Source organism: Leptospira kmetyi serovar Malaysia str. Bejo-Iso9, from assembly GCF_000243735.2.
GTDB lineage: Bacteria > Spirochaetota > Leptospiria > Leptospirales > Leptospiraceae > Leptospira > Leptospira kmetyi.
Window position 1 is genome coordinate 57672 of sequence record NZ_AHMP02000003.1, and the last position, 56524, is coordinate 114195.

Here is a 56524-nt window from a genome sequence, read left to right on the forward strand (position 1 = left end):
TTCCCGGATAATAGTGTCTGAGAATTTCAACGTAATTGTAATTCTCCTTCGCCATTCCGAAACTTCCCCATTGGCTCAATCCGACTCCGTGACCCGAACCCATTCCTTTTACAAGATAGCCGTTTCCTTCTTTTTGAATTCCGAATCTCAAGGAACGAACGGGAGCGCCTAACGTTTGTCTGAATTCTTTTCCGCGAATTCGAGAAGAACCCTCCGAGCCGCTTAACTCCATAAGATCCACACGCCCCGAAGCGGTTCTGGATAGAACTTGGATCGATTGAATCTCGCCCAGTTTTAAGTTTGAAAATTTAGAATTGATCAGTTCTTGGGAAATCGTTTCTTTCCAATAAAAATTATCTCCGGCGCGATCGAATTCCGAAGCGACCGTGGAAAGATAAGGAATTCTTTTTCCGCCCCATACGTTTTCGGGAGTTTCCGTTTTACCGCCGCTGTTCGAATGAAAAAAAGCTTGGATCGGATTTTCCTCGAAGACCGCCAAGACTCCGGTGGTGTCTTGAACCGCTTTCGTTGTGGAAGGATGTTCCTTTTCGATACCGCCATACACTTGAGAATTTACGGTGGCTTCGACGTCGTAGAGCGCATTCTTTTTATTTAATATTTCACGAACTGCATACGTTCTCGCACAAATTGCCTGAGCTTTTAAAGCTTCCATCGGCCAACCGTAGGGAACCTCGGAAGGAACCACGGCGTACAGATATTCTTCCAAGGGAAGAACGTTTACGATCAGCGCTGGTCCTTGGCTTTGAGGAATGAGATGGATGGCACCTCTGACCTTTAAGGATTTGTATTCAAGTCCCGCATTCTCACCCACAAAACGAATCGGCGCTTTTAAACGGGAAGAATCCAACGAGATGATATCGATTCCTTTTTTAATAAGAAGATCGTTCGCGTCGTACACGGAAATGATTCCTTCTCCGCGGATTTGAAGATCGCCTTCGGTTTTGCCAAGAAGCACTCGAACCTCGTGAACCGAACGGCTTTTATAAGGAGGCGTCCAAGGTCGAATGATGACGGTATTACAACCCGTTTCCAAAAGTATAAAGAAAAGAATCAAAAGTAAAACTAGTTTTCTGATCATAAGAATTCCCGGAGATACGTCTATCTCTCTTCTTGAATATCGTAGAGAACCGAAAATCCCTGCAGAGATTTTTAGGGTTTGGGAGGGTTAGATATGGCGGAGAAACGGCATGGATTCTATGCCGAGAGCGAATCGAAGGCCGGTAAGGTGGAGTTCTTCTTTAAATGGACATGTACGAGATCGGAATGATGCCCTTTATACGGAGGCCGTAAGCCCAAAATTTAAGCAGATGAAATGAATGTCTTTTTTTGAATAAAAAGATTATTTTTTCCTTTCATTTGAATAAACTAATAAAAAAGCTATTTTTGGAAGTAATACCGTTCATTTACAAAATATAGATGAAAGTGTTTGATTTCATGTGATTCGAGCAATTTAAGAATCCCGCTAAATTTAATGAGAATTGTATTTTCTCCTTAAAATATTAAAATTAGAATTCAGGAGCAAGTGAAGATTTATGAGAATCATTTCTTTGTGTTTGATCATTTTGAGTCTTTCTTTTTGTGGTCAAGCGTATATAAAAGCTCGATCTAATTCTTTAATTGAAACCAATAGATATACGAGTACGTATTTATACTGGTTTTGGGGCTCTACACCAACCCATACTGTCGATGTAAGTAAAATTTGTCCCGAAGGCCACTCCCTCATTGAAGCCCGGTATTATCATTCATTTGTAGGATATATGGCCTTAATTGCGACTTGGGGTATTGTAGTTCCCATTCAGCTTGAAGTAACTTGCGCTAAATAAAGGAAAAGATTAATGAAATTATATATTATTAAGTGTGTCTCTTTAATAATTCTCTTGTTTGCGAATTGTATATCGATGAGAATTATCGATCCGACTAAAAAAATGGCTAACGGCATCCCTGAAGAACGTATGACCCTTACTCTTTTTGGCGTTAGAGCGAATAGCCCAAATATGATATGCGAAGGTGGTTTACAGGAAGTTCAGTTTGAGCGTCCGTTTTGGGCCGCGTGGATAATGGAAATATATGGAATATTACCGCTATTTGTTAACGTTCGAAAAAGTACTTCTATATGCGCTGAATATGGAACAACTACCAGTTTAGATTCTGGCAATTTTAACGATATTATTTCGCTCAAGAATGGAGAAATTATTACCGGGGTAAAAACCGCAGTGACAGGGGATTCCGTTGTAGTCACAACAAAGGACGGTAAAGTTTCGGTTTATAGGAAAAGAGAAGTCTCTGGAATTAAGAAGAATTAAATACGCTCTCTGATTAAAAATCAGATTGAATTTAACGATTATCCTTGAAGAAGTTATCCGCCTTCAAGGATAATCTAGTTTTAGGAAATTATAATATATTAAAAGGACTCCAACGATGAAAAAAATCTTAATCATTTATGTAACGCTGATCTTTTTTATTGCAAGTTGTGCAAAAGAACAAGGGAGTTCGAATTCGGGTTCGAAAAAAAGTTACTTTTCAAGTATCCCCACATTCATCGTCGGCTCGGTGGAAATTAATCAAAAAGCGAGCAATTCAGGGGACATCATTGAAGGAGATCAAACGATTCGAATCGGAAGCGGATCTCTTGCTGATATCCAGATTCGTGGCTTCCAATCTCAAATTACTTTTAGAGCGAAAACGCAAACGGAACTGAATCTTTATTCTCGAGTGAAAGACGATAAAAGAACTTTAATCGTTTTTCTAAAAAGAGGGGATTTGCTTTTTTCGGTAAAAAAACTTCAAAAAGACGAAAGCGTTCTCATTTTCACACCTTCTATGAAGGCAATGGTAGTCGGAACTCAGTTTAAGGTCGTAGTAAAAGAAGACGCCACAACAAACATTAAGGTCGCCGACGGAAGCGTGGATGTTCGGCCTTCCGATCCTACGTTGGAACTTCTTATGAACTCCGAAGAAACGGATTCTAAGACTAAGGAAAAAATCAACGCGGCCTTTGGACAAGGACAGGTTCTTGAATCCGGAAAGGAAACAACGGTTACGAACGGAAAAATCAAAGAAGCACTCAAAGATCCGGAACTTTTGAAATTATTGGAAAGCCCGGAATTAAAAAATATCAAAACGCCGACCGAGCCGGCCGAAAACGCGGAACTTAAAAAACAACTCGCGGCATTGGAATCCAAACTACCGGAGAGCATTGCGGTAGGAGAAATCAAAACTTCTCAAGGTTTGGCGGGAAATACTTTAAAAGATCTTCAAAAAGAGTCGTCTGAGATCGTGAGTGTTTCGGATAACAATCAAAAGACCGGACAAGAATTGAAAAAGGAAATCGATAGCGCTCTCAAGGAAAATAACGCGGTTCTATTGTCGACCATGGGTAAGGTCCTTGGAAAAGGCGCCGAAACCTTGGTTTTAAAGAACGGCCAAAACGTGACCGGAATTATTTATCAGACCGGCAGCAACTATAACGTTAAAACTCCGCAAGGCGAGTTGCACTTCTCTGAGTCTCAAGTGTCGGGTTTAAGATTTTAAGAAACGGTGATCTTGTGTTGATTCGGATTTTATTTTTAATTTTTTTTGTTTCCTGTTCGACCACAAAGGCGAATCTTCTTTCCAGCGACGGTCAAAAGAAACGTCTGTTGATCGATAGATTTGATTACTTAGAAAACAAAAAACTGAAGCCTATGGCCGCGGGTTTGACGAGCACTTTGACCAACGGTTTGTCGAGAATTCCGACTTTAGAAGTTGTGGGACCTTCCGAAAAAGCCAACGCTTTAAAACTCATTAAGGAAAAACAACTCTACGGAGAGGAAGTCGATCCTGCGGAATTTCTCAGTAAGATTACCGCCGCCGATTACTTCTGCAACGGGGACATTCAAGCCGAGCAAAGCGTAGCCCTTGTCAATGTAAGAATTTCAGACGCTCAAAAGGGTTCGCTTGTTTTAAGTTCATCTACGAGAGGCAGTTTAGAAAAACCGATTACTCTGCAGGAAAAGATCGTTGGGAATCTTCTTTCCAACATAGACAGTGACGACGCCGAAGCAAATACGGCTCTTGTAAGCAATTCATCCACTAAAAATGAATCTGCGTTTTCGTTTTATGCCCAGGCCTCCGATATTCTTTATTCCGAGCCGCAGAAGGCCGCGATCCTATTGATCAGCGCTTTGAAGAATGATCCCGAATACTTGGACGCTCTCGAAGATCTTGCCAATACTCTTTTTCAAATCGGGGAAACGAAAAAATCTATGGAGTTCCTCGTAAGAAAAAAAGAGGTCCTCGAACGTAAACAACTTCAAAATACGGTGGATTACGCAAACACTCTCTGCAACTTAGGTGTCGTCTATTTTTCCTTAGGAGAAAAGGAAAAGGCGATGCAGTTGTGTCTTCAAGACAAGGAATTGAAAGAATCCTTGAAACTGAAGAAAACGAAACTGTATGCGAATACGCTTCAAACAATCGCCTCTTTTCACGTTTATCTCGGTCAGTATAAAGAAGGAATCCGATTATTCGAATCCGCGAGAACCTTACTGACTACATTGGGATTGGATAAAACTTTTGATTACGCGGATCTTTTAACTTCTCTCGGATCGGCTTACAAGCAGAACGGAGAACCCGAATTTGCGGGCGGACTTTATAAGGATGCGGAAAACATCTATCAAGAGATCGGACTTTCTTCCACAAGTTCTTACGCGGCTTTGCTGACCAATCAGGGGCTTTTACATCTGGCAAAAAAAGAATATAAAGAAGCTCTAAAAAAATTCATCCAAGATAAATCCATTCAAGATAAACTCGGTTTGGGAAAATCGGACGGATATATCGCGACCTTAAACAATTTAGCCGTCGTCTTATCTGAATTAGGTGAAAAGAAAAAGGCTATCGAGTTTCTTCAGCTGGCCAATAAGTTAAAATCGGGCAAAAAGAAAAGTTAATATAGTTTTTGCCGACCTTACTCGCATTCCGATCGAAAGCGATCTTCTTGTTTTAATTTAAGTAATATTGAATCGAGGATTTTTACATGCAGAATATTTCTAACTCCCGTTCTAAACTATATTTCGCGAGAATATGGGTTTTGTCGTTTGTAATAGCCGTTTTTTGGCTGATGAACGCTTGTTCCTCCACGCAGGACGGTTCCGGAAAACAAGATAAATTTGTCTATGTCAACAACGTTCAGGGAATCAACGAAGACGATTTCGAACTCAACGCAAAAAGAAAAATTTTGGAAAACGGTCTCGGAGAATTGATCGAAGGCGGGTCGCAAGCGATCGACGGACAGCTAAAAGAAATGATCGTGAATTCTTCGACCGAGGGATTTGTGACTGAATTTTCTCGCATCGGCTCTCTTCGTAAAAAAGGGAATCTATTCGAAGGGGACGCAAAAGGGAAGGTGAGTCGCAAAGCGGTAGAGGACGCGCTGAAGGAACGATATCGCGATTTGGGCAAACCTAAGTTTCTCATGATTATCGACGAGAAAATATTAGGAAAATCGAATGCAGGTTCGTCCGTTTCTATTTCCGAAAACGCGATCGTCAAAAAATTTGTCGAGTTCGATTTTTTAGATAAGAATCAGTTCAGCAGGATTCTTGCAAAAGAGGGCGGAAAAACCGTCGGAGTTTACGGAAACCAATCTTCCGAAGGGAAGGCAATTTCCGCGGCCGCGGAAATGGAGGCTCAAATCTTATTGGTAGGTCAGGCCGAAGTTACGAACGCGGGTGATATCGAAGATAGCGGTTTGAAATCCTACCAAGCGGTCCTTCGCTTTAAAATTTTTGACGTAAATACGGCTAGAATCATCGCCGCAGATAACACGAACGGAGCCTTTCCCCATGTAAGTCCCGAAACCGGATCTCAAGAAGCGATTCGAAAAGCGGTGGATAAGGCCTATCCAAAGATCCGCGATCAAATTTCAATGAAATGGAAACCGGGAAATCTGATCCGCGTAAAACTGGAAGGAATTACATACGACGACTACGTGGATAAGGACGTAAAAGGTTTGATTCGTGGAATCAAAGGCGTAAACAGCGTATCCGAAGTGAGTAGCGGCAACACGAATAAAATGATCGTTTTAGAAGTGGAAGCGCTTTTTAACGGAAGCAATCTTTACCAAAAGATGAGAGAAAGAAAGGCCGATTTCGGATTTGAGTTTTCTCAGAAAGAAGTAAAACCGACTTCGATTCATATTATTAAAAAATAATCAATAGTTTTCTAATGCGCCTCGAATACCGGGACGCTTCACGTTCGGAGAATTGAATTCTCGAGCGATGGAGCGTCTTTGGCGCTCAAAAATGCGACCGATTCCAGGTGGAGCGTTTGCGGATACGGATCTGTGATTAGAATTTTTTGAATTCGAAATGTATCCTTTAATTTCATCAAATCCTCTTTTTGCGAACTCGGATTGCAGGAAACATAAAGAAAAAAAGAAATCTTAGAATGTTTCAGCGCCTCGATCACGAATTCTCCGAGTCCGGCCCGAGGAGGATCGGCGATCAAGACGTTATTCTCCTCAGCTTGAAAAAGATTTTCTAAACCGGTCGACGCTTTTTTGGAAAATAAGTCTTCTCTTAAATAAGAAAATTGAATATTCGGAAAATCGAATTCCATTTGTTTGCGGGCAATCTGCAAGGAACTTTCGATCGAATCGATTCCCGTGATTTTTTTGAATTTATGCGCGAAGATTCTGCTGAAAAAACCGGAACCGCAAAATAGATCGATCAGATGATCCGCCGATTCCGGAATTTCCGTTTCTATAAAATCCAAAATCGGCTGAAAGCCTTCCGGATTCGGTTGGAAAAAAGAATCGAAAGGAACTCGAAATTCTTTTTCGGAAACAAGTTCTTGATAAGATTCTTTTCCTCGGAGAATCTTAACTTCTCCGATCGCCGATATTTCTCCCTTTCTTCGGTTGAAACAAAACAGAAGATGATCCGCCTTTAGATGTTTTAAACAGGCTTCGGCAAATTCTTTTTCTTCGCTGGAATCTTTGAATTCTTCCACAAAGGATAGAATGGTCATCAAATCGGAAGTGTTCTTCGCTTTCCTAAGCGTTACATACTTTAGAAATCCTGAATCCGATCTGCGATCATAGGGAAGATCCGGAAATTGAGAAAGCAAGTTGCGGAATCTTTTTAGCTCTTCGTTGGATTCTTCGCTCTGGATAAAACAAGTTTCCAAATCCACGATATGTCTGAATGAACCGGATTCTCTTTGTCCGATGATCGGTCCCGGAAATACGGCAAAGTCCATTCGATTTCTGTAATGTAATGTTTTCCGAGCCGAAATTAAAACCGGCTCTATTCCGAAATCGTTTTTGTAACTTTCGGAAAGTTGGGTCGTTTTATAAATGAATTGTTCTTCGTACGGGATATGTTGTGCGGAACAGCCTCCGCATCGCGTGAATGCAGGACAAGGCGGCGTGACGGCTCTCGGAACCTGTGAAATTAATTCTAATTTTGCGGAAGGTTTTCTTCGTTTCTTTTTGAACAGTGTGACGTTATACGAATCGCCCGGAAGAGAATAAGGGACTTCGATACGGTTTTTTTCAAAGGTAAGAATGCCTCGGAGGTTTGTTCCGATTTTTTCGACTTCAGCGATGCCGTCCAGTCTATGAGGGAGAGGATTTGTGTCTGACATAGAAGATTTTTAATAAGAAATAGATCAAAAACAAAAAAGTGATAAAAAATGCGAAGTGATGTCCGCTTTGGCTTTATAAAGGATATAACGAGGGACATACTATTTTTATCAAACCTTTCTTTGTTTGATATTCGTTTTATAATAATTTTAAAAAAATACATAAGTTTATTTCTACTTTCTCTTGACCCAATTTGTTAAATTTTCTATTATTTCCAATCGAACCTTTTTCAAACATAGCATTTTAATGGATGACTCTCCGAATTGTTATGTTTTGAAAAAGATCAAATGTCTCAGGAGACCAAATGAAACTAATTAAATTGGCAGTTCTTTCTGTAATCCTTATCGGATTTGTAGCAAATTGCTCTACAGAAACTACTTACGTTAAGCACCCAACGGAAATCCAAGTTACATCTGCACAACCAAACGGTTCTTTCACTAGCTTAGGAACTATCGTTGTTGAAAAACAAGATGTTGGATTCGCAACAAGTGGACCAAGAATCACTGCTGCAGGCGGCGGTAACTTAATTACTAACGAATCCTTCAGATGGGTAAACAACGGAACCGCAGGTGACGTTGAGCAACTTCTTACACAAGAACTTGTGAAAGAAGCAAAAGCAAGAGGTGGAAACGCTGTAGTTAAAGTTAGCTTTGGCGCTTACGCTATTCCAATCTTTATTCCTTTCATCGGACCTCTAGGTCTGAAGTATTTTATGGCAACTGGTGAAGTTGTAGTCCTTGGCGGATCTGCTTCTACTCCAGCGAAAACAAAATAATAGAAATTTACTTTCGTTTCCGGGGGATGTCTCCCGGAAACTTTTAGCTGTTCGTGAAAAATAAATCTATCCTTCTACTCTTTTTCTTATTCGCTTCCTGTTCTTTTTTCAGAGTCAACATTCGAGAATACTCTTTGTATGAAAAAGAATGTAAAAAACAAATTTATTTCCTACGAGACGTCTGCGAAGACGAATTCGAGAGCTTAAGCTTAGCGGATCATTATCTTAAAAATGTAGATAAACGTTCGATCGAGCAATTGGATACGAATATACTTTTAAATTTAGCAAAGAAATACGGTGTAGACTTTGCGTTATCTTATTATTATCAATCGTTGATTTCAGATGTGAAATCTGAAGAAATTCATTCTTTCGTTAGCAAGTTTGGAAAAAATGATTCCGCGAAAAATTCACAGATCGTAACGACTTCAACAAACATTAAAGTAATCCATGTTCCTGGTATGTTTTATAAAAACTCTGGTCAGGACAATCATCTTCTAGGGCTTGCACATATAATTACATCGATCGGTCTAAAATTCGATTATGTGCCAGTTGATGAAACGGGGACAATTCAAGAAAACGGCGAGATGATTTGTTCTTATATTTCGAAAGAAGCTCCTGATCTTTCCATCATTTTGGTATCTACTAGTAAGGGCGGCGCAGACGTTAAAACTGCGATTCAAAAATGTGGTCAGGAGAAATATTTTAAGAGGGTTCTCGGTTGGTTTAATATTGGAGGAATTAATAAAGGGACGCCTATTGTAAATACGGTAAATCAAAGTTGGCGCAAAACTTCCGAAACAAGAATTGCGTTTTTTTTCAAACAATTCAATTGGTCCGGTTTTCAGAGTATAAAAAGAGATCCAGGATCACCTTTATTTGCAGATATTGAGATTCCTGAGTCGATGATCGTGATTAATATCATCGGTTTACCGATGGATCGTTACGTTTCGTTACGAGCTTACGAATATTATCAAAGCTTGCTTTCTTCTTACGGACCTAATGAAGGTTTAGCTTTGATTGGAGATAGTTATATGAAAGGTGCATATAACTTCGGAGCTTGGAGAAACGATCATTATTTTTGGTTGATGAGAGATAAAGCCTCCCTCGAAGTATTCATTCATTTTATGCTTGCGAAAATTGAGAAAAACAATAGGCAGAAATAATTTTCATTTAAGTGACTTGTTTTGAATTTCCAATAGCCCAAAGTCGGTTTGACAGAGTCCTACTATAGGGTAAACCTTTGATCTCAGTCGAACATCTACAAAAATCGTTTCAAATCAGCAAAAGAAATCCAGGATTGCTCGGGGCAATCGGATCTTTATTCTATTCCAAAAAAGAAACCATCCGAGCGGTGGACGACATTTCCTTTACGATCCGACCCGGAGAATTCGTTGGATATATCGGACCCAACGGAGCAGGTAAATCCACTACCATTAAATTATTGACCGGAGTTTTAACGCCGGATCAGGGAAACATATCCATATTCGGATTGGATCCTTGGAAGGACAGACGGGAAAATTCGAAACGGATCGGAGTTGTTTTCGGGCAAAAAACGCAGCTTTGGTGGGATCTTCCCGTGGGAGAATCCTTCGACTTATTGAAGTCCGTTTATAAAATCGAAACGAAAGAGTACAAAAAAAGAATGGAGATGTTTCAGGATCTGCTGGGACTGAACGAATTTTTCAGACAGCAGGTTCGAAAGTTAAGTTTAGGACAAAGAATGAAGGCCGAAATCGCGGCCAGTTTATTACACTTTCCTAAAGTTCTTTTTCTAGACGAACCGACGATCGGACTCGACGTGTTGGTCAAGGAAAGGGTAAGGGAATTTATACGAACGATCAACCGAGAAGAGAAAGTCACGATTCTACTTACGACTCACGACGTTCAAGACATAGAATCCCTCGCCAAAAGAATCGTATTGATCGACCACGGAAAGATCCGCTTCGACGGAGATTTGAATTCTTTTCGAAACTTGGGAGGAACGGACAATATCGTTGAAATTCATTATAAAGGAAACGGAAAACTTTCGCTTCCATCCGAGTTTCACCGGACGCAAAACGGGAATCCGAATTCGGTAAACGTGACCGTAAGAGAAGGGCAATCCTTAAACGGGCTTTTATCCGTTTTAGGTTCTTCCGGATTTGAAATATTAGAAATCGTGCATAAAAAGCCGGATCTATCCGCGGTAATCAAACAGATCTATGGGGAAAGGTCTTGAAACTTTATTTAAAGGTCGTTTCCAAAGCCTTTCAACGATCTTCCACATACAAACTCGAATACTTTACCGGAATCTTAAACGCGGTTTTGTATCTCGCGATCCTCACATCGGTATGGGAATCGATCAACGTAAACGATTTTGAAAGCGGAAGAGATAAGAATTCTTTAATCCTTTATTCGGTACTTGCGACTTTGATTAAGGTGTCTTTCGGAAGACAAGACGGGCTCGTTTCGTCCAAGATTAAAAATGGAACGATCGTCTTTGATCTACTCAAGCCCGTTCGATTTCCATTGATCGTCTTTGCGGATACGATCGGAGTCAGTCTCTATCATCTGTTTTCAAGATCGCTTCCGTTATTGATACTCGCGTATCTCGTTTTGGATTTGCGATTCGTTCCCGATCTCCATTCTTTTGCGGCTTTTCTGATCGTTTATACTCTTGCGTTTTTGATTTTCTTTTTGATCGGATTTACGATTTCATCTTTGTCCTTTTATTTTACGGAAATTTTTTCATTCTTCCTTTTGTATTTCGCGCTCATCACGTTGTTTTCGGGCGCGGTCGTCCCCTTGGATCTTTTTCCCGAAGTTCTAAGAAACGTTTCTTCTTGGCTTCCGTTTCCGTATTTATATTACTATCCGACTCAAGTGATCACGGGCCGAGAAATCGGAATGAGTTTCGAAGAACTCGTCCTCCGATATTTTTTGATGATCGGAGTGTTGACGGGTTTGGCTTCGGCCGTATATCTTTCCGGTCTGAAACGATTGGAATTGGCGGGAGGATAAAATCGATGCGCGACTTTCCGTTCAAAACGTATCTCAAACTCGCGGTATCATCCGTACAATCTCACATGGAATACAAGGCGAGTTTTTGGATCTATCTCGTTACGTTACTCGTCTTTTACTCGGCGCAGGCGGGGACGATCTTCATTCTACTTTCCAAGTTCAGTTCGATCGGCGGATGGACTCGGGGAGAAATCGCCTTTCTTTATAGTTTGCTCATATTCGCTCAGGGAATCGTCGCATCCGTTTTTTCGGGAATGGTGGAATTCGGTTCTCTCGTGCGGGACGGAGGATACGATCGTTATCTTTTAAGACCCTTGTCTCCGATCGGGCAAGTGCTCATGAATCATTTCGATATATCCGGACTTCTTCATCTCGTTTTGGGTGTGATCACGTTTCTCGTCGCAAATCAGTTTACGAATATTGAATGGACTTTTTCGAAGATTTGTATGTTGTTGATCGCGGTCATCGGAAGCGCTATGATCTTGGCGGGAATTCGAATCGCGATCGCTTCGATCGCATTTTACGCGGTTCAGAATTATTCCCTGGTCCACTTGGTGATCTTTTCGAGCCGGGAATTTATGATGTATCCGATGAATATCTACAATATATCGATTCGGATTCTTCTTACGTTTTTATTGCCTTTGGGTTTCGTGAATTTTTATCCGGCCCATTATTTTTTGGATAAGAATTCCGAATCCCTATTTCATCCTTTCTTTATATACTTGAATTTTCCGGTGGGATGTTTTTTGTTTTTAGGTTCCTTGATTCTTTGGAAGAAAGGTCAAAAAAGATACGAGTCGACCGGAACCTAAAATCGGAAATTATTTTAGTTCTAAGGTTTCGATGCCGGATTCGGTAAAGATTTCCTCGTATTTGGAAATGAAAGGAGCTTCCTTTTCGATTCTTTCTTCGATCGCCATTCCTTTGATTTCGGCCTCGTTGTAAGTTCTCATAAAGTCTCTGGCCGCGAGTCTCTGAACGAGTTCGTCCCAAAAGATGCTGTCCTGATATTCCGTGATCAGATCCGAGATATCGGTTTTCTCTTCGAATTCTCTTGTAAGATAATGAAGTTCTTCTTCGCTATCATACGCGACAAGATGGGAAACTTCCAAAGCTTTCGCATAGGATAAAACCTGTTGTTCCATGTCTTCGTAAGCGTCATAAGAATCCAATCGATCCGGCGCGGGTTCCTCTTCCTCGAGAATGGAATGGTATAAGAACCGAGTGATCGCCAAGGATTTAAGAAGGGCTTCGTATTGTTCGCGAGTAAGTTCGATATTCATTACAATTCCCATTTCAGGGAAGAGGCTCGGATTGCCAAATCCTATTTCTCGGAATTTATTGAATTGTCTCGATCCGGAAAATCTCCTTGATCGCTTTCTCGGAGGAGAATCCATTGATTCCACATGGCGAAAAAAATTTCATTCTGCATTCTGTTTTATTTTTGGATCGGATGCGGCGCCTCGAAATCCAAATTCATACGATTGAAAAAAGAATCTACGGAACAAGCGTCCCTGTATCTGCTTCGTCCTTCCCGGATTCCTTTGGCGTTTTGGAAACAAAAAATTTCCGTATTCAAATATGCGGGAACGTTTCAAAATTCCGCTCCGTTTTTTTACGCCGAAGTCGTGTTAGGCGACGGAGAATACATCCAAATGAATCTCGAAGAGGGATATTATCGTTTGAATTCGAGGGACGCGGAAAAAATTCTTTTTTTGGGGAAGAATAAAACCTATTTCGTGGATTATTTTCTTTTTAACGAAAGTTTTTTTGCGTTTCCGGAGCTCCATTTTAAGGAATTGAACAAGGAAGCCGCGATCGAATTTTTAATCGATTCTTCCCACATGGATCGTCACGAGAATTCTACGGATTGAAGTTGCGTATTAAAGAATCCAAGAATATTAGAAAATTCTTAGATTCTTTCGAATTCCCGAACGCCATCCAGTTTACGTGGCCCCCGCCACGAACTTCCCAGAACCACTTTGGTTCCTTTGCGTTTTTGAATAAGTTCATTCCGTTTTCGTAATGAACCACCGGATCTTCGGTTCCGTGAATGATTAAAATCGGAACGGGAGAAATCGTTCCGATCGTTTCCTCGGGACTAAAGGAATCGTCCATAAAAATTCCGAAGATAAGGTCGATCGGAGTAAAAAAGATATTTCTGAGAACGCTTTTAAAAACCTTTCGATAACTCGAAAAACTTCCGTCCAAAACGACCAACAACATCCCCGATTTGTCTCCGATCTCCGAAACGGCCCGAGCGGCGATCGCCCCTCCTAGGCTTTGGCCGTAGACGATCAGAGGAAGGTTTTGAATTTTAGAATATTCTAATTCTTTTTTGATAAGCGCGATCGAATCCTTATGAATTCCCTCTCGTTCCGCGACTCCGCTGGAATCCAGATAACCCCTATAATCGAAAGACACCAGTTGATAACCGTGATTTACGAGCCAAACCAGACTCGTAAAATGACTAGTCCTGTTTTCGCCGTTTCCGTGAAACTGAAGAATCACACCTTTCGGTTTGGAATTTTTCGAACCGATTCTCCAGAGTTTCAAAGTCTCTCCATCCGGAGTGATAAATTCTTCCTCTCGAAAGGTAAAACCGAGCGCGTCCGGTTTCCAATAACGTTCCTGAGTGGGTTGATAAAATAGTGAGGAACAAGACGAAAAAAATAATACGACAAGGCACGAGGCCGTACGCAAAATTCTTCCCTTAAAAAAAGAAAGAAGAGGAGAATTGAAGTTCTTCATAATACCTTTGTGCCTTTCCTTCCAATCGTATTTCCCAATTCTGAGAAAGGGAAACGCTGATCATCGGAGAAATTTTATAATCGTCCTTGTAACCGTAAACGGAGAAAACGAAATACTGAGCCGAAAGTCCGAACTTCCATTTTTGATAAGCGACAGCGGAAAATAATGCGACTTGAGGCGCGGCCAATAGACCTTCCCGGTAATAAGAATTTCCGCGGCCCTTGGCGCCCGCTTGAAGCGAAATCACCCAAGAGAAAGAACTTTCCGAATCGCGATTCGATAACGAATAACCGAACGTAGTGTCCGCGTTTAGATTGGATACTCGATACGGTGTTTCTCGTTTTTCTTTTTTATCATCATAGATCGAATGAAGGATGGAAACCGAATTCGGATCGGATAAGAACGGAAGATAAAGAAGTCGATTGGAACTCGGATACTCGGATTTTATCATCGAGGAATCGGTTCCGAAATCGACGAAAAAAGAAAGAGGCGTTTGGATCGGAGTCACCGGAGCCAAGGAAAGAATTTTTATCAGACTGGATTCTTCCAAGTGCGGATTTTTTTGAAGGTCGTATTGTCTGAGCTGCATCGAAAAATATTCGATCGTCGAAAACGGAACAAAACCTTTGTCGTAGTTCATAAAGTCGTGGTACGCGGCGCGCACGGAAATATCCGTATAACCGCCCAGGTTGGAAGCTCCTCGATTCATCTTGATTCTACCGCTTCCGTGTCCTTCCTCGGGTGGGGCGGAGGTCGGTTCTCGGGAAAGGATCGGAGGGAAGGGGAGTCTGCTTCTTTCCACGAGCAGATTCCTATATTTTTGTTCGTCTTGTATATTTTGTTTTTCTAATGTTTTTTGAAATCGTTTGGCGTCCAGGATCGCGTCCAAAATATGCGCTAGACGTTCCCCTTTGAATTCGTTTAACAAATCCGTTAATTCGATTTTGGAGGAAAGGTATTCGTAGAATTTTTCTCTTTCGATCGGAGACAACTCTTTGATCTTCTGTTCCATCTTGGAAGTCAGGGAAGGTCGATACGTTTTCCCGCGGATCAAGCCCTCTTTACTCAATGCGAGTTTTACCGTATCCGAAGGAATCGTGTAAAGATTGAATTCTTCCCGAAGATGAAGATCGGTTTTTGCGATTTCCAAAAGAGACAATAGATGATACGAACAATTCTCATCCAAAAAATAATAATCGAAGTAAGTCGAACCGAGCTCCCAGATATGAGAGGTCACTCTTTTTGCGTCCGAAGGTTCCACGTTCAGTTCGTATTCCCAGAGATCCCTGCTTTCCATATCGTTGTATTCGTTGATTTTATAATAATACGGAAAGATGCTGAACGATCCCGGATAGCCGCCGAACAAACCGCGCACCGCATACGTTAAGGCTCCGTCTTCTTTCGAGTAATTCGCCGCAAAGTTTACGGCGTAATCCAATATCTCCGATCGATTCGGATTCTCGCTTCCTATCTTTAAAAGATTGTGACCGAATAAGGAAGCCGGGTTGTTCAGATAAAAGGAAGCGAAGATGAGTTGGATCGAAGTGGGGTTTAGGGCCTGAATCCAATTTTCAAATCGCGCGCACCGAATTTTCGGTAAAGAATTTTTATCAAAATGAAGCTGTGAATCCAACCAACGAAACCGTTCCGGATACTTGCAGATAGGATGCAGTTTTTTTTCTTCGATCTCCTCTTCGCTCGGAGTTCTAAAAAATCCCCGGATCGTTTCGTTCAATTCTTCCTTCGGATTCCACTTTCCGTTCGGAGATAGAAAAAAATCCCGGCCGTCGATCTCGCTTTTTGAATTTCCAAAGATCGATTTTCGATAGTGCAACAACAAAAGCCAATAGCGCTCTTCGGAAAGTTTTTGTGTTTCCGCGGAGTTTAGATAAGATTCAAGCGACGATTCCGGTTGCGGGTTTTCTTGCGCAAAGACGGGAAAAAGAAAGAAGGTGTTGAAAATCGCGCTTATCAGAACGGAACGAATAGAAAAGAAAATTCTACTTTTATTTTTTTGAATATTCAAGAATGAGAATTTACAGAAAGGCTTTCGGAGATTCCGAAAGCCTTTGAAAGATCAGATTTTACAGCTCTTGGAAAGAATCGCGTCCTTGCTCATTTCCAATTTGATTTTAATCAGAAAATCGGAAGGATCCGCGTTTGCAAACAAAGAAGAATGATTCTTTCTTGTAAGATCCGCGAATGCCTTTGGATCCTTACATTCCAAAAGAGAAGCGAATGCTTCGAGTTTTTCACCCTTTCCCTGAGCCGATTCTAAGATTAAGGAATCGTAATTTAGGTGAACGAAAATCTCCTGTTCTTTTGATTTTTGAGTGACCCCGTCCGTTTTGCAGTTGAGGGTTCCGGTGGTGATTCCGGTTAATTGGTTCGCGGAAAAAAGATCGTTGATCGTCGCCGCGATCACTTGATGTACCACTTTGTTTTCCGTGATTACTACGGAACCAAGACCGCAACCTGCGGCGCCGTAGGCCTGAACGTTTTTCGTAAAGGAGAGCGAAAAAACGGCCAAAAGAAGGATTAGGATTTTATAATTCGTTTTCATTCTGTTCCTTCTCCTTAGATTTTACAAGCCGAAGCTAAAACTTCGTCCTGAAGAATTTCGTTTTTGACTCCGTCCAATAAGGTCGCCGGAGTTCCGTTCGGCACGAACAGTTTCGTATAACGGCTTTGAGCGAGGGAAGAAAATCTTTCGTTCATCTCGGCCGGACATCCGAATAAGGAGGAAAGAGCGTCTAACTTCTCTCCTTTACCCGTCACCATTTCCTGTTCAAGGGAAGAGTAATTGACCGATACGAATACTTCCTGAACTTTTTCGTTTTTAACGAGTCCGTCGGTCGCACAATTGGAAGTTCCGATCGTGATTCCCACGGTTTGTAGTCCGGTCCCGTTGGTCGTGGCGGCAAGAAGCTGATAAACCATCTTGTTTTCTTTGAAGAATAAGGAACCTAAGCCGCATCCCGCTACGTGGTAATCCTTTGCGGATAACGGACTCAGCAGAGTGATGCAGGAAAACGTCAAAAGGATCCATGAGATCTTTTTTTTCACAGTGTAACTCCAAAATGAGAATAGAGAATTATTTTCCATTTTGAAGAATATGTCAATTGGTTTTCGACTTGAGAAATCTCACTTCGAAATCTCTTCCACGAGTTTACATTCTGGAATTTCTTCCTTCTCGACTCGTTTCTCTTTTCGATAACCTACGATATGACCGGGAATCGAAGCGGCCAAGCCGACCAATTCTCCCACGGAACTTAAGATCGGTCCAGTCGCGTAGGTCGCGTAAGCGGGATATAACGTACGATAGGCGAGTAACTCGTTCTTTAGATCGCATCTATGTCTGAGATATCGAAGCGCGTCGTCCGACGCTCTCGCTTCCGCATACAACGGACCTACGATCGGAAAAGAATAACCGAGGCTGTAAAAGGATTTGTATTTTCTAAGAGCGAAGTCTTTCGAATGGCCGCCTTCGTGCAACACCACGGAAGGAAGATCACTGTAAAGATTGATCGTGTTCGAATACGGATTGTAATGATCTCCTCCGTTCAAGAATCCGGCGAAAAGTCTTCCCGGAAAGATCACTCCCACGATCCAGTTCGCGATTCCGATCGTGTATTTCAAAATCGGATGCACAGTATCCGATCTCCAAAGTTGTACGAGATCGTCGATGGGCGCGTATTGATTGAATCGGACCTTTACGTCTTTGAGATTATTTTCCCGGATATAATCCTTGAGATAATTTTTCGTTTCTTCGGAGAAGCGGTGATTGTTCATCTTCCGATTCCAGAGAATGAGTTTGGTTAAAACGCCAAAGACGTTTCCCATAAAATCCAAAAACCAATACGGTTCCCCTTCTTCGAATTGAGGATTGTTTTCGTCGAAGTAGTTTTGATTCGGATAATACGGTTTTGCGTGGATGTATTTTTTTTCTACGGAATACGTGCAACCTATGGAAAAAAACAAGGATGAAAGAAGAAGAAAGGCGCTGAAAAATTTTAAGAAAGGATGCATAAGAATCAGTTTCCTACTTTTTTTGGGGAGAAATCGTTTTGGCGGACTTTTCCAAAGCGGACTTTAGTTTTTCAGAAAATTCTAATAAAGCCGTCCTGCCGAGTTGATTGAGTTGATCCTCTCGGTTTCCTCGAAATCCGAGATAGGGCATGTAGATCAGCCAACCCACGATCGTTCCGGTTGCCAAAACAAAATTACAGTCAGTCACGTTCGATTCTATGGAATCCTCGAAATGAAAATTCAAAAGGTTTTCTTTTTTTTCCAAATTCAACACGTCGATATCGAGTTTAACGCTCGTATTGTTTCCGCCGAAACAGGAATCCTCCGTTTTCAATTCGAAGTTATTGATCAGAATCGTATATTTCTGATTCGTTTTGTATTCGTTTCTGTTTCGATCCAATTCTCTTGCGATGATCGTTCCTACGGAACCGTATTCGTTCTGCAATCTCCTCGGTGAAAGTAAGAATAGGAAGGGAATTCGATTCGCAAAGGGGCCGTATTTGAGTTCCGGAGATTCTTCGATTTCAAAATGCGGATTCGGATTCGGAACCGCAAGATGAGGAATCGTATCCAAGTTTCCCACGTCGAACGCGTCCGTTCCTTTTTTGGGAATATAAACGCGGACGGAGATACAGTTCAAAAACGAAAAAAGAACCAGGGAAAGGATAGAAACGGAAAGAAAAAAGTCTCCGAATCGGCGTTCGGTTAAGGATTTTCTTTTAAACATTAGAATATCACAAATTTTGAATGTTTGATTCTTTTTCAAGGGGAACTCTCCCGAGTGACCAAGGCGGTGATCGTAGTACAGTAGCCGGTTCCGATAAAACCGTAGTACCAGGATTCCTCTAAGGAGATCTGCGAAAGAATTCCGTCCTTTGCCTGCGCGGAAATTTTCGAGTAGGCTTTTGCAAATCTACCGTTGATTCCGATCGGAATAAAAAATAGAAGAACGAATCCGCATTCTTTCGCGTAGGCGGGATAGGTGATCGTGTTTTGATCCGGTTTGAATTTTTTCGGATTCTCGGGAATAAAAATCGGATCGGAAATACAGGAAAAGGTCAAGGCCGACAAAAGGACGAGGCTGAAAAATTTCGGATTCATCGGATCGCGTCTCCCGAAATGGTCATACACTGCGTGATTCCGAGCACGGCCCAGAACCAGGTTTCTTCGATCGTGATGTTTTTCAATCCTCGCGCGCCCGGAATTTGTTGAACCGCGTAGTTATACGCCCGTTCCACTTTCGAGTTTTGTTGGATGGGAAAAAAATAATACCAAGGAACCAATACGCCTAAGAATCCGCAGGCGCTTCCTTGAACTCTTCCGAGAGTTTTTTCTTCTCCCGTGAGAGGACGTTGAATGACGACGTGATCCGAAGAACAGTTCGCGAAGAATAGAAGAAACAAAATACAAAGTAAAAACGGAATGCGAAATTTCATGAAACCCACTCGGATCTGAAGTCTGGTGATCGTTTCGAATCCGGTAAAGTCATTTTTAATTCGAACGCGGAAGACGTTCGAATTTCATTCCCCCCAAACGACGATGCAGTTTTTATAAAAAACGGGTCCTAAAAAACTAAAGGAAGAATAATCCACGACCGCGATTTTTTGTATGTCGAACTCGTGGGCTATATCGGCCACGCTGTTTTTGGGTCCCCGAAACGTCGCGTTGTAATAGAAAAGGGAAATCGCATAGGTGCAACTTTCGCCCTTTCTCAAAATTTTGGCGGAAGAAATCATGTTCCCGTTCGTTTTGGAAAGAAGATGTTGCGTGTTGTATGAGAATAAAAGCGCCGGTTCCGAGGTGGCAATACATCCGGTGAGAAATATTCCCGCGAACGAAAACAAAACGATCGCTAATTTTTGAATATTCAAAATTCTTTTCATTCTTTTTCTCCCGAAACGATCACACAATGGTTTCTGTAGACGATCGCGAGAATTTGGAGGACGCTGTAGTCGATGACCGCGATTCTTTGGATTCCGTTCTTTTTCGCGACACTGCCCGCGCCCGCGTTTCCGAAACTGATGAGTCCGAGCACGCTGTGAATACATCCTTCGGCGACTGCCTCTTGTCTGACGTCGTTCGTAGGATTGATTTCTCCCGGATATTTATTGTGCGTGAATAGAAGCCCTCCGACCGGACCGGCCGCGCACCGTGAGACAGAAAAGGTTAAAGATAATAAAAGTAGAATATTCAAAATTCGTTTCATTCTTTTTCCCCTTCCGCGGATTCCTTTTGATCCGCGACGGGCTTAGGAACGGGAGCCGTCGCCGCCGATTTTTTCTCCCTCACTTCTTCGGAAACCTTGATTGCGGTCTGGGATTCTCCCTTGACGATCGTGCAGAAACTGTGATAGCCGATTCCTAAAACCGCGGTATGTTCGTATTCTATATGTGCAATTTTTTTAATATTCGATTTTTGAGCCGCGCTTTGGATCGAAGAATCTCCCCAAGCGAATAGCGCGAGAACGGAACGGGAACAGGATTCTCCCCGCTCCACACTTTTTGCGTTTCCGGTAATCGTATTCGGAATCGATTCGTTGTGATAGATAAGTCCTCCCTTATACCAAAGTTCGAAGGAAGGTCTTCCGTAAGCGGGCGTCGGATTTGTGTTCATCTCTTCGGGTCCCACGGGAGAATTGAGGACGTTGATCCCCGTGCAGGAAACGAGGTTCCAAAGAAAACCCAGAATCAGGATTCGTTTCGAAATTCTTACGATCGGAATTTGAAATTGATCGGGAAGTCGTATCTGTAAAATCATAAATCCTCCGCTTACATTCTTATAGCTCGTGGGCCGATCGGTTCCCGACACGAAATCCCGCTTTTTCTTAAAAAAAGGTTATGAAATCATTTATTTCTAACGGATTCAAAGATCGGATGCGACGTTCGAGTTTGACCTTCGAACCGAGAATTCGGGTTCGTTTTCGGTCGACAAACCTGTCTACAGATGGAAACGCGATAGTTTGCAAGAATTCAAAAAATAGAATGTTATTTTTCGGACAAAAAGGTGGATTCTTCCGAATCGTATGCGAACGGAGATACGACCTTGGATAAGTCCTCGTCTTCTTGTCGTTTTCGAAGTCTTTCAAAGTCGGATGTCCATTCTTCCTTTTTGAGGTCGGAAGTACGGCTCGGATTTTTTTGAAGATGGAAGAGTGAGAACAGAAGTAGTTCCCGGTTGTATCCGGTTTGTTTGAGTTTTTTGTCTAAGAATTCTTCGTCGACGGTGCGTCCGCTTTCCACGATTTCCTGGAGAATTTCGATCGCTTGTATGTCGGTTGTCGAACCCTGTTGTCGGTAGATTCTATGCAGAGGATAAAGAATCTCCTTTTCGGCTTTTCCGTTTTTTTTAAGGCTTAGGTAATAGGCTCTTCTTGCGAGCGCGAGCGAGTCGTTGAATCTTCTGTTTTGTAGGAACTCCAGCGCGGACTCGTAGGCGAAGATGGGCTCGTTTCGAAAGATCGCCGCCCGGTTCAAAAGGGATTGTTCCAAGTTCGGAGATTTTTTTTTCTTCAACGACAAAAGAAGAATTCTGTGAAGATACGGATTTTCCGGAAAATAAAGAAGGAATTTTTTGCATTTGGAAATGGTTTCGTCGATCTTTCCGGATTCGTGAGCGGTTTTGACCTCCGCCTCGATCGCAGGCAAATCGTTTTTGTAGGGATTATTCTCCCGAATCCAATGGAGAGTTTCGTTGTAGTATTCCAAGTTTCCGAGTCTGGAACTCAAAACCAAGGTCTTGTATCGGAGCAGAGGATTTTCGTGATTCTTAGATAGACTGAGTCTTGCAAACTGAAAGGCCTTCGCGGGTTTTTTTAATTCTTCGTATCCTTCCACAAGTTCGGTCCAAAGCGTCGGATGACTCGGTTCGACCTCGACGCTTTTTTCAAAACTTTGCATCGCCGTCGTTAGATCTCCTTTTCCGATCCAGGCCCTTCCTTCGATTTCGTAATAAAGTCCGTTTCTTTTTTTACCGAGAGAATCCGCGATTTCCAGTTTTTGAAGGGCTTGGTCGTAACGGAGGCGTTCCAATTCTTCCCGAGCCTGTCGGAGCAACTCGTCGTAAGAAAAGGTTGAATTCCCAAAGAGCGTTGAATAACCTGTGCAAAGTACAAAAAAGAACCAAGTGGATAGCAGTTTCCTCGGCGCTCTGTCAGGTAGAATTCTTCCCATCTTTTTAAACATCGGAACATTGAAAAAAAACAAGAGGTTTCACTGAATGAATTCAGTTACGATTATTATCGCCATGTCTATTTTGGCGATCGTTACTGCCGTAGTGTATACCCTGAAGGTCGTCCGCATCCAAGTTGGCGCCCCGGGTAGTAACGAAAAAGAAACGAAAAAACTTTTAGAAATATCTTCCGCCATCTCCGAAGGAGCTATGGCCTTCCTCGTCCGGGAATACAAAGTAATTTCCCTTTTCATCGCCTTTATGGCCGTCCTGATCGTTCTTCTCTTGGACAATCCGGGATCGGAAGGGTTCAACGATGGAGTTCACACCGCGATTGCGTTCGTTTCGGGAGCTTTGATCTCCTGTCTTTCCGGTTTTATCGGAATGAAAATTGCGACCGCAGGAAACGTAAGAACCGCGGAAGCCGCTAAGACTTCCATGTCGAAAGCGTTCCGCGTTGCGTTCGACTCCGGAGCGGTGATGGGATTCGGTCTCGTGGGTCTTGCGATTCTCGGGATGATCGTTCTTTTTCTTCTTTTTACGGGAATGCACCCGAACGTTGAAAAACACTTTCTTATGGAATCCTTGGCCGGTTTCGGTCTGGGCGGTTCCGCTGTGGCTCTTTTCGGTCGCGTAGGCGGCGGGATTTATACAAAGGCCGCGGACGTCGGAGCCGATTTAGTCGGTAAAGTGGAAAAGGGAATTCCGGAAGATGATCCGAGAAACCCCGCTACCATCGCGGATAACGTGGGAGACAACGTGGGCGACGTAGCCGGTATGGGAGCCGATCTTTTCGGTTCTTGTGCGGAAGCGACTTGCGCGGCCCTTGTGATCGGTGCGACCGCATCGGCGCTTTCCGGTTCCGTGGACGCTCTTTTGTATCCGCTTCTCATTTCTGCGTTCGGAATTCCTGCTTCTCTTTTGACGAGCTTTCTTGCAAGAGTGAAGGAAGGCGGAAACGTAGAATCCGCTCTCAAAGTTCAGCTTTGGGTTTCCACTCTTCTCGTTGCGGGAATCATGTATTTCGTAACGAACACATTCATGGTGGATTCCTTTGAAATCGCAGGAAAGACGATCACGAAATGGGACGTTTATATCTCCATGATCGTTGGTCTTTTCTCGGGAATGTTCATCGGGATCGTAACAGAATATTATACTTCTCATTCTTACAAACCCGTAAGAGAAGTTGCCGAAGCATCGAACACAGGTGCGGCGACCAACATCATCTACGGATTGGCTCTCGGATATCATTCTTCCGTGATTCCCGTGATCTTGCTTGTGATAACCATCGTAACCGCGAATCTTCTCGCGGGAATGTATGGAATCGCGATCGCGGCTCTCGGTATGATTTCCACGATCGCGATCGGTCTGACGATCGACGCCTACGGTCCTGTTTCGGATAACGCGGGCGGGATCGCTGAGATGGCGGAACTCGGAAAAGAAGTTCGTGATAGAACCGATACTTTGGACGCCGCGGGAAACACGACCGCCGCGATCGGAAAAGGTTTTGCGATCGGTTCCGCGGCTCTGACTTCTCTTGCGCTTTTTGCGGCGTTTATCACAAGAACGCATACGACCAGCCTCGAAATTCTGAACGCGGAAGTGTTCGGTGGATTGATGTTCGGAGCGATGTTGCCTTTCCTCTTTACCGCGATGACTATGAAGTCCGTAGGTAAGGCGGCCGTGGATATGGTCGAAGAGGTTCGTAAACAATTCCGCGAGATCCCGGGCATCATGGAAGGAAAGAACAAACCGGATTACAAACGTTGTGTGGATATTTCCACGACTGCGGCTCTTCGTGAAATGATTCTTCCGGGACTTCTGGTTCTTTTGACTCCGATCCTCGTTGGATATCTTTTCGGAGTGAAAACTCTCGCGGGTGTTCTTGCGGGCGCTTTGGTTGCGGGTGTTGTTCTTGCGATTTCCGCGGCAAACTCCGGCGGAGGTTGGGACAACGCGAAGAAATACATCGAGAAAAAAGCCGGTGGAAAAGGTTCGGATCAACACAAGGCGGCCGTCGTAGGCGATACCGTGGGAGATCCGTTCAAGGATACTTCCGGACCGTCGATCAACATTCTCATCAAATTGATGGCGATTACAAGTCTCGTGTTTGCGGAATTTTTCGTTCAACAAGGCGGACTTTTGATAAGATTGTTTCAACATTAAGATTTTCTAAATTAGAACTTCATAAAGTAAGAAACAAGGAGGCTCTTTTCGCTCACGCGGGAAGGGCCTTTTTTAATTTGGGCGTGCCCCGGCGAAGGATCGGAACGTTTCAGCGAACGTCTTGTTTTTAAGCGATAGGCTTTTGAGAGTTTGTCGCCGGGTCGCGCTCTCGCTCCAATCTGCAAAGCGCCATTTTGTTTTGTTGAAGTAGGAGCGTTTTTTGAAGCAAGGATGGCGCATTGCAGTATTTCCGTTCGATCGCTCACGTGGCGGGCGCTTCGTAGTAAGCGAGGCAACAATGATCGGAATTTTGTCGGAGTTCCGACGGAATTTGTGAAGATTTATTTTGGTTTACGAAAGCGGAATTTTCTGTTAAAGGGAATTCGTGATTTTTCCCGCCACCTCAACTCAGCGACTCGCTCTCTATGGATCGCTCGTCATCCCACCACCCGAAATCAGGGTGGGGCGCGATTCCGAAAAATTTCGTCGGAACTCCGACAAAATGTGAAAACGCTTTTTTCTTGCAGTTTCCCAAAAGAACGATCACCTTCAACGATATGATTCTTCGTTCTTTTTTGATCCCCGTCGTGATTTCCGTTTTGTACGCGATCGCCGTGCAGTATTGTTTTCGAATCGAATCCTTAAAGGAACTCGGGCTCGGAATGACTTACGGAGGAATTTTTATTCTTCCCTTTTTGATCGGAGTAATCTCGTGTTATAGCGCGGAAAAGACGAAACCGCGTTCCGTTTTCTTTCATATCTTCTTTCCTTGGTTGCCGACGATCGTATCTATGCTCTTTGCGCTTTTGGTGAATTTCGAAGGAATGATTTGTCTCATTATGGGGCTTCCGATTTATCTCGTCTTATCGAGCTTAGGCGGAATCGCGGTCGCGATTTGGTTTTACATCTTTCCAGAAAATAGAATGAATCTGCTCGCCGCGTTCGGAATACTTTCTCTTCCTCTTGTGACCGGTTACTTTGAAACGTTTTGGGATTTGCCGAATGAAATTCGTTTTGTGGAAACAAAGATTTCGATCGAATCGACTCCGGAAAAAATTTGGAAGAACATCGTAAGAATACCGGAGCTCGAAAAAACGGAAGACGGATTTTTTTATACGATGGGATTTCCAAGACCGGTCGAAGCGACTCTTTCTCACGAAGGAATCGGAGGCGTTCGAGAAGCCAAGTTCGAGAAAGGATTGGTCTTTTACGAAACGATCACCGAATGGAATCCCGGGCGCAAGCTGAAGTTCGAAATCCAAGCCGATCCGAATCTGACTCCTTTGACAACCTTAGATCCGCATGTCGTTCCCGGCGGGATTTATTTCGACGCGTTGCAGGGAGAATACGAATTAGAATATAATAAAATTCTAAAAGATAACAAAAAAGAAAACGTAGTTTTGCACTTGAGGAGTAAATACCGTCTTTCCACTCATTTTAACTTTTACGCCTCCCTTTGGGGGGATTTTTTGATGAGGGACATTCAAAATTCCATTTTAAGAATTTTGAAACGAAGAATTGAAGGGGACGGGATTGAATGATGATTTTGATCTGAATGATAAGCTCAACCTGCGCGGGTTTCGTGACTGAAATATACGCTCTTAAAAATAGGGAAGGGAAGCGAATGAGTCTCAAGAGATAAAATTTCTTCGCACCGATTTGAATTGGGCGCAGCATCTTATTGGAATCGGGATCCTAGATATAATACAAAAGGGACCTGGAAAGGTTTTTATTCCTCTGTTACTGATCGTATTTCTCCGTGTTAAAATAGCGGTAATAATTTATGGGAACCGGCGTTGGATTGAAAACGTATCTTAAGATCTTTTAAATTATCGTAGATTTTTGTCTTTGAATATTTCTCAATACGATTGTAGAAGAATCCTGAAAAAAACAGAAGTCCTCCTGAAACGATTCCTTTGGACTGAAACCGAAGGAAATCTTTATAGAAAGTGGACATTATCGAAAATCGTATACAATTTTCACGTTGAGACTTTTTCCTTGTTCGTTGTTTATGTTTGAAGTCCCTCTGTATTCCATAATTCTTTTCGAATCCATATCGTAGACCATGTCGATCGGCTTCACGAAAACGGAAAAGAGTGCGTTGTCGATTTTCATCCTCAAAAAAAGGGCAGGTTTGCCTTTGTAATCTCCAATTTTGGTTTTGGAAACGGAAAAAGCAAAGGAGTCCTTTTCTACGGGGACTAAAAAGCGAAAACGAATCGTTTTGCCTTCTAAAAGTGCATCCCAATAGACTTTAATAAAATAATCGAAACCCCCGTCCATCGATGCCGGCTCCGAAAATGAAACTAACTTTTCTTCCAAAGGTTTTTCGAAGGACCTTCGAGCAAATAGTCGTGCGGTTCCCGTTTTTAAAAAAGAGCCTCCCTCCAAGTAACCGTCGCGCAGATCGTCCAATTGAAAATCCGGAATCATATTATTTTTGGAAAATTCGATTTTCTTTTTTGCAAAGACTTTTCCATTCGGGTCCTTGTATTGGATTATTGAATAGGAATGGTTTCCATTTTCCCAAACTTCTTCGTGATGATCGTAATAAAGAATTTTTCCCGAATTTAGATCCGTTGCAGTTCCAAAAAATCGCACCTTTTTAGTTTCCCCGTACATTGAAAATGATTTAATTAAAATTAAGAATGGGATTAACTTCTTCATTTTTTTGTATTCCTGAATTTCATTTCTTAGACTGGAAAACTGAATTTAGGAAATAAATTTTAGATTTTCGGATCAATTCAAAGTCTTAGAAAAAAATTCGAATCCAAATTTCCGAGAGGAACACGAGTTCGTCCGTAGAATGAATATTTTTCTCGACCCGGAGGAGGTTTCGATTGTCTGAAGACAACTGCGGCTTCAAAGCGTCTCTTGCAAAAGATTATAAAGAATGTAAATGATACGATTAGGGCGTCCCGAAGACCTTGCGAATCTTTGCGCGTGCCAATACCTTTACCCTTCCGACGAACTGAACTATGAATAGCGTTTCGTTGTTGGAATTTAATAGATCAACGACTTCGCCCGCTTCATTCTCCGAAGGAATCTCAAAATTTGAAGTAGATTCGCGCTCTACAACTTGATCCCCCATTTTAATTTCAGAGAAGCAGTCGAAGCACTTTACTGGAACAACTTCTCCTTTTGATAATTGAGGGAAGTGAGAAAACCATTCCTCTAAATCCCCGACAAGATTCGAACGTGACAAGAGCCCGCAGACGGGGCACCTCAGATACGGCAAATAGGTTTTGATAGCGCGATAATTTTGAATGTCTATTGCTTCTTGTAATTTATATTGAACATCTTGATACAGAGAAAATTTTACGGTCGAAAACATAGAGTCCAGAACGAAATAGATCGAATTCGTAGGATTGGAGCGCGAGGCAAATTTTTCAAAGGCTTGGTCCAGTTGTTCTAAAGAAAGAAATTCTATGGTGACAAGGAATTCAAAAAACTTAGGATTTCCTAATCCCGATTTTCTTCGTACTAACCGTGCAATTCTATAAGATTCGACAAGCCATTGTTTTTTTAATTGGTATAAATATGCCCTAGTGCTTTTAACAAAATCGATATCACGAATTCCCGGTTTTAGATTTGCCCATAAATGATAAATAATCATAAGTGATACATTTTTTCCGCATATTTTATGGGTTACTTTTTGTTTTCGCTCGGAGATAGAAAATATTTTTATTTGTTCTTCATTGACAGGGGAACAACCGCTAAATTTTACTCTGCTTCAATTACAATTTGTTTACAGAGTCGAGTAAGAGTTTAAATTTCTTTTGTAAAGAATGTGTGAATATTCTAAATAGTGTGTATGCACTATATATGACATACGATGAATTATCGGAACTTTTCTTTGCGTTTCGTGGAGGCTTACTTCAAATTCAGTAGCGCCTTTGTTTTGCTTAGAAGGTGGGAGTTCCTACATTTTCGGGGACGCGGATTTTACTTGCAAAACGTATGATTTTCTGATATGGAGAAAATTCGGAAATCTTCCCGCCACCGCACCCCACCACCCAAAATCGGGGTGGGGCAGTCGCTTCTCGAAAAAATCGTCGGAACTCCGACCAAATTCACCTACAACAATCCCTGGATTTCCTCAAACAGTCGCTTCGCCGCACCGCGACCGGATTGAACGAATTCTCGATTTCGTTTCCGAATCGTTTCTAAATCCTTTTCCGGAATATTCAAAATTTTGAATATATCTTCCGCTCCGGAAACGATAAAAAGCCCGCCGGTATTTTTTAAAATCGTAGCCTCGGGAGAATTCGAAATCTTAGGACCGGTCATCAAAGGCAAGCCGAAAGTCGCCGGTTCCAAAACGTTGTGAACCCGATTGTGAAGAGCTCCTCCCACGTAGGCGAAGTCCGCGGCCTGATACGCAAAAGCTAAAACGCCTAACACGTCAAAGACGATCGTCTGGGCGTTCATCCGGTCGAAAGGAGTCGAAGTCCAGGTTTGATAGGAAATTTTCGCGTCCTGAAGACGGTGTTCTATGGAAACGATCCGATCGGGAGAAGTTTTGTGCGGAAAAATCCAAAACGCGAATTCGTTTAACAAATTCGGATTTTCTTTTCGGATAAGCGCATGAAGCGACACGATCAATTCTTCGCAAGGTTCGTAAGTGGATGCGAATAGTATAATTTTCGAATATGGATAATTCTTCGGTCTTTTGAATTCTTTTTTGTTGTCTTCGATCTTTTTAAGAACCGTATCGAATCTCGTATCGCCCAAGACTTTTACGGGAACGTTGTTCGGAACAAGAGAACGAAACGCATCATAAAAGGATTCGTGAGAAGGATAAATTCCGTCCAGAAATCGAAACACGGATCGGGTCAATCTTCCCATAAAACCGTTCTTACGACTTCCGATCACGGCGGAACCTAACACGACTTTGGCGCCGAATTTTTTAGAAGCCAAAATCAGATTCGGCCAAGTGTCCCAAGCCATCAAAACGACGATCTTCGGATGAAAATGCGAAAAGATCCAATCGTATGCGAACGGAGTATCGATCGGAAGACGAAAGGTTTCGTCCGCCGGAAACGCTTCCAATTGGGAATCCCGAACGCTCTCCGAAAAAACGGATTGGATCAAAAAAGCGGAAGGATCGTTCTTACGAAATTCCAAGGCCAAGGCTCTGCATTGATCCAATTCTCCCACGGAAGCGGCGTGGAGCCAGACCGTATATTTTCCGGAAAGATCCAAGGGTTTGGAAAGAATTCTTTTCCGATCCGCCCGACGTTTTCCGAAAAAACGCCTTACCGACGTAAATAAGAGAGCGAACGGAACGATAAAGACGAGAAGAAAGATCGTCAGGATTTGGTAGAGAAAAATCATAGGTTTATGAGCGGAGTTCTTTTTGCTTTTGATCTGATGGACACCTTAATCAAGGATCCCTTTCATTCTGCACTCTATAAAATACTTCCTAGCGAATCGAGAGAAAAATTCATCCAGGGAAGGGAAAGAGAAGCCTTTATAGAATTCGAAAAGGGTCGGATCGAAGAGGAGGAATTCTTCGAAAGATTCTATCTTCCCGAATATAGAAACGGGGATTTACCCGATCCGAGAAAAATCAAGGAACTCATGTTTACCAAGGTTCGATTGATCGGTGAAACGGTCGAAATCGTAAAACTTCTCAAGGCGAACGGAAACAGACTCGTACTCGCGAGCAACTATTCGGTATGGTATCAGGAGCTCCAAAAATTTCCCGAAATGCAGGAGGTATTTTCTCACTTCGATCAGCTTTATTTTTCCTGCGAACTCGGAGCCCGCAAACCCGCGGAAGAATATTTCCAATGGATTCAAACCGATTTCCCCGGAATGAGATACGTATTGATCGACGACAACGCGTCTAACGTGGAAGCGGCGGGATATATGGGTTGGGATACGTTTCAGTTTAATCCGAAAACGCCTTCGGAGCTCAGAGAATTCTTTAAAAACCAGTACCCCAATTATCTTTGATCTCGGCGCCGGGATACGCTTCGTCCCTCGTATCCACGAGAATTCCCATCCGATCCAGATAAAAAACGAATTCTCCCTTTTTCTGAAACGGACCGGGGATCAATCGAATCTCCGCGATCTCGAACGGATAACGAAGACTTCGGTTTAACCGAACGTTTCTATCCGGGATCTCCAATTTCTTTTCGATTCTTTTCCAACCGTCGAAACTCAAATCCCCCAAATCCAAAACGATCTCCTTGGATTTATGTTGGTGAAGAATCAATTCCAACCTCGCGTTTTGGGAAGAAGCATTCATCCAAAAAAAGATTCTTGTCGGAGTTCCGATCGGAAGTCGGATCTTTTCCTTGGGACGAATCACAATATGTGCGTGTTTCGGATTTTCAAAAAAAGTCTGGATCATCATCGAACGATAGTCGTTGGCCGGGGAAAGAGTCGGATACGATTCTCTTTCCTTTTGAAAGGCGGAGTTTTCGGGAACGAGCGCGTTAAACCGAATCTCGTTTAAAAAAGAAACCCCTCTGTAAATTTCCCAGGGCCTTTCTCCGTCGAACGAGTCCACAAGAAAAAGATTGTATTGCTTCCAGTCCGAGAGTATCTTTTCTAAAATCAGAACCCGGCTGATTTCGTCCTCGTCCCGTTTGACGGGAGCGGAATTTAAGTTCGTCGTAGATCCGACAAAGCCCCAAGCGGAAGCCAAAACACAAACCGCGGACAAAACTCGGACGTAAAACAAGGCTCTCACAGGATTCTATTCGGAGAAAATGAGACTTAAAAACAGAGGAAAAAACCGATATTCTAAACGGGTGCAAACATGAGAAGAGACCAGTTGAAAATTCTCCTTTCGGGAATCTTAGTTTTACTTTTAGGATCGCTGATCGTTTACAGTTATCTGTTTCGAGAAGACATTTCCCGATTCTTAAAAAAGAAGGAAGGGGAAGAAGTCTCGAGCAACTCCAAAACGGACCGCGTCATCCTAAGTCCCGAAATGAATTCGGAGCCGCCGATTTCTCCCAACGATCTCAATTCTCTTCCGACCGAAGAAAAAAAAGGCCCGACTTCCGGAGAATTCTCCGCAAACGAAAAGGAAAATCCGACTTCCAAGGAAAACAAATCCCTTAAGGAAGAATGGCCCGAGGAGAAACACCAAAGTTCCGTCGAAAAAACGCCGAAGGAAAAAACTCCCGAAGAAAAATGGAATCCCCCCAAAGACGAAACCAACGTCTACAAGGATGAGGAACCGAAAAAAAGAAAGATCGAGGATTCGCGCGAAGATTGGGAAACCAAAGCCGATCGCAAATCCAAAAAACACAGAATGAGTTCGGGTAAAAAATCGGGAACGAAAAAGAATTCTTCGGTAAAAACCGGAAAAAGAATCCGTTCTTTGGAAACGAGGGTGAATCGGCTCGAAAGAAAATTAGGAATTTCTCATACGAAGAAAAAACACAAAACCCGGAAATCCGATAAACGAAGTCTTGAAAAAAGGGTTCAAAAATTGGAACGGGAAATGGAAAAATTAAAAACCAAAGAATGACATGGAAATCCGGGAACGTTATCAAGAAATCAACGAAGAGTTAAAAAAACTCAGACCCGCAAACCCTCCCGTTCTCATCGCAGTATCCAAATTTCAACCCCTGGAAAAAGTCAGGGAAGCGATCGAAGGCGGAGTTTCTCATTTCGGAGAAAATCGAATTCAGGAAGGACTTGAAAAATTCTCGTCTTGGATCGGAGAAAAAAATTCTTCCCTGGTTCTGCATCATATCGGACCGGTTCAAAGCGGAACCTTGCGCAAGTTATTCTTAGGTTATTCGTACGCGCACGGAGTCGGTTCGATCACGACCATAAACGAACTTCTTCTTCGCGCGGAAAAAGAACAAAAACAAATCCGCTATTTTCTTCAGGCCAATCTGACCCTGGAAGATACGAAACACGGTTTTGAAAAAAAAGAACTGATCGCCGCGCTCGAAAAAAAAGAAAGTCTATCCAACACATTTTGTAAACTCGAAGGTTTGATGGTAATGGGTCCGTCCGACGGAGATCCGATCGGAACCAGAAACGTGTTTCGGGAACTGAACCGAATCAGAAAAGAATTTATACCCGAGGGAAAACTTTCCATGGGTATGTCCGGAGATTATAAAATCGCGGTCGAAGAGGGAAGTGATTTCGTACGAGTGGGGAGTGCTATTTTTGGAGAAAGGAATTGATATGAAACAAACGATCGGAATCGCGGGTTGCGGAAATATGGGAGGAGCGATTTATCTTTCCCTCAAGAAACGTTATCCGACACAAGTGCTGGGATACGATCCCTATATGACCTCGAACAAAAAAATAGAACTCGTATCCTCTTGGGAGGAATTCGTTTCCAAATCCGAAGTCGTCATCGTATGCGTAAAACCCGGAAAGGTTTCCGAACTTCTGAAACGGATTCAAACTCCTAAAAAAATTATTTCCGTTGCGGCGGGAATCGGAACGGAGGCGATTCGAAAGGATCTTCCTTCCGGATCTCAAGTCGTCCGTGTGATGCCCAATCTTCCCTTACTCGTATCCGAAGGAGCGATCGGATATTACGGAGATCAGGCGTTGTATGAAACCGTATCCGAAATTTTTCAGTCCTTGGGACATTCCGTACAACTCGCATCGGAATCGCTTCTCGACGCGGTAACCGGTCTTTCGGGATCGGGACCGGCTTATGTATTTAAGTTCATCCAAGCCTTGGCGGAAGGAGGGGTTCTTTCCGGTTTGGGTTATCAAGAATCTTTGGATCTAAGTATACAAACCGTGATCGGAGCCGCGGAACTTCTTCGTAAAGAAAGAAAAAAGGATCCCTCCACACATCCGGAGGTTTGGAAGAATAAGGTAACGTCACCCGGTGGTACGACCATCGCCGGTCTTGCGGAATTGGAAAAGAACGGTTTTAGCAACGCGGTATTGGAAGCGGTAAAGGCCGCGACAAAACGTTCTCAAGAATTGGGTGGCTAAAAAGAAAATCCGGAGTCTCTTTCTATAGAAGAGGATTCTAAAATCAAGATTTGAAATAGTGCTTTGTGATTAGTCCGCCTAACGAGAATAGGTTAACGTAAATCTGCGAGTAAATATTCATGTTCTAAAAATAAAAAAGATAGCAAACTTCTTATAATACGAAGTTATATGGGAAAACAACTCTTGGATTTAAAATTTATCTTGAAAAGAAAGAGGGAAGGATTAAAACACTAGCGCGGACAGGATTCGAACCTATGACCTTTGGGTTATGAGCCCAACGAGCTACCAGCTGCTCCACCGCGCGGTGTCTAAGGTCAGTATTTGTGAAGAACCCTCGAAAGCAAGAATAAATCGACAAAAAGAATTGATTTTTAAAGAAAAATTGGTCTGATAACCTCTTAATAGAGAATCAGTTCGAATGAAAAAGAGCGTCGAATCAAACTCGGCCATAAATTGGAAAAAACTCCCTTAGTATCTACAGAGACCGGAGAACCAACCGTTTGATCAGTAAAGAAAATGATCCCTTGATGATAGAGTATCTGGAAAAGAAAATCTATGATCAAAAGCAATTATTAGAAATCAGCAAGGCTCTTAATTCCACATTAGATTACAAATATCTAATGGATGCAATTTTAAACATTTGTCTCGCTCAGTTACAAACTCTTCAGGCCGCGATCTACGTCAGCCCCGAAGCGGATTCCGATTTTTTCGAACTCGATCCGAGTTATAAAGGATTCGATCTTTCCGAAAACGAAAAATCTTTCCGAATCAAAACGGACGCCGCGCTCATTCAGTTTATGGAAACGAGAATGAAGGCGATGACCGTAAATCAGATCGAAGAAAGTATGGGAAGATCGGTAAACGAAGTCGACTTCCTCCGCGGAATCGGAGCCGATCTCATCATTCCCTTAAACGCAAAGGGAAAGGTGAACGGACTTCTCGTTCTCGGCGAAAAGATGACGATGAACGAAGTGCAAGAAGAGGACCGAGACTTCTTAACGACTCTTTCCACTCTCGCTGGAATCGCGGTGGAGAATTCCCGTCTTTACGAACTCGCTACGGTCGATATGATGACCGGGCTCAAAGTGCATCATTACTTCCAAACCAAACTCAAAGAAGAGATGGATCGATGTAGAAAGAAAAAATCTCATCTGACTCTTCTCTTTACGGACGTGGATAACTTTAAGAAGTTCAACGATACCCACGGTCACCAAGCGGGAGATCAGGTTCTGATCGAAGTCGCAAGACAACTCATTCGCAACGCGGGCAAACACGATACTCCGGCCAGATACGGCGGGGAAGAATTCTGCCTCGTAATGCCGGGGGCGGATCTCGAAAGAGGTTATGAGATGGGTGAAAAGATCCGCAAGGCCGTGGAAGCGAGTTCGGTAAAAAATCCGAACGGAGGACCGGACTTAAAAGTCACCCTTTCCGTCGGAGTCTCCGAGTTTTGGTCCAAGGATAAAAACAACCGGGATCTGATCGAAAGAGCGGATAAGGCCCTCTACGAGGCCAAACATTCCGGAAAAAACCGAACCATTTGTTTTAAAGAGAACTAGAAAAACTTTTCTTTTTTGAAAATCTGCCGATGGGTACGGTATGGAAAAGAATCTCCTGCTGTACCAAGTTCCTCTAAGCGGGCTTGAAGAAAACGAGCTCACAAAACGGATCCAGGATCGCGCTCTCGGGAAAGAAAAATTTGATTTTTCTCCGTATTCGTGTTTCATAGAATACAAACCCGCAGATCCGGTCACGGGAATTCAATACAGGGACTGCGTGATTGATTACACACGATGTTCCAATCAGAAATGTATCAAAAAACTTATCTGAGGATCCTTTATTCTTTTTTAGTTTTTCTTTTTCTCTCCTGTTCTTTGATTCCCTCGAAGGCGCAGATCACCGCGGTTTCCGGGGGAGTCGAAATCATTCTTCCGTTTTATGAAAGAAACGGATTTCGGTTTATTCAACTTTCCTTAACACCCGACGGGAAGCCGCTTCGTTTTTTGGTGGATACCGGTTCGAGATTCTCCTTTTTGGACGAACGGTTTTTTACCGAACAAGACAGCAAACGCAGAATCGCAGTGACGTATCCGGGCGGCAAAGACGATTCGTATCGAAGAATCAGAACCGTTCAGTTGTATCACAGTGCTTACTCGATCTTTAAGGACATGACCGTTCATTCGCATACGTTCTCCGGAAATCTGGAGCTGGACGGTATCATAGGAATGGACGCGTTGTATGAGAAAATTCTAATATTAGAATATCCGACTCGAATCCGTTTTTTGGAAACTTCCGGAGGAGAATTCGCCGAATCCATGATGACCGATTTTCCCGGACTTACGCAGAACACGAGACCGCTTTTATTCTTCTCCGGTTTGCCGGTTCTCGAAATCAACTACGGAACCAAGGATAAGGCGGTTTTGGTTTTGGATACCGGGGCCGATCCGAGCGTTTTGGAACTTCCCGGTCCGATTCCCGACGTCGTGGAAGAAACGATCTGGAGCCGAACCGTTCCCGTGATCAATTTTCAGGGGAAGATCACCCATATTCGAACCCGTTTTGTTCGTAAACTCTGCGTGATTTCCACGTCTATCTGTGTGAAGGATTTGGAAATTCTCCCCTCGGGTCTTCCGGTGGATTTTTCCGGTGTCCCGACCGGGGTTCGGATTCAGGGAATTCTCGGGGTAAACTGGCTGAACGAGTATAGAATTCTTTTGGACATGAAACGGAGTCTTATAGGTATAGTAGGGAAAGACGGCGGGAAGTAGGATGAGCAAGGGCAAAATCATAGTGGCGATGAGCGGAGGAGTGGACAGCGCGGTGACCGCGGGTTTACTCATGGAAGAAGGCTACGAAGTCATCGGCGTCAACCTCAGAACCTGGGAATACGAAGCCCCCGCCTGCGACACCACCAAAAAATCCTGTTGTTCTCCCGAAGATATCCGCGACGCGAGGGACGTGGGTCTTTCTTTGAAGATTCCTTTTTACGTCGTGAAGATGGAAAAGGTCTTTCAAGAGAAGGTGATCGATCGTTTTATCGACGACTATCAACACGGAAAAACTCCGAACCCCTGCGTGGAATGCAATACCTTCGTGAAGTTCGGGGCTCTTTTCGAAAAAGCGAAGGCCCTCGGAATCGATAAGATCGCGACGGGACACTACGCGAGGATTTCTCAAAACGGAGATCGTTACGCGATCGCGAACGGGATCGACGTCGGAAAAAATCAGGCTTATTATTTATACGGACTTTCTCAAGAGAATTTAAAAAACGTAATATTCCCTCTCGGCGAAATGACCAAACCGGAAGTGCGCGAGATCGCGAGAAGAATGGGGCTTCCCGTCGCCGAAAAAGCGGAGTCTCAAGAGATTTGTTTTATTCCCGAAAACGACTATCGAAAGTTTTTGGAAAAGAAAAACGTGGAGTTCACTCCCGGCTTTTTCAAACTCAGGGACGGTCGTATCATCGGCAAACACAAGGGCCGTGAGAATTTTACGATCGGACAAAGAAAAGGTCTCGGGATCGCGTGGAAAAATCCTCTCTACGTAATCGCGATCGAAGACGACGGTTCCGTAATATTAGGAGAAGAGAATGAAACCTATACGGGTTCTTTTTCCGTCATCGACGCGAACTACCAAGGACTTTCTCCTTTGAACGAGGGAGAATCGATCGAATGCCGCGTGCAGGTTCGATACAGACATACTCCGATCCGTTGTCGCATAACAAAAGTCGGAGACGATCTTGTTGTCAATCCTCTGGAAGACGTACGCGGTGTGACGCCCGGACAATCCGCAGTGTTTTATCCTCTGGATTCCGATTATCTGCTGTTAGGCGGAATTATCCGTAAGGGGAGCATTGAAATGCAAACCCGAGAAGCCGAACCGGCCGTTTCTCTTCAAAGTTAAGATAGGATTTTCTTTTTGTCTTTAAGTCATAAAATTACGGGAAAGACGATTCTTATCGTAGGCGGCGGACTTCTTCAAGTTCCGATCATTCAAACCGCGAGAATGATGAAACTCACAACCGTCGTCGCCGACATGAACGGAGACGCGCTCGGGATGAAGATCTGCGACGTCCCGATGGTGATGAGCACGAAAGACATCGAAGGTATGGTTCGCGAATCCAAAAAACTCGCGACCAAAATCAAGATCGACGGAGTGATCACCGCGGGAACGGACGCGAGTATGACCGTGGCCGCTGTCGCCAACGCGCTCGATCTTCCGGGAATTCGTTACGTGGATGCAGAAGCCGCATCGAACAAGGTGAAGATGCGCGAACGTTTGAAAAAGGCGGGAATTCCTCTTCCCGGTTTCGCACCCGTTTGGAGCCTTTCCGATACGAGAGAAGCATTAGAATTTTTGAAATTTCCACTCGTGATGAAACCCGCCGACAACATGGGCGCGCGCGGTGTCATCAAGGTTGAAAACCGAGAAGAATTACAAGCGGCGTTCAAACACGCAAAAAAATATTCTCCCACGGGTGAGATGATTCTCGAGGAATACATGCCCGGTCCGGAAGTTTCCGTGGACGCTCTTACTTGGAACGGAAATTTCGTGATCACCGGAATCGCGGATCGGATCATCGAAAGAGAACCGTTCTTTATCGAGATGGGACACAACATGCCTTCCGCGTTGAGCCCTTCCGTTTTGAAGGAAGTGGAAGACGTGATGTTTCGAAGTATGAAGGCTCTCGGAATCAATCTCGGCGCGGGCAAGGGCGATATTAAAGTGACTCCGGACGGAGTGAAGGTAGGAGAAATCGCCGCGAGACTTTCCGGCGGTTTTATGTCCGCGTTTACGTTTCCTCTTTCCTCCGGAATCAACTTAAACCGCGCGGCCATCTTGATTGCGCTCGGCGAAGAACCCGACAATCTCACGCCGACCTTACAAAGGGTTTCGATCGAAAGAAGTCTTTTGGCTCCAAGGGGAAAACTGATCGCGATCGACGGCATCGAAGAAACGCGTAAGATCGACGGGGTCAAAGATCTTTTCTTTATGAATAAGATCGGGGATATCATCCAAGAGCCGACCAATAACATCGAAAAGACGGGGCACGTCATTATCAGCGCGGATACTTTGAAAGAAGCCGAAGCCGTGTTCGACCAAGTGAAGAATACGATTCGTTTTACCTGCGATGAACTCTATTCCATTTCCGAAAAGGAAATCCAGCAGAACGCTAGGACTCGTTTCGGCAAGGAAGTCTGTTGGGTCTGTAAGGTCTGCGACGGAACCGATTGCGCTTCCGGCGTTCCGGGGATGGGCGGCTTGGGAAGAATGCTCACCTTCCAAGACAATATCAACGCGCTTCAGGAATATTCCATTCTCCCCAAATACATCCGGGAACACACACAAGCCTCGGTCGAGACGAGCTTTCTCGGTAAAAAAATCAAAACACCGATGATGGCCGCACCGATGACGGGAGCCGTAACCAACATGAACGGGGCCATGGACGAATTTACGTTCGCCGCAACCTTGCTCGAAGGTTGTCAGACGTCGGGCACCTTAGCGTGGTTAGGCGACGGCGCGAGCCCTGATAAATATCTCATCATGCTCGAAGCGGTCCGTAAAACGAAGGCGGACGCGATTCTTATCTGCAAACCGAGAGAGGACGAAGGACTTCTTAAGGAACGATTTCAGGAATCCGAAAGCGCGGGATTGTTCGCGATCGGAATGGACGTGGACGCGGTGAACTTCAAAACGATGGCGTTGAAAAATATTTCCTCGGTGACACGCGACGTTTCCAAACTCGGAAAGATCCGATCTCTTACCAAACTTCCGTTTATCGTAAAAGGAATCATGACTCCCGAAGACGCGAAACTCGCCCTCGACGCGGGAGCGGATTGTATCGTCGTTTCCAATCACGGCGGTAGGGTTTTGGACGATATGCCCGGAACGGCAAGAGTTCTTTCCGGAATTCGAAAAGCGGTCGGAGACAAAATCCAAATCGCGGTGGACGGCGGCGTTCGAAGCGGAATGGACATCTTCAAGATGATCGCACTCGGTGCGAACACGGTTTTGGTCGGAAGGCCGATGGCGATTTTTGCCGTAGGCGGAGGTGTGGCCGGAGTCAGGTTCCTGATTTCTCAGTACACTGAAAATCTTTTGCAATCGATGAATGTCACCGGTGTCGAAACCTTGCAGGGAATCGGCACGGATCTTCTCTTTCGAAAAAAATTAGACGAAGAAAATTCCGTTTCCGAATGAGAAAATCGTTTTACTAAGTTCGCTTTTCCGATTCAATATTCAAACCGCAAATCGGGCCCTAAGCCGGACGCGGACGGAAACGAAACGGATCTCGCCAAACTCATGGATAAAATCATCAATGACCCGGAAGGGATTCACAAAATTCTTCAGTCGCTTTTTACGAGACTTCCCGTGGTCATTCTGGTCAACAACCGACCTCTTCCGGTGCGCGTTGTCGGCTTAAAAGATACGGTTCGAATCGTCGTAACGCTTCCTCCCGGAACTCCTCCGGAACAGAATCGAAAACTTTTTCTCGTTCACAACAATCATAGATTCGCCGCGTTATTCGCCGTTGAGATGCACAACCCCGCCAACGGCGTCGAACTTCTTCTCGCGACCGCGATTCAGGTTACGGTCGCGCAACGAACCGAGGAAAGGATCCATGTGGATTCTTCCCAAGTCGGATCGCAGGTCACTCTTACGAACATCATCAATCAGGGAAACTTAAGAAAAACATTAGGATTTGCTGATAAAAAGATAGACGAGATCGTAAAAAAACACGCGAAACAAATGAAGGAAACGTATCCTCATTCCAACATTTTCTTTTCGGATCGTATGGACAACCGTCTGCGATTGATGTATAACTTCGATCAGCCGATTTACGTTACGGATCGTCATTCGAAAAGCGACGGAAGCGGAGGCTTTCAATTTCTTCCCTTTTCCGAATATCAAAAACTCGTCGCGGTGAACAAACTCGAAAACGGAATCATGTCCGAAATCTCCATCATGATCCGTTACAAAGGTTATACTCCTCTCGGTTACGTTCAGATTCTCGCCGAAAAGGAACTGACCACGAACGATTTTAATTCCGCGAACATAGTCGCGAACGCGGTTTCGAAGGAAGTGATCGCTTCCGGTTTTTTTCAGGAATCGAAGGAACGATGCAACGTGGACAACATCTCCATGCAAGGGGTCGGTTTTTTTCATCCTCAATCCATATTCTTTTCCAGAAGTTTTGCGGTGGGGGAAACGATCCTATTCGATCTGAATCTTTCCGCGGAAAACAAGGGAACCTTTCGAGCCGTTATCCGAAACATCAACAACACCGATAAGATGTTTAGAATCGGTTGCGAATTCTTCAACCTGAACGAAAGAGAAGAGAATATGATCCAGTCTTACGTCGATTCCAAGGAAGCTTGAGTCTGAGCGCCGTCTTGATCGATCCTACCGATTCATTTACGAACTTAGAAGGGGAAGAATCGGAGCGCACATCCGAACGATTGAGTTTCCGCATCACCAAGGAAGAATCGGGAACCAGACTCGATCATTTTCTTTCCAAGAAATTCACGTATCATTCCAGAACCGCGTGGCAAAAGGAAATTTTAGAGGGAAGAATTCTGATCTCCGGTAAAAAAGCAAAACCCGGAATTCTGATCAAAGAAGGGGAAGTTGTCGCTTATCAACCGATCGAAAAAGAGGAGCCGCCGGTTCGAACCGATTATACGATTCTCTACGAGGACGACTTTATCGTCGCGGTCGATAAACCCGGAGATCTTCCGGTGCATCCCGCGGGCGTGTATCGAAAGGGAAATCTTCTTACGCTATTGCAGGAATCGGGAAACTTCGGAGAATTGTTTACGATTCACAGGCTCGATCGGGAGACCTCGGGCGTCGTGTTGTTCGCCAAGGATTCGAAAACGGCCTCGTTTTTGTCCGGTTTATTCAGTTCCGGGAATATTCAAAAATACTATATTACAAAAGTATATGGCGATTTTCCGAAACGAAAAATCGGCTACGGGGTTTTAAAATCCGACGCGACCTCCAAGATTCGAAAGAAGAGGGCCTTTGAGGAACGCAAAGTCGACCGAAGTCTTCGGACTTTGAAAAAAAACGTCGTATTGGAAACTTCGACGGTCTCGGAAGCCGACGAGGAAATCTGTCTCACCTATTTTAGAAAAATGGAATGTACTAAATCGATAAAATTAAACGATTCTTCCCTCGTTCTTTGCAAACCGATTACGGGAAGAATGCACCAGATTCGGGCGACCCTTTACAGTTTGGGTTTTCCGCTTTGGGGCGACAAACTTTACGGAAAGGACGAAAACGTTTTTTTGGAATTCATCGATGAAAAAAATCCGGATCTAAGCGCAAGACTCGGTATGGAAAGACAGGCCTTACACGCATACTCGATACGATTTACGCATCCGGTTACGAAAAAAAGAACGAGGATCAGCGCGCCTCTTCCAAAGGATTTTTTATGAGAACGATCGCACCGGGTTTGTTCGAATCCTTGATCCCCGTGATCGTTCTCGTGATGGGACTCGGTTACGCGGGAATCGTATTCGGAAACGGAACCGTAGACGGTCCGGCTCAGATGCTTTTGATTCTTTCGGGAACCGTCGCGAGTTTGCTCGGAATTCGTCTCGGAGTAAAATGGGAACTTTTGGAAGAACAGATTCTCGAATCGTTGAAGAACGTTTTAAAACCGGTGCTCATTCTTTTGTTGATCGGTTCTCTGATCGGAGTTTGGATTTGGTCCGGGATCGTTCCCTCGATGATCGTCTGGGGTTTGAAAATTCTCAAACCTTCCCTCTTTTTGGCGACCGCTTGTATCTTATCCTCGGTGGTTTCTTTGATCACGGGAAGTTCCTGGTCAACGGCTGGAACGGTCGGAGTGGCTTTGATGGGAATCGGAACGACGCTCGACATCTCTCCCGGAATCGCGGCGGGTGCGATCGTATCGGGCGCTTATTTCGGAGATAAACTTTCTCCCTTTTCGGAAACCACGAACCTCGCGTCCTCGATCGCGGGAACACCGTTGTTTACGCATATTCAACATATGTTATATACTACCTTGCCCGCGTTTTTTATCGCGCTCGTATTTTTTACTTGGGCCGGTTTCGGTTATCACGGTTCGGAAATCGGAGATCAAAAGGTTCAGGAAGTAATCCGTCTTCTCGAAGGTTCGTTTCGGATTCACCCGGCCTTGCTCGTTCCTCCCATCTTGACCTTCGTGTTGATCTACTTTAAGATTCCCGCGATTCCGTCCATTCTCGCGGGGATTCTTACCGGTGTTTTATCCGGAATTTTTTTACAACATCCCGACTTGAACTTTCAGGAAGTTTACAAACAGGTTTTGAACTCGGCGTCCAAGGGAAATTCCACAAGAACCGGAAACCCGATCACGGACGCTCTTCTTTCTCGGGGAGGAATGGCTTCGATGCTTCCCACGGTTTGGTTGATTTTTTCGGCGATGTTTTTTGCGGGAGCGATGGAAGGAGCGGGGTTCATCCAAAAGATCACCAAAGGAATATTAAAATATGCGAATACGGATCGATCCCTTTTGACGGGAACGATTCTCACGAGCATTTCGGCCAATCTTCTTTCTTCGGATCAATATCTTTCCATTTTGGTTCCGGGAAAGATGTTCAAAAAATCGTACGAAGAACACGGCCTGGATTCCAAAAATCTTTCGAGAGCATTGGAGGATTCCGGAACGATGACGTCCGCTTTGGTTCCCTGGAACACCTGCGGTTCGTTTATGGCCGCCGCGCTCGGAGTTCCCGTGGTTGTGTTTCTGCCCTATGCGGTTTTAAATCTTTGCAGTCCGATCATTTCTTTGATCTGCGCTTGGACGGGATGGACGATTCGAAAGAAATAGTCCAAGACTATGCGGCCCACGGCGAGTAGTTTTTAATATTAGAATATTCTAATTCTTTAAAATTTAAAAAAGTATCTTAAGAATTAAGAATACGCCCAGGTTGATTCCTCCCAGAATGAAAAACCAATTCAGATTCGGAGGAAGAAACGTTTCCTGGATCACGAATTCGATCGCACGTTTGAGCGCCTTTTGAAGATCTTCCGGGCTCGGATTTTCCGAATCCGGAATTCTCGCGGAAACTTCGGTAACAAGATTTTCGATCCCGAGTTTACCCGTGATTCTTTTAACGAGAAATCGGATCGGAGTAGGAAGGTCTTCCAATTTGGAAAGATAGTGGGGAAGATTTTGAATCTGTTTCGAGATCGAAAAATTCTTACCCTTGTTTTCGTCGGACTCGGCCTTTTTGCGGATCGACGCTTCCAACTTTTCGGAAAGATAAGCGCTTACGATTTCGGAATTGTCCACGACTAAAAATTGGAGCGCCTTGGAGACCGCGAATTTTTTACCGAATAAAAAATGAAGAAAGGGAAACACGATCCCGAATACGAGCACGATCAACGTGATCGGCCAGAGTTGAATGACGAGAAGAATGAGCACGAGCACGGCCCCGATTCCGCCCGCTCTCGCCGCGGGCATCGCGCCGATCCCGTCCGTAAACGATTTCATTTCGGGAAATAAGAACGCGAGAAGGATCCAATTGAAGGTCCATCCGATCAGAGTGAAAAAAACCGTGTTCACCAAAACGGTAAACGAGGCCCTCGCGGTGATTTTGAATAAGGATGTGGTATCGAGTTTCATACTTTAATCGCACCTTTCTTGCGCTTCCATATAGGAAGAATCCTTTCTGCGGACAAGCGGTAAATTTATTTCCTAAAAGGAAAAATAGTAATTCTTGGTTTCGTAAATTTGGAGGAAGAACGGGTCCGAAGTCGCCGATTTTGATCCGATTTAAACGCTTTTTTTCCTTGGAAAAAACGAAGAAGACCGATATTCAATAAAGAGAAAGCCATGGTTTCCAGAATTCAAACAGCACTGATCGCATTTATTCTTATTTCCGGAGAACTGCTTTGGGCCGTTTCCCCGGATCAGACCAACCTAGGGATTCTGATTGGGGAGAATAAAACCAATCTTAAATTCATCAATATCTGCGTGAGTAATCTCGCTCCGATATTGGAAGAAAGCGCGTCCTCCGCTCAGGATAAAACGCCGCCTAACAGTACAAAGGCGGAAGCCGGAACGGGAACAACCCCGCCCGCGGGTAAGGAAGAACTCTATAAAAAGCTGGGAAGTCTTCCTTCTTACGCAAGTTTGAAAAAAGCGAACCAATTCGATTTTAACGGAAACATGTGGTTTTTTCAGAGCAATTACAGTCTTTCCTTTAAGAACCTGCGCGGGGCGCAAGGTGAAATGAAAGACCTCTATCAGGCGACTCACGAACAATATCTTCAGAATTCAAGAGTGCTTTTGGAATACGCTTCTCCCTTGATCGTAAGAAGCAACGATAAGATCGCACAACATCTTTTGCGTTTGGGATTTCGGGATCTGAAAAGTTCCGAGGATCATTTTACGACTGCGTATAACTCCGCTCCGTATCAGTTCCGTTATAAACTTCTGCTTCATAGCGAAGGGATCAAAATCGCAAGAAGAGCGAGAAGATTCGCGCTTCTCGCTATGATCGCCTCCAAAACTCCAGCGGAAGACAAACCGGAATATCAGTTCGTAAACTTGGACGATATCCGCGCCGCCGCGGAAAAGGAAAACATTTCCGATTACGAAAGAATCAGAAACACGCTCATCAATTATATCGATAACGATCTGATCCAAAGAAAGATCGTTCCTCCGGGAGAAGCGAAGGACAGACCTTTGGACATTCTCGAGATCCACGACGACAACTATTCCTTCATCACTTCGGGAAGAATTTCACTGATGGACATGAGCAACGACGAGATCCGCACGGACGATATGGTTCAGAAGGAAACCCTTCCTCCGATTCCGGCAAAAACAAACAATTGAGAATATTCTAAAATACGAATGCGTGCGGGGAACGTCTTGAAAAATCTTTCGAAAACCATTCTTCCTTTGACGCTCGCTTTTGCGTTCATATTCTCCGTTTTCGATCTGAACGCGGGAACTCTTTCGTTTCGCGAAAAGAAAAAGTCGATCGAAAGAAAGATCCGAATTTTGGAAGAATCCAGAAAGGCGATTCCGTTTCAAAAACAGGAAGAGAATTGGAATCGTATCTCCACTCTGAGAGATCGTTTTCAAAACTTCGCGCGTTCCGGCACGGCTCAGGAAAGGGAAGAATCCCTTCTTCTATTGGAAAGAGCGGTTCCTCAGGTGACCGCGGATTTTGCGGAAGAGGGAAAGGTTTCCGCTAAGAATCTGATCGTTCTGTATTCGGAAGGTTATCTTCAGAAAAAAAATCATCCCGAAGAAACTCCTCTTTCCGCAAGCGCGGAAGAAAAGGCCTCGAACTATTTTCGAATGGCAAAGGAAGAATTGAATCAAGCCGAAAAGTTCGATCGGGATCGTAACGATTTTTACGCGCTCGTATTGTACGGAAGATCCATTCAATATTCTTTAAACGCTTTGGACGCTTTGAGTCTCGAAATCCCGAGCGGTTATTCCGGAATTCTCAAGAAAAAGAAACGCGCCTGATTCAATTTAGTTTCTTGCATTGATTCAAAAAACACTATAGACTATCCTCCGTTTTCAAAACAGCGAAAGTCGTTTTAAATTTAAAAGAAACGGCCTTTGAGGTTCGATCGATTCTTACGGAGGATTTTATGCCGGATATACTTCATCGGGTAGGTGTGGCTTTGCCGTCGGCTCGGGTTTTCGAGGCGATTTCAACGGTGGAAGGTCTTTGTCATTGGTGGGTTGCCGATACGAAAGGGAGCGCCTCCCTAAACGAAGTCATCGATTTCGGTTTTTGTAATATGAGAGTTTTAGAATCTCATCCGAATATCGTTCGATGGGAATGTATCAGCGGCCCGAAAGAATGGATCGGAACAAGAGTCACTTTCGAACTCGAGTTTAAGGATCATCAAACGTTCGTGTTGTTTCGTCATACCGATTGGAAGGAAGCGGTCGAATTTATGTATCACTGCAGCACGAAGTGGGCCACGTTTTTATTGAGCTTAAAATCCTATCTGGAAAAGGACGAAGGCCGCCCTCATCCCTACGACGTTAAAATCTGCGTCGGAGATTAAAACCCAGAATCGACTAAAAACCCGGTTCGACGACTTTTTTTCGAAGTTGAATCCGCGCAATGACGAGGATTCTTTTTTGTTTATATTTAAGAATTGACTTAATTAAGTAAATACTTAAATATAGAACCATGAACGCTTTTGCCGCGCTCGCGGACGATACAAGAAGGGAAATCGTGAGATTGGTGGTTAAAAACGGAGAATTGACCTCCACGGAAATCGGCCAAAATTTCAAGATGAGCCCGCCCGCCATTTCCCAGCACCTCAAGGTTCTAAAGGAAGCCAAGGTCCTTTCCATGAAGAAGGACGCGCAGAAACGTATCTATAGCCTAAACGAAACGGGGATTCACGAAATGGAAGATTGGCTTTCCGACATTCGAAATTTATGGAATAAGCGTTTGGATCGATTGGAAAAATATCTGTTGAAGATGAAGAAGGAGAGAGGCCGTGATAAAAGACAACGCTGAAACGATCATTCAAGAAAACAAGGTCATTTATAAAAGATACTTCGACGTTCCGGTCGATCTCGTCTTCGAAGCATGGTCGATGCCGGAACATCTTGCCGAATGGTGGGGACCGGACGGATTTACGTTAACGACCAAAAGTATGGATTTTTCAAACGGCGGGATCTGGGATTTTATCATGCACGGACCCGACGGACACGATTATAAAAACAAGATTCGATTTACGGACATACAGAAACCGCGTCACATCCACTATAAACATCTGGGCGACGGAGAAGGGGCTCATGACGTGGTCTTCGATTCAAGAATTCTTTTTGAGGAAGTCGGAGAAGGAACGAACCTGATTATGGAACAGATCTTTCCGAGCAAAGAGGAACTCGAACGAGTGAACCAAAAATACGGTGCGATCGAAGGCGGTAAACAACACCTCGCGAATCTCGCCCGATACTTGGAAAAGATTCGTAAAATTTAAACCGAAATGGAAACGAGAAGGATCGAGGTCAAACGAAGTCGACCCCGTGATCGAAGTCCGCGGAACATACACGGTCAATCAGTTGCGATCGCCCGTTTCCTTGGAATTTTTTTCCGTATCCGTAGATTCTTTGGGAACGTCTTCTTTAGGATCGGAATCCGCTTTTGTTTCCTTTTTGGTTTCCGCTTCATTCGAATTTTCTAATTCGGAAATTTCGATCGAAACGGCCGCCGTAAGCGCGTAATCATACAAACGATACTCGTCGCCGCGATACAAAGGATACCGATACGAAAGATTGAAGTTGAGTTTTTCGGAAATGTTCGCGGAGAACCCGAGACTCACTTCCCGAAAGATGGAAGGAACCTTACCTTGATCCGTTCTTTTTAAATCCACGCCTTCGTACGGGGTTCTATATAAGATTCCCGTGAAAAAAGAAAGACCCGGTTTCCAAAGATACGTGATGTAACCCGAAAAGAGAGTCGTCTTTTTTAAAAGATACGGGTCTTGAGGCGCGGCGGAAGAAGGCGTTCTCAACCAATAAGGAATTCCGTCGTTGTCCTGAAGGTTGGAAGGTTGAGACCTGGACAAAGGAAAGATTCCGCTGATTCTTCCCACAAAACTGAACTTGCCCGCAAGATAGCCTAACGTAAGACCCGGAATTCCGGAATAATAATTCCCACCCGTGAACTTATCCGTATCCGGTCCCGAAGGAAAACCCACGTTTGCGCTGAGAACCACGAAGTAATTTTTTTGAAAGTCGATCAAAGGAAGATACTTTATTCCGATGTATGTCTTTCCGATTCTCGCCGCGTCGGATCGATCCTTTTGTTCGTAATACGTGTAAGGCGTGCTTAAGTTGAGCGCGAACATTCCGTTTTTAAGATTCATCTCACCGTAGAATGTGGTCGTATGGATATTGCTGTTCTCGTTGGTTTGTTTGTAGTAGTCTTGCGTAAAGACGACGTAGTTGGCGGGTTTTTCCCTTTTACCGGTAAACGGGTCCACAAAACGGGTGGAGGATTGTTCGCTTCCTCCCATTCCCGTGTGATGGGCCTCGACGACATCGAAAGAAAACGACAAAAGAAGAATGTAGAAAATTAGAATATTCTGTTTCATTAAAATAGACTGCATCCGGTTTGATAGAGAACCCTGTCCTGTTGTCGAAGGTTCGCCAAAATCAGATTGTATAAATTTACGTTTTGATACGGATTGATGTCCACGGGATTCGTCAAACCAGCGATCGCATTCAGGATCGAGGTCCCGCTTTGGTCCTGAAAGATTCCGTTGGATTTCCATGTCACCGGAAAACTTCCCAACTTTTCGGGGACGATATCGAATCGGCATCTCGGAAAAAGTTCCAGAACAAAGGAGGACATCTGAAGCCGAACCGTTCTTACCACGGGCGCGGTGATCTGAAAGGTGAGATTGACCGAATTGATCTTATACTTCACCGAAGCGAGATAACCCGAAGGAACTCCCGCGATCAAAGGAGCCGCAGAAGTATGAACGTCTCCGGTCAAAATCGTTTCGGTGATCGTATCCAAACTCGTATCATTGAAAGCGGGAGTTCCGTATTCTTGTCCGTAAGGAGAAGTTTCCGGCAGATCCAGCGGAACCGTATACGGCGTGTGAGAATGGGCCGAATGTTCGTTCGGATCGGTGACGTCTAACGTTCTTGTCTGACCGGGTACTGTGGGAACCGGATTGGGATTGACTCGGATGGAAATTCCGTCCCAACCGATCTTGGAACCCGTTTGCAGTTGAAGGCTGTACGTGGTCGCTCCCGAAATCACGTCGAAGGTTCCGATGTTCGAATCCTGTTGATCGTCCGTATAATAAAGATAGGTTCGAAACGAAGACGGTCTTTCGCTGAAAAGGGTTAGGAGTCTCTGCAACATCTTCGCTTCTTCGGTTCTCGAATCTCCCACGGAACCGAAGGTGCAGGCTCCGAAGAAGATTAAAGAAATTGAATAAAGAAAGATCTTAAAAAGGATCGCTGTGTTTCGAATCATTTACAAATTCCGTATCCGTTAAACTTTTTAAGAAATTGACGAGGTCCGTTTTTTCGGAGGCAGTAAGTCCGATCGCGAATACGAACGGGTTCTTATTCGGGTTCGCTCTTCCGTCGCCCGTATTCGGACCCGTTGTGATGTTTCTTCCTCCGGCGTTGTAGTGTTCGACCACGTTCTCCAGAGTGTCGATCGAACCGTCGTGCATATACGGAGCGGTCAATTCGACGTTTCGAATGGACGGCGCGCGGAATTTTCCCTTATCCGAGTTTAGGTTCGTAAACTCGTACAAACCTTGGTTGCCCGACGGATAACTTCCGTTTCCGCCGATATTGTAAAGACCGTTGTTGTGAAACGTGATTTCTTCGGTGATCGTTCCCACGTGAACGCTCGACGCGGCGAGATTGAAACCCCCGTGACAGTGAAAACATTCTCCCTTTTCGGAAAAGAAAATCTGCGCCCCTCTCAAAATCGATGCCCTTTGTGTGGAGTTGCCGAGGGCGGCCACGTTTCCGTCGTATTGATATTTATCGTATGCGGAACGTCCCGAAATCAAGGTTCTTTCAAAACTCGCGATCGCCTTAACGACGTTAGACGTAGTAAACGGATCTCCGATCGGAAACGCTTTTTGAAACAGGGTCTGATAACGGTTGTCCGCTCGGAGACGATCGAGCATTTCGTTTTCGCGGTTGGCGAGCCCGAGTTCCACCGGATGTTCTCCGAACATAGGAACGAGCATCTGGTCCTCCAGATTTTTTAAGTTCGGATTGACCCAGGTCTGACGCACGTTATACGCAACGTTGATGATCCCTTGTGCGTTTCTCGGATGAATGTCGCCCGTGGAACCGACGCTCGTGGTCAGCGTGTCCGTAAACGCGTTCGCTTGTTTGTGACAGGAACCGCAGGACTGGGTTTGGTTTCCCGAAAGTTTCTTATCATAAAATAAGAATCTTCCGAGATCCACCTTCTCCTGTGTCATCGGATTGGAAGCCGGAACCGCGGGAATCGGAAAACCCGGAGGCAGATTCCAGACATACGTATTCTGAGGAATGAGCAAAAACAAAAGCGCTTCGTTTTGATTCGATTCTTTCTTATCGAAAGGAGCGAAGGGAAGAATTCCCGATCCGCACTGAATTAGAAAAAGCGCATATACACATTGAAGAAATCGTTTCATAATCTTTCTCCAAGACGCGGTATAAACCCCGCGTCTTTGTTGAAATTAATTCTTAATTCTTACCGTAAAAACGGTCTTTGTAGGAGTTGCGGGAACGCCCGTCGCTAAAACCAAGCCGATGTTCGGAAAGATCGTTGGGCAACCGACGCTCATCATACCGCTCGTTCCGGACATACACATCGCCGCGCCCGCGCTCGCAGTAAGATCGATTCCTTGCAAAAGCGCTTGCACATCGATTTTGATTTCCTGAGTTGCAGGATTGAATCCTCCGTCCGGAGTCAGAGTTACCGGAATTAAATTCGATCGTAGGCACGTGCTCGCGGCTCCGGTTCCGGTGCAATCTCCCGCGCCGATATGAACCGAGGTTCCCGCGCTTCCGGTTTCCGCGGTTTCAAAATCGAGTTTTAAAAATTTATAACCCGCGGTCCAACTCCAAAACATACCGGTCGTATTCATCGGAGCGGTTTGATTGTCCGCGTCCAAGTGATTCTTGTTTTCGGGAACTCCGACCGTGAACTTGATTCCCTTATACGTTCCCGAAGGAATCGAAGCGCTTACGAGATTGTTGGTCTCCGGAGTTCCGTCGCATTTGCCGGTTTTGTTTTCGAAATCGAGAAGGGTGATATTGCCGGATTGAAACTTGCCGTCTTGATTGAGGACGAGAGTAACTTCCTCTCCAGAGTCTTTGACGAGTTTTACGTCGTGTATAAAAAGACGGAAGTCGTGTAATTGAAACGTCGTGCTTTCCGCGATGTGCGCGTTCGGAATGAAGGGAAGGTTTTCCAAAACGCTCGCGTGACCTTTGAGAGTGGCCCCGCATTCCAGCTTTTGAGTTCCCGCATACGCAGAGAATTGAATTCCGGGCGTACCGGCAAGAGCGATCAAAGCGACGATGTTATTCGTATCGGAATCGTCCTTTTTTTTGTCCCAAGGACAATGAAGCGTAAAAAGGGAAAGTGATACGACCAGAGTAAGAACGGATATTTTTTTAAACATGATAATCTCCTAATGTATTGAAAACGGGGTCCGAATCGCTCGCGAATCAATGCGAAACGCGGAGACAGACTTCACGAGCGCGCGCGGATGACGCGGGGCGGCGCTAAGAATGACCGGTCGTTCGGACGGACCTTAAAGAATTTTCGAGAAAAGGTTAGGAGAATCGAGGGGGTTTCAAAAGAGAAAAGGAAGAATGGATTCCTAAATTAAAATATTCTAAAGTGATAATATGAAGAACGTCTGTTTTGTGGTTTAGATCGGAAAGCTGAACCGGTGAAAACAACGCGGAATAAAACGCGCTCAGTTGGGAGAGTTTGTTTTCGGTTTTTTTACAGGAACAAGCGTGGGTTTCGCCGGATTTCGCGGAATGACAACTCGGGAACGTTTTGGCAACCCGAGATTCCTTTCCGGATCTGGATTTTCGGGAAAATCGTTTGTCCTCTTCGTCCGCGTGTTTTTGTTTTTTGCTTCCGTGGTTGCATTCGCAGATTTTCGCCTTTTCCGCGAGAACACAACCGAAAAGACCGCTGGAGAAAACGAGGGCTTGGAATAGAATCGAAACGGAAAGAAAAAACGAAAGAAAGGATTTCATCCCAGATTGATCTTGAGCTTGGAAAGAACCAGTTGAAGCCCTTCGCTCAGTTTCACTTCCGAGATCTGAATCTGTTCCTTTTTCAATTCGGAAATAAATTTTAGAATGCGGTTCAAAACCATGGAGGGAATCGCCACAACCGGGGTAAGATCCAGAATCACATTGTTGGGACGAATTTCGCGGATCTGGGACAGAATTTCCTCGATTTCTTCGGTTTCTACGGAACAGATATTCTTACGAAACTCGACCCGAAAGGAATTCTTATCGGGATAAATTGTGGATTCTTCCAGTTGTTGCATAAAAGAGAACGCCGTTACTACTATTTTAAGAACGAGATTTTCCTGGAAACAAAAAAAACGTTCGATCGGGTTCGCAGATTGGACAAACGGTAGTCTTCGTTCCGATTTTATGTTTCGCAAAAACGCTTTTCGAACTTTTATATCCTAATGGAAAAACGGATTCGAAGGCAATTTGAGAATTTCTCGGCGGCATTGCGCTTGGAGTCTGCGGTTTGGATCGGTTTTTCCGTTCTTTTGATTCTTCCCTTATTGTCCTTTTATCCCTGGAAGTTTAGAATCGGATTCGTTCTTCTTTTTGTTCTCTACGCGTCGATCGACGTCTTATCGCCGTTAGTCGGCACGTTTCTCATCGCGGCGAGCGGAGTTTTTTTCGGAAATCATCCCGGGGGAAGATTTTTAGAAATCCAGGATTGTCTTTGGATTTTTTGGTGCGTGCGCGGAATCGTCCGGAATCGACTTCAAGGAAATTCGTTTTTACAAGACGCATTTTGGAAACGTCCGATCGGAATTCTTTTGATCTTGTTCGGTTGTTCCGGTTTTTTAAGCCTCGCCGCCAATCCGGATTTGTTATCGGATCTAAGATTCTATCAAAAGGGATGGTTTTGGTTTTTGCATTCCACGGAACTCGAACCGAATTATCCGTTGAAACTTTTGTTTCTGGGAGTTTTGTTTTGCGCGGGTTTTGTAGCGCGTGCGGATTGGCTGGAAAGAAAAAACGAAAACTCCGAAACGAACTCCGCGTTTTTATTCGCGTTTACGGGCGGAATATTCTTCGGAATGTTCGTATCGATTTGCGTAGGTTGGGCGGAATATTTTTTTCCGGTCGTAAAAACCACATTAGATATTTATCATACATGGCTGGATGGATATAAACTCGTGGCCTTGCCGCATTCTCTGATTCCCGCTTTGGAAAAATATCTGCCGAAGGACGCGATCCAATCCCTTTTTTGGAATCGAAGTTGGTTCGCGATATATCTGATTTCGGGTCTTCCTTTTTTATTTTCGTTTTTAAGCTCCGTTTCTGAAAAACAGAATTTTAGAATCTTCCAAAAAGAATGGATTTGGATTCCGTTGACCGTCGTGATTTTGGGAATTACCTTTTTTTGGATCGGAGCTCGGGGCGGCGTTTTGTCCTTTGTTTCTTTTTTAGCGATCACCGCGTCGGCTTGGTTTTATTTTTCCTTTGTAAAGAAGGAAAGGTGGATCCGGATTTTTTCGATTTCGTTCGCCTCTTTGTTTGTCGTAGGAGCGATTCTATTTCCTTTGCTCATCGTCGGAACACAAGGATTCGGCGGGTCGGGAGATCCGGAACGGCTTTCTCATTTTAACGCGGGGCTCAAACTCTTTTCCGAAAAACCGTTGTTAGGCGGAGGGTTCGAATCCTTCGGCTGGTACAACGAATGTTGTCTCAATCCGTTCCGACGGGAAAGCGCGTATCATACCACGCACAACCAAACGGTTCAGATCGTTTCCGGTTTGGGCGTTGTGGGACTTGTTTTTTATTCGTTACTTTGGGGAGATTTGTTCTACGGACTTTTGCGGTTTCGAAACGAAAAAGAAACGGTTCTCCATTCTTCTTTGATCTTCGGATCGATTTGTGCGGTCTTCGTATATTCCTTTTTTCAAGAATGGTTTTATCTGAGAGCGGTTTACTTTCAGTGGATCGTTTTGTTCCTGGTTTTCGGAAATTTTACCGGTTTTGAAAATCGTTTTGCGGTTTATCTTCGGGAATCACTTAAGAATATTAAACTATTGGCAACTTCTTGTTTTTTGGTTTTGATCGTCCTTTTCGGATCTTTGATTTTCTTTCCGACCAAAAATTATCTTTCCGGAATTTATTTTCCGCCCGGAAAAACGGAAAGCGGAGCGGAAAAACCGAGATACGAGGCCTGGGTGTTGGCGGGAGAAGGGAAGATGACTCTGGTTTCCAAACCGGATTTCTACGATGTTTGGCCGGATCGTAATTTGGAAAAAGGTTCCTTGTCTCTTTCCGTAAGCGGCGGACATTGGCAAGAATACAAACCCACAAAGTTCGAAGAGCCTCGCGAAAGCCTGACCCTGCAAACGATCGAAGGGGAGAATCTTTTGAAATCGAGTTGCTTTTTGTTAAACGAACCGAGCTTTTTTCGAACCCTTGCGTTCTGGAAGCCCGAGCCGATCGACCCCGAACCTCGGAAAATCTGCTCCCGAATTCGTATTCAAAAATTCTTATAATCCAAATTTTGAATCTTCTTTTATGAACGCCCAGCCGCTTCCGATTTCCGTTATCATTCCCACATACAATCGGGAAATCAAGGTGATGCGCGCGATTCGAACGGTTCTCGCGCAAACCAAGTCGCCTTTGGAAATCATCGTCGTAGACGACGGTTCCACGGATTTCACGGTTTCCAAAATCAAAGAAGAATTTGCCGAGGAATGTGCGAGAGCTTTGATCTCCATTCTTCCCTTGGAACACAAGGGCGTAAGCCGCGCGAGAAATCGAGGCGTGGAACGGGCGCGCGGAGAATGGATCGCTTTTTTGGATTCGGACGACGAATGGCTTCCCGAAAAATTGGAACGTCAATGGGAAGTTATATGCAAGGATTCGAATATAAGAATTCTTCAATCACAGGAGATCTGGATTCGAAACGGGAAAAGGGTCAATCCTCCTTCGTATCTTGCAAAAAAGAACGGAGAAATTTTCGGCCAAAGTCTGGAGTTCTGCAACGTTACGCCTTCTTCCGTGATTTTAAAAAAGGAACTCTATCAAGAAGCGGGCGGTATGGACGAGGAACTTCCCGCTTGCGAAGATTACGATCTTTGGCTCAGAATCACTTCCCGATATCCGGTTTCTCTTTTGGAGGAATTCTTACTCGTTCGATACGGCGGACACGAGGATCAGCTTTCCTTTCGATATCCGGTGATGGATCGATTTCGAATTTACTCCATTCTAAAATTATTAAGTTCTCATTTACCAAATGAGAAACAAAGAATCCTCGCGCAGAAAATTCTGTTTATAAAATGGAATGTTTTAAGGCAGGGAAAAGTCAAAAGACATTCTTGGAACGAAGAATGGGATTTTCTTTTGCAATCTACTTTGCAAGAAGGGATTCATTCTTCCTTTGGGATACGTATCAAAGAATTTCTGTTGAGCCAAGAAGTCTGGACAAAGGTTTGATGGTTTGAAAGGTTTTTTGAGCCTTTCCGGATTTGTAGTTTCTTTTTTAAAACGCTTCTGAAAGTTATTTCCAATCTAAACCGTTTCGTTTATAATCGACGGTTCAAAAACTTTCGGAGTTACCAATGGCGAATCCTATCCAAGAACTGACCAAGAAGTTCAAAAACAGAACGATGGACCCGCTTTCCTACGAGATTCTAAAAAGCGAGATCGTTCGAACGAAAATTCTTTGTATCTTTTTTACGGTCGCGTCTATCATCATGGCCCTCTTTTTTACGTTCTTTCGAGATTTTATCGACGGGGAAACGGGCGGGCGTTTTCCGTATTGGGCCGTTTTGGGAATCAACGTCTCGACCGCGATTTATGAATTTGTCGTGAACCGAGTCTTCACGTATTATTTGAAAAAAAGAAAAGTGGTTTTTCCGATTGCGAGATTCGGAAACGCGTTTGCGGAAGTTTCCTCCGTGGCTCTTTTGATCTATTTGAGCGCGCAAGGTTTCGAATCCCCTTTGATCGCCTTGTATTCTCCCGCGATTCTTACGTTTTTCGTGTTCATCATCCTTTCGGTGCTTCGTCTCGAATTCTGGTTGAGCGCGTTTACGGGATTGATCGCCGGGATCGAAGTGATTGCATTAGCTCTTTTTTATATTCCAAAAAATGAAATTCCGATGCCGATCCACTTTTTCAATTCGGTGGCTCCGTTTTTTTCCAAGGCGATTCTGCTTTTTTTCGGAGGTGTGGCCGCGGGTCTTGTGGGACTTCAACTTCGTAGATCCTTGATTTCCGCTATGGAAGCCGTTCAGGAAAAAAACAAGGTGGTCGGGATGTTCGGTCAATACGT

The 56524-nt window shown here is 44.1% G+C and carries 59 protein-coding genes and 1 tRNA gene (2 of these 60 only partly in view); 32 read left to right on the forward strand and 28 right to left on the reverse strand.

The annotated features are described in order from the left end of the window. A protein-coding gene (locus tag LEP1GSC052_RS02670) for a SpoIID/LytB domain-containing protein (protein ID WP_010574296.1) crosses the window boundary here: on the reverse strand, nt 1-1099 show its 5' portion. It extends 26 nt beyond the left edge of the window; only the first 1099 of its 1125 coding nucleotides appear in the window; the start codon lies at nt 1097-1099; its stop codon lies beyond the left edge, outside the window. Nucleotides 1100-1856: 757 nt separating this feature from the next. Here LEP1GSC052_RS02670 and LEP1GSC052_RS02675 point away from each other — a divergent pair. The 4 genes from LEP1GSC052_RS02675 (at nt 1857) to LEP1GSC052_RS02690 (ending at nt 6211) form a co-directional block, all read left to right on the forward strand. Continuing rightward, complete coding sequence (locus LEP1GSC052_RS02675; RefSeq protein ID WP_010574297.1) at nt 1857-2324, forward strand: hypothetical protein; 468 nt, start codon at nt 1857-1859, stop codon at nt 2322-2324. A 115-nt stretch (nt 2325-2439) separates the two neighbouring features. Then, nucleotides 2440-3552 (forward strand): FecR domain-containing protein, encoded by a 1113-nt coding sequence (locus LEP1GSC052_RS02680; RefSeq protein WP_010574298.1) that lies wholly within the window; start codon nt 2440-2442, stop codon nt 3550-3552. A gap of 107 nt (nt 3553-3659) precedes the next feature. Then, nucleotides 3660-4949 (forward strand): tetratricopeptide repeat protein, encoded by a 1290-nt coding sequence (locus tag LEP1GSC052_RS02685; protein WP_167593874.1) that lies wholly within the window; start codon nt 3660-3662, stop codon nt 4947-4949. A 170-nt stretch (nt 4950-5119) separates the two neighbouring features. Next, complete coding sequence (locus LEP1GSC052_RS02690) at nt 5120-6211, forward strand: hypothetical protein (RefSeq protein WP_240631091.1); 1092 nt, start codon at nt 5120-5122, stop codon at nt 6209-6211. Between the two features lie 38 nt (nt 6212-6249). Here the strand turns inward: LEP1GSC052_RS02690 and rlmD are convergent, their stop codons facing one another. Continuing rightward, on the reverse strand, nt 6250-7647 hold the full coding sequence (rlmD, locus tag LEP1GSC052_RS02695) for a 23S rRNA (uracil(1939)-C(5))-methyltransferase RlmD (protein WP_010574302.1): 1398 nt from the start codon (nt 7645-7647) through the stop codon (nt 6250-6252). A gap of 302 nt (nt 7648-7949) precedes the next feature. Between rlmD and LEP1GSC052_RS02700 the strand changes: the two genes are divergently transcribed. The 5 genes from LEP1GSC052_RS02700 (at nt 7950) to LEP1GSC052_RS02720 (ending at nt 12232) form a co-directional block, all read left to right on the forward strand. Continuing rightward, complete coding sequence (locus LEP1GSC052_RS02700) at nt 7950-8420, forward strand: hypothetical protein (RefSeq protein WP_010574303.1); 471 nt, start codon at nt 7950-7952, stop codon at nt 8418-8420. A gap of 53 nt (nt 8421-8473) precedes the next feature. Beyond that, nucleotides 8474-9583, forward strand: coding sequence for a hypothetical protein (locus tag LEP1GSC052_RS02705; protein ID WP_020986271.1), 1110 nt, complete (start codon nt 8474-8476; stop codon nt 9581-9583). A 77-nt stretch (nt 9584-9660) separates the two neighbouring features. Next, entirely contained in the window at nt 9661-10638 is a 978-nt protein-coding gene (locus LEP1GSC052_RS02710) for an ABC transporter ATP-binding protein (RefSeq protein WP_020986487.1), read from the forward strand. Continuing rightward, nucleotides 10635-11420 carry an ABC transporter permease gene (locus LEP1GSC052_RS02715; protein ID WP_010574308.1) on the forward strand — a complete coding sequence of 262 codons (786 nt, stop codon included), beginning with the start codon at nt 10635-10637 and terminating at the stop codon, nt 11418-11420. Before LEP1GSC052_RS02710 ends, LEP1GSC052_RS02715 begins: the two co-directional genes overlap by 4 nt. Nucleotides 11421-11425: 5 nt before the next feature. After that, complete coding sequence (locus LEP1GSC052_RS02720) at nt 11426-12232, forward strand: ABC transporter permease (RefSeq protein ID WP_020985758.1); 807 nt, start codon at nt 11426-11428, stop codon at nt 12230-12232. 9 nt (nt 12233-12241) lie between these two features. Here LEP1GSC052_RS02720 and LEP1GSC052_RS02725 read toward each other — a convergent pair whose 3' ends face one another. Continuing rightward, entirely contained in the window at nt 12242-12703 is a 462-nt protein-coding gene (locus LEP1GSC052_RS02725; protein ID WP_010574310.1) for a hypothetical protein, read from the reverse strand. Between the two features lie 123 nt (nt 12704-12826). Between LEP1GSC052_RS02725 and LEP1GSC052_RS02730 the strand changes: the two genes are divergently transcribed. Then, entirely contained in the window at nt 12827-13294 is a 468-nt protein-coding gene (locus tag LEP1GSC052_RS02730) for a hypothetical protein (RefSeq protein WP_010574311.1), read from the forward strand. Here the strand turns inward: LEP1GSC052_RS02730 and LEP1GSC052_RS02735 are convergent. The 12 genes from LEP1GSC052_RS02735 to LEP1GSC052_RS02790 all read right to left on the reverse strand — a co-directional run bounded on the left by LEP1GSC052_RS02735 (nt 13284) and on the right by LEP1GSC052_RS02790 (nt 22402). Beyond that, nucleotides 13284-14171, reverse strand: coding sequence for an alpha/beta hydrolase (locus tag LEP1GSC052_RS02735; RefSeq protein WP_010574312.1), 888 nt, complete (start codon nt 14169-14171; stop codon nt 13284-13286). The genes LEP1GSC052_RS02730 and LEP1GSC052_RS02735 overlap by 11 nt on opposite strands. Continuing rightward, nucleotides 14134-16158, reverse strand: coding sequence for a lipoprotein N-acyltransferase Lnb domain-containing protein (locus LEP1GSC052_RS02740; protein WP_040913233.1), 2025 nt, complete (start codon nt 16156-16158; stop codon nt 14134-14136). The genes LEP1GSC052_RS02735 and LEP1GSC052_RS02740 overlap by 38 nt, the downstream gene beginning before the upstream one ends. Nucleotides 16159-16248: 90 nt before the next feature. Further along, nucleotides 16249-16734, reverse strand: coding sequence for a DUF3015 family protein (locus LEP1GSC052_RS02745; protein WP_010574313.1), 486 nt, complete (start codon nt 16732-16734; stop codon nt 16249-16251). A gap of 14 nt (nt 16735-16748) precedes the next feature. Further along, the gene (locus LEP1GSC052_RS02750) at nt 16749-17237 is read right to left on the reverse strand and encodes a DUF3015 family protein (RefSeq protein ID WP_020985876.1); all 489 of its coding nucleotides are present in this window, start codon (nt 17235-17237) and stop codon (nt 16749-16751) included. 78 nt (nt 17238-17315) lie between these two features. Then, nucleotides 17316-18200, reverse strand: coding sequence for a hypothetical protein (locus LEP1GSC052_RS02755; protein ID WP_010574315.1), 885 nt, complete (start codon nt 18198-18200; stop codon nt 17316-17318). Between the two features lie 13 nt (nt 18201-18213). Then, nucleotides 18214-18927, reverse strand: a complete 714-nt coding sequence (locus LEP1GSC052_RS02760) for a hypothetical protein (protein WP_051185378.1) — start codon at nt 18925-18927, stop codon at nt 18214-18216. 35 nt (nt 18928-18962) lie between these two features. Then, nucleotides 18963-19301: a hypothetical protein gene (locus LEP1GSC052_RS02765; RefSeq protein WP_010574317.1), complete on the reverse strand. Its 339-nt coding sequence runs from the start codon at nt 19299-19301 to the stop codon at nt 18963-18965. Further along, nucleotides 19298-19636, reverse strand: coding sequence for a hypothetical protein (locus LEP1GSC052_RS02770; protein ID WP_020986696.1), 339 nt, complete (start codon nt 19634-19636; stop codon nt 19298-19300). Before LEP1GSC052_RS02770 ends, LEP1GSC052_RS02765 begins: the two co-directional genes overlap by 4 nt. Nucleotides 19637-19720: 84 nt before the next feature. Further along, nucleotides 19721-20083, reverse strand: coding sequence for a TRL domain-containing protein (locus tag LEP1GSC052_RS02775; RefSeq protein ID WP_010574319.1), 363 nt, complete (start codon nt 20081-20083; stop codon nt 19721-19723). After that, entirely contained in the window at nt 20080-20406 is a 327-nt protein-coding gene (locus LEP1GSC052_RS02780; RefSeq protein ID WP_020986129.1) for a TRL-like family protein, read from the reverse strand. The genes LEP1GSC052_RS02775 and LEP1GSC052_RS02780 overlap by 4 nt, the downstream gene beginning before the upstream one ends. After that, entirely contained in the window at nt 20403-20957 is a 555-nt protein-coding gene (lsa14, locus tag LEP1GSC052_RS02785) for an adhesin Lsa14 (protein WP_051185353.1), read from the reverse strand. The genes LEP1GSC052_RS02780 and lsa14 overlap by 4 nt, the downstream gene beginning before the upstream one ends. Before the next feature lie 227 nt (nt 20958-21184). Next, on the reverse strand, nt 21185-22402 hold the full coding sequence (locus LEP1GSC052_RS02790; RefSeq protein WP_040912790.1) for a tetratricopeptide repeat protein: 1218 nt from the start codon (nt 22400-22402) through the stop codon (nt 21185-21187). Nucleotides 22403-22415: 13 nt separating this feature from the next. Between LEP1GSC052_RS02790 and LEP1GSC052_RS02795 the strand changes: the two genes are divergently transcribed. Then, nucleotides 22416-24533: a sodium-translocating pyrophosphatase gene (locus LEP1GSC052_RS02795; RefSeq protein WP_010574321.1), complete on the forward strand. Its 2118-nt coding sequence runs from the start codon at nt 22416-22418 to the stop codon at nt 24531-24533. Nucleotides 24534-24544: 11 nt separating this feature from the next. Here the strand turns inward: LEP1GSC052_RS02795 and LEP1GSC052_RS21180 are convergent, their stop codons facing one another. Continuing rightward, nucleotides 24545-24799: a hypothetical protein gene (locus LEP1GSC052_RS21180; RefSeq protein ID WP_010574322.1), complete on the reverse strand. Its 255-nt coding sequence runs from the start codon at nt 24797-24799 to the stop codon at nt 24545-24547. A 255-nt stretch (nt 24800-25054) separates the two neighbouring features. Here LEP1GSC052_RS21180 and LEP1GSC052_RS02800 point away from each other — a divergent pair, with 255 nt between their 5' ends. After that, complete coding sequence (locus LEP1GSC052_RS02800) at nt 25055-26074, forward strand: hypothetical protein (RefSeq protein ID WP_020986478.1); 1020 nt, start codon at nt 25055-25057, stop codon at nt 26072-26074. A 415-nt stretch (nt 26075-26489) separates the two neighbouring features. On the opposite strand, the gene LEP1GSC052_RS02810 is transcribed toward LEP1GSC052_RS02800, so the two are convergent. From LEP1GSC052_RS02810 to LEP1GSC052_RS02820, 3 genes are all read right to left on the reverse strand, one after another. Beyond that, a complete protein-coding gene (locus LEP1GSC052_RS02810; RefSeq protein ID WP_156892098.1) occupies nt 26490-27134 on the reverse strand; it encodes a hypothetical protein in 645 nt (214 codons plus the stop codon). 307 nt (nt 27135-27441) lie between these two features. After that, entirely contained in the window at nt 27442-28149 is a 708-nt protein-coding gene (locus LEP1GSC052_RS20670; protein WP_010574327.1) for a DUF6614 family protein, read from the reverse strand. 461 nt (nt 28150-28610) lie between these two features. After that, nucleotides 28611-29870, reverse strand: a complete 1260-nt coding sequence (locus tag LEP1GSC052_RS02820) for a 3-deoxy-D-manno-octulosonic acid transferase (RefSeq protein ID WP_010574328.1) — start codon at nt 29868-29870, stop codon at nt 28611-28613. A 6-nt stretch (nt 29871-29876) separates the two neighbouring features. Between LEP1GSC052_RS02820 and LEP1GSC052_RS02825 the strand changes: the two genes are divergently transcribed. Next, the gene (locus LEP1GSC052_RS02825; RefSeq protein ID WP_010574329.1) at nt 29877-30494 is read left to right on the forward strand and encodes an HAD-IA family hydrolase; all 618 of its coding nucleotides are present in this window, start codon (nt 29877-29879) and stop codon (nt 30492-30494) included. On the opposite strand, the gene LEP1GSC052_RS02830 is transcribed toward LEP1GSC052_RS02825, so the two are convergent. Further along, a complete protein-coding gene (locus tag LEP1GSC052_RS02830) occupies nt 30466-31236 on the reverse strand; it encodes a flagellar filament outer layer protein FlaA (protein WP_020985892.1) in 771 nt (256 codons plus the stop codon). The genes LEP1GSC052_RS02825 and LEP1GSC052_RS02830 overlap by 29 nt on opposite strands. Before the next feature lie 69 nt (nt 31237-31305). Here LEP1GSC052_RS02830 and LEP1GSC052_RS02835 point away from each other — a divergent pair, with 69 nt between their 5' ends. Genes LEP1GSC052_RS02835 through proC form a run of 3 tightly spaced genes read left to right on the forward strand, consistent with a single transcriptional unit; the run spans nt 31306 to nt 33470 of the window. Further along, nucleotides 31306-32025 carry a hypothetical protein gene (locus tag LEP1GSC052_RS02835; RefSeq protein ID WP_040912793.1) on the forward strand — a complete coding sequence of 240 codons (720 nt, stop codon included), beginning with the start codon at nt 31306-31308 and terminating at the stop codon, nt 32023-32025. A 1-nt stretch (nt 32026) separates the two neighbouring features. After that, nucleotides 32027-32695, forward strand: a complete 669-nt coding sequence (locus LEP1GSC052_RS02840) for a YggS family pyridoxal phosphate-dependent enzyme (RefSeq protein WP_020986032.1) — start codon at nt 32027-32029, stop codon at nt 32693-32695. A gap of 1 nt (nt 32696) precedes the next feature. Beyond that, the gene (proC, locus tag LEP1GSC052_RS02845) at nt 32697-33470 is read left to right on the forward strand and encodes a pyrroline-5-carboxylate reductase (RefSeq protein ID WP_010574331.1); all 774 of its coding nucleotides are present in this window, start codon (nt 32697-32699) and stop codon (nt 33468-33470) included. A 231-nt stretch (nt 33471-33701) separates the two neighbouring features. On the opposite strand, the gene LEP1GSC052_RS02850 is transcribed toward proC, so the two are convergent. Further along, nucleotides 33702-33774 (reverse strand) — tRNA-Met (locus LEP1GSC052_RS02850). A gap of 196 nt (nt 33775-33970) precedes the next feature. Between LEP1GSC052_RS02850 and LEP1GSC052_RS02855 the strand changes: the two genes are divergently transcribed. From LEP1GSC052_RS02855 to nhaC, 8 genes are all read left to right on the forward strand, one after another. Further along, nucleotides 33971-35029, forward strand: coding sequence for a sensor domain-containing diguanylate cyclase (locus tag LEP1GSC052_RS02855; RefSeq protein WP_040912794.1), 1059 nt, complete (start codon nt 33971-33973; stop codon nt 35027-35029). 40 nt (nt 35030-35069) lie between these two features. Continuing rightward, nucleotides 35070-35300: a hypothetical protein gene (locus LEP1GSC052_RS02860; protein WP_010574333.1), complete on the forward strand. Its 231-nt coding sequence runs from the start codon at nt 35070-35072 to the stop codon at nt 35298-35300. After that, entirely contained in the window at nt 35279-36238 is a 960-nt protein-coding gene (locus LEP1GSC052_RS02865; RefSeq protein WP_010574334.1) for a retropepsin-like aspartic protease, read from the forward strand. Before LEP1GSC052_RS02860 ends, LEP1GSC052_RS02865 begins: the two co-directional genes overlap by 22 nt. A gap of 1 nt (nt 36239) precedes the next feature. After that, nucleotides 36240-37373 carry a tRNA 2-thiouridine(34) synthase MnmA gene (mnmA, locus tag LEP1GSC052_RS02870; RefSeq protein WP_010574335.1) on the forward strand — a complete coding sequence of 378 codons (1134 nt, stop codon included), beginning with the start codon at nt 36240-36242 and terminating at the stop codon, nt 37371-37373. Nucleotides 37374-37388: 15 nt separating this feature from the next. Next, nucleotides 37389-39671: an alpha-hydroxy-acid oxidizing protein gene (locus LEP1GSC052_RS02875; protein ID WP_010574336.1), complete on the forward strand. Its 2283-nt coding sequence runs from the start codon at nt 37389-37391 to the stop codon at nt 39669-39671. 102 nt (nt 39672-39773) lie between these two features. After that, nucleotides 39774-40850 (forward strand): PilZ domain-containing protein, encoded by a 1077-nt coding sequence (locus LEP1GSC052_RS02880; RefSeq protein ID WP_010574337.1) that lies wholly within the window; start codon nt 39774-39776, stop codon nt 40848-40850. Nucleotides 40851-40864: 14 nt separating this feature from the next. Beyond that, nucleotides 40865-41911, forward strand: coding sequence for a pseudouridine synthase (locus LEP1GSC052_RS02885; RefSeq protein WP_425268407.1), 1047 nt, complete (start codon nt 40865-40867; stop codon nt 41909-41911). Between the two features lie 5 nt (nt 41912-41916). Further along, nucleotides 41917-43311 (forward strand): Na+/H+ antiporter NhaC, encoded by a 1395-nt coding sequence (gene nhaC, locus LEP1GSC052_RS02890; protein WP_205872843.1) that lies wholly within the window; start codon nt 41917-41919, stop codon nt 43309-43311. A 63-nt stretch (nt 43312-43374) separates the two neighbouring features. On the opposite strand, the gene LEP1GSC052_RS21615 is transcribed toward nhaC, so the two are convergent. Next, the gene (locus tag LEP1GSC052_RS21615) at nt 43375-44109 is read right to left on the reverse strand and encodes a hypothetical protein (protein WP_020986086.1); all 735 of its coding nucleotides are present in this window, start codon (nt 44107-44109) and stop codon (nt 43375-43377) included. Nucleotides 44110-44319: 210 nt separating this feature from the next. On the opposite strand from LEP1GSC052_RS21615, the gene LEP1GSC052_RS02905 reads away from it, so the two are divergent. The 5 genes from LEP1GSC052_RS02905 (at nt 44320) to LEP1GSC052_RS02925 (ending at nt 47456) form a co-directional block, all read left to right on the forward strand. Beyond that, nucleotides 44320-45324 (forward strand): adhesin OmpL37 family surface protein, encoded by a 1005-nt coding sequence (locus LEP1GSC052_RS02905; RefSeq protein ID WP_010574342.1) that lies wholly within the window; start codon nt 44320-44322, stop codon nt 45322-45324. A 36-nt stretch (nt 45325-45360) separates the two neighbouring features. Then, on the forward strand, nt 45361-45969 hold the full coding sequence (locus tag LEP1GSC052_RS02910; protein WP_425268399.1) for a hypothetical protein: 609 nt from the start codon (nt 45361-45363) through the stop codon (nt 45967-45969). A gap of 128 nt (nt 45970-46097) precedes the next feature. Further along, nucleotides 46098-46523, forward strand: coding sequence for an SRPBCC family protein (locus LEP1GSC052_RS02915; RefSeq protein ID WP_010574343.1), 426 nt, complete (start codon nt 46098-46100; stop codon nt 46521-46523). A 128-nt stretch (nt 46524-46651) separates the two neighbouring features. Beyond that, a complete protein-coding gene (locus LEP1GSC052_RS02920) occupies nt 46652-46987 on the forward strand; it encodes an ArsR/SmtB family transcription factor (protein ID WP_020986346.1) in 336 nt (111 codons plus the stop codon). After that, nucleotides 46968-47456 (forward strand): SRPBCC family protein, encoded by a 489-nt coding sequence (locus LEP1GSC052_RS02925; protein ID WP_010574346.1) that lies wholly within the window; start codon nt 46968-46970, stop codon nt 47454-47456. The genes LEP1GSC052_RS02920 and LEP1GSC052_RS02925 overlap by 20 nt, the downstream gene beginning before the upstream one ends. A 78-nt stretch (nt 47457-47534) precedes the next feature. Here LEP1GSC052_RS02925 and LEP1GSC052_RS02930 read toward each other — a convergent pair whose 3' ends face one another. The 6 genes from LEP1GSC052_RS02930 to LEP1GSC052_RS02955 all read right to left on the reverse strand — a co-directional run bounded on the left by LEP1GSC052_RS02930 (nt 47535) and on the right by LEP1GSC052_RS02955 (nt 52526). Next, nucleotides 47535-48572, reverse strand: a complete 1038-nt coding sequence (locus LEP1GSC052_RS02930; protein ID WP_010574347.1) for an LIC11086 family outer membrane transporter — start codon at nt 48570-48572, stop codon at nt 47535-47537. Further along, nucleotides 48572-49468, reverse strand: coding sequence for a laminin/fibronectin-binding adhesin Lsa30 (gene lsa30 / locus LEP1GSC052_RS02935; RefSeq protein WP_010574348.1), 897 nt, complete (start codon nt 49466-49468; stop codon nt 48572-48574). Before lsa30 ends, LEP1GSC052_RS02930 begins: the two co-directional genes overlap by 1 nt. Then, a complete protein-coding gene (locus LEP1GSC052_RS02940; RefSeq protein WP_010574349.1) occupies nt 49440-50639 on the reverse strand; it encodes an MbnH family di-heme enzyme in 1200 nt (399 codons plus the stop codon). Before LEP1GSC052_RS02940 ends, lsa30 begins: the two co-directional genes overlap by 29 nt. Before the next feature lie 45 nt (nt 50640-50684). After that, nucleotides 50685-51635 (reverse strand): MbnP family copper-binding protein, encoded by a 951-nt coding sequence (locus LEP1GSC052_RS02945; protein WP_010574350.1) that lies wholly within the window; start codon nt 51633-51635, stop codon nt 50685-50687. A 154-nt stretch (nt 51636-51789) separates the two neighbouring features. Continuing rightward, nucleotides 51790-52227, reverse strand: coding sequence for an LIC_11090 family protein (locus tag LEP1GSC052_RS02950; RefSeq protein ID WP_010574351.1), 438 nt, complete (start codon nt 52225-52227; stop codon nt 51790-51792). After that, nucleotides 52224-52526: an STAS domain-containing protein gene (locus LEP1GSC052_RS02955; RefSeq protein WP_010574352.1), complete on the reverse strand. Its 303-nt coding sequence runs from the start codon at nt 52524-52526 to the stop codon at nt 52224-52226. Before LEP1GSC052_RS02955 ends, LEP1GSC052_RS02950 begins: the two co-directional genes overlap by 4 nt. 147 nt (nt 52527-52673) lie before the next feature. On the opposite strand from LEP1GSC052_RS02955, the gene LEP1GSC052_RS02960 reads away from it, so the two are divergent. From LEP1GSC052_RS02960 to LEP1GSC052_RS02970, 3 genes are all read left to right on the forward strand, one after another. Continuing rightward, complete coding sequence (locus LEP1GSC052_RS02960; RefSeq protein ID WP_040912796.1) at nt 52674-54740, forward strand: O-antigen ligase family protein; 2067 nt, start codon at nt 52674-52676, stop codon at nt 54738-54740. Between the two features lie 22 nt (nt 54741-54762). Next, the gene (locus LEP1GSC052_RS02965) at nt 54763-55683 is read left to right on the forward strand and encodes a glycosyltransferase family 2 protein (RefSeq protein WP_010574354.1); all 921 of its coding nucleotides are present in this window, start codon (nt 54763-54765) and stop codon (nt 55681-55683) included. Between the two features lie 125 nt (nt 55684-55808). Beyond that, nucleotides 55809-56524, forward strand: partial view of an adenylate/guanylate cyclase domain-containing protein gene (locus LEP1GSC052_RS02970; RefSeq protein ID WP_020986523.1) — the 5' portion only. Its footprint extends 610 nt past the window's final position; only the first 716 of its 1326 coding nucleotides appear in the window; the start codon lies at nt 55809-55811; its stop codon lies off the right edge, out of view.

What these genes read in the sequence shown, in the direction of transcription:
- LEP1GSC052_RS02955 (WP_010574352.1), bottom strand. Translation starts at nt 52,526, where the DNA reads ATGCAACAACTGGAAGAATCCACAATTTATCCCGATAAGAATTCCTTT.
- LEP1GSC052_RS02860 (WP_010574333.1), top strand. Translation starts at nt 35,070, where the DNA reads ATGGAAAAGAATCTCCTGCTGTACCAAGTTCCTCTAAGCGGGCTTGAA.
- LEP1GSC052_RS02765 (WP_010574317.1), bottom strand. Translation starts at nt 19,301, where the DNA reads ATGAATCCGAAATTTTTCAGCCTCGTCCTTTTGTCGGCCTTGACCTTT.
- rlmD (WP_010574302.1), bottom strand. Translation starts at nt 7,647, where the DNA reads ATGTCAGACACAAATCCTCTCCCTCATAGACTGGACGGCATCGCTGAA.
- LEP1GSC052_RS02755 (WP_010574315.1), bottom strand. Translation starts at nt 18,200, where the DNA reads ATGCATCCTTTCTTAAAATTTTTCAGCGCCTTTCTTCTTCTTTCATCC.
- LEP1GSC052_RS02745 (WP_010574313.1), bottom strand. Translation starts at nt 16,734, where the DNA reads ATGAAAACGAATTATAAAATCCTAATCCTTCTTTTGGCCGTTTTTTCG.
- LEP1GSC052_RS02920 (WP_020986346.1), top strand. Translation starts at nt 46,652, where the DNA reads ATGAACGCTTTTGCCGCGCTCGCGGACGATACAAGAAGGGAAATCGTG.
- proC (WP_010574331.1), top strand. Translation starts at nt 32,697, where the DNA reads ATGAAACAAACGATCGGAATCGCGGGTTGCGGAAATATGGGAGGAGCG.
- LEP1GSC052_RS02905 (WP_010574342.1), top strand. Translation starts at nt 44,320, where the DNA reads ATGGTTTCCAGAATTCAAACAGCACTGATCGCATTTATTCTTATTTCC.
- LEP1GSC052_RS02835 (WP_040912793.1), top strand. Translation starts at nt 31,306, where the DNA reads ATGAGAAGAGACCAGTTGAAAATTCTCCTTTCGGGAATCTTAGTTTTA.
- LEP1GSC052_RS02825 (WP_010574329.1), top strand. Translation starts at nt 29,877, where the DNA reads ATGAGCGGAGTTCTTTTTGCTTTTGATCTGATGGACACCTTAATCAAG.
- LEP1GSC052_RS02780 (WP_020986129.1), bottom strand. Translation starts at nt 20,406, where the DNA reads ATGAAACGAATTTTGAATATTCTACTTTTATTATCTTTAACCTTTTCT.
- LEP1GSC052_RS02865 (WP_010574334.1), top strand. Translation starts at nt 35,279, where the DNA reads ATGTATCAAAAAACTTATCTGAGGATCCTTTATTCTTTTTTAGTTTTT.
- LEP1GSC052_RS02940 (WP_010574349.1), bottom strand. Translation starts at nt 50,639, where the DNA reads ATGAAACGATTTCTTCAATGTGTATATGCGCTTTTTCTAATTCAGTGC.
- LEP1GSC052_RS02735 (WP_010574312.1), bottom strand. Translation starts at nt 14,171, where the DNA reads ATGAAGAACTTCAATTCTCCTCTTCTTTCTTTTTTTAAGGGAAGAATT.
- LEP1GSC052_RS02675 (WP_010574297.1), top strand. Translation starts at nt 1,857, where the DNA reads ATGAAATTATATATTATTAAGTGTGTCTCTTTAATAATTCTCTTGTTT.
- LEP1GSC052_RS02950 (WP_010574351.1), bottom strand. Translation starts at nt 52,227, where the DNA reads ATGAAATCCTTTCTTTCGTTTTTTCTTTCCGTTTCGATTCTATTCCAA.
- lsa30 (WP_010574348.1), bottom strand. Translation starts at nt 49,468, where the DNA reads ATGATTCGAAACACAGCGATCCTTTTTAAGATCTTTCTTTATTCAATT.
- LEP1GSC052_RS02960 (WP_040912796.1), top strand. Translation starts at nt 52,674, where the DNA reads ATGGAAAAACGGATTCGAAGGCAATTTGAGAATTTCTCGGCGGCATTG.
- LEP1GSC052_RS02915 (WP_010574343.1), top strand. Translation starts at nt 46,098, where the DNA reads ATGCCGGATATACTTCATCGGGTAGGTGTGGCTTTGCCGTCGGCTCGG.
- LEP1GSC052_RS02720 (WP_020985758.1), top strand. Translation starts at nt 11,426, where the DNA reads ATGCGCGACTTTCCGTTCAAAACGTATCTCAAACTCGCGGTATCATCC.
- LEP1GSC052_RS02690 (WP_240631091.1), top strand. Translation starts at nt 5,120, where the DNA reads ATGAACGCTTGTTCCTCCACGCAGGACGGTTCCGGAAAACAAGATAAA.
- LEP1GSC052_RS02775 (WP_010574319.1), bottom strand. Translation starts at nt 20,083, where the DNA reads ATGAAAAGAATTTTGAATATTCAAAAATTAGCGATCGTTTTGTTTTCG.
- LEP1GSC052_RS02770 (WP_020986696.1), bottom strand. Translation starts at nt 19,636, where the DNA reads ATGAAATTTCGCATTCCGTTTTTACTTTGTATTTTGTTTCTTCTATTC.
- LEP1GSC052_RS02680 (WP_010574298.1), top strand. Translation starts at nt 2,440, where the DNA reads ATGAAAAAAATCTTAATCATTTATGTAACGCTGATCTTTTTTATTGCA.
- lsa14 (WP_051185353.1), bottom strand. Translation starts at nt 20,957, where the DNA reads ATGATTTTACAGATACGACTTCCCGATCAATTTCAAATTCCGATCGTA.
- LEP1GSC052_RS02965 (WP_010574354.1), top strand. Translation starts at nt 54,763, where the DNA reads ATGAACGCCCAGCCGCTTCCGATTTCCGTTATCATTCCCACATACAAT.
- LEP1GSC052_RS21615 (WP_020986086.1), bottom strand. Translation starts at nt 44,109, where the DNA reads ATGAAACTCGATACCACATCCTTATTCAAAATCACCGCGAGGGCCTCG.
- LEP1GSC052_RS20670 (WP_010574327.1), bottom strand. Translation starts at nt 28,149, where the DNA reads ATGATTATTTATCATTTATGGGCAAATCTAAAACCGGGAATTCGTGAT.
- LEP1GSC052_RS02820 (WP_010574328.1), bottom strand. Translation starts at nt 29,870, where the DNA reads ATGATTTTTCTCTACCAAATCCTGACGATCTTTCTTCTCGTCTTTATC.
- LEP1GSC052_RS02700 (WP_010574303.1), top strand. Translation starts at nt 7,950, where the DNA reads ATGAAACTAATTAAATTGGCAGTTCTTTCTGTAATCCTTATCGGATTT.
- LEP1GSC052_RS02730 (WP_010574311.1), top strand. Translation starts at nt 12,827, where the DNA reads ATGGCGAAAAAAATTTCATTCTGCATTCTGTTTTATTTTTGGATCGGA.
- LEP1GSC052_RS02795 (WP_010574321.1), top strand. Translation starts at nt 22,416, where the DNA reads ATGAATTCAGTTACGATTATTATCGCCATGTCTATTTTGGCGATCGTT.
- LEP1GSC052_RS02930 (WP_010574347.1), bottom strand. Translation starts at nt 48,572, where the DNA reads ATGAAACAGAATATTCTAATTTTCTACATTCTTCTTTTGTCGTTTTCT.
- LEP1GSC052_RS02840 (WP_020986032.1), top strand. Translation starts at nt 32,027, where the DNA reads ATGGAAATCCGGGAACGTTATCAAGAAATCAACGAAGAGTTAAAAAAA.
- LEP1GSC052_RS02880 (WP_010574337.1), top strand. Translation starts at nt 39,774, where the DNA reads ATGGATAAAATCATCAATGACCCGGAAGGGATTCACAAAATTCTTCAG.
- LEP1GSC052_RS02725 (WP_010574310.1), bottom strand. Translation starts at nt 12,703, where the DNA reads ATGAATATCGAACTTACTCGCGAACAATACGAAGCCCTTCTTAAATCC.
- LEP1GSC052_RS02760 (WP_051185378.1), bottom strand. Translation starts at nt 18,927, where the DNA reads ATGTTTAAAAGAAAATCCTTAACCGAACGCCGATTCGGAGACTTTTTT.
- LEP1GSC052_RS02945 (WP_010574350.1), bottom strand. Translation starts at nt 51,635, where the DNA reads ATGTTTAAAAAAATATCCGTTCTTACTCTGGTCGTATCACTTTCCCTT.
- mnmA (WP_010574335.1), top strand. Translation starts at nt 36,240, where the DNA reads ATGAGCAAGGGCAAAATCATAGTGGCGATGAGCGGAGGAGTGGACAGC.